Origin of the sequence: Nitrospira sp. (assembly GCA_030692565.1) — a bacterium.
GTDB lineage: Bacteria > Nitrospirota > Nitrospiria > Nitrospirales > Nitrospiraceae > Nitrospira_D.
The window spans coordinates 57,672-114,533 of sequence record JAUYAO010000001.1 but is presented as its reverse complement, the minus strand read 5'-3'; the positions used below and the strand labels follow the sequence as shown (position 1 = coordinate 114,533).

The window sequence follows — 56,862 nt, the reverse complement described above, 5'->3', positions numbered from 1 at the left end:
TGCGTATCGGCGGTGCTGAAACGGAACTCTGCGGCGGGGAGCCGGCGACGACGAACAACCGCATGGAACTGCTTGCCGTCATTGAAGCCTTGCAGGCGCTCGCCCAGCCGGTGGAAGCGCGCGTCTATACCGATTCACAGTATGTCCAGAAGGGCATCAGCGAATGGATCCATAGCTGGAAGCGGCGCGGCTGGAAAACGGCCGGTAAAGAGCCGGTGAAGAATGAGGATTTGTGGCGTCGTCTCGATGCGCTGGCTTCCGGCCACAAGCTTGAATGGCACTGGGTGCGGGGGCATAACGGGCATCCGGAGAATGAACGCGTAGATGCCCTGGCTCGTGCAGGGCTTGAACAGTCGCGCAGCGCTGGTAAGAAAGTCGGCGGTCCAGTTGCCGCTGCTGCACCGGTCGCCACTCCTGTCAAAGAGAGGGGCGCTATAGCGCACTCTCGTCCAATCCTCGATATTCAACACGCGACCGTCTATCGGGGGGAGACCTGTGTCTTCTCCGACTTCTCCCTCGCTCTACAAGAAGGAGAGCATGCAGCGATTGTCGGTCCCAATGGGGCCGGCAAATCGACGTTGCTCAAACTCTTAGCGGGCGGCGTCCATCCGTTGCCGTTGGATGAGACCAGAATCAGTCTCTTCGGCGAGGAAGGCGGGAATGTCTGGGAGGTGCGCAAGCGACTCGGAATTGTGTCGCACGATCTCCATCGGGACTATCTGATCTGTGCAGAGGGGCTGAATGTCATTCTGTCCTGGTACTACGCAAGCAACGACACGTATGAGTATCAGGAGTTCAGCGAGGCGCAGGTCGTGCGGGCGCGCGAGGTAATGAAGGAGTTAGGTATTGAGTCATTGGCCGGCCGTCGATTCGGCCATCTCTCAACCGGCGAGCAACGCCGCTTTCTCCTCGGCCGCGCGCTGGTGCATGATCCTTCTGTGCTGGTTTTAGATGAACCGACGAGCGGACTCGATCTGAAGGCCTGCTTCCAATACCTGGATCTCTTGCGTGCGCAGATCCGCAAAGGGAAGACCGTGCTCCTCGTCACGCATCATCTGCACGAGATCCCGCCGGAGATTGAGCGGGTCGTCTTGCTCAAAGAGGGGCAGATTGTCGCTGATGGGAGCAAAGCCAATCTGCTCACAGACATAAACCTCAGCCGGCTTTTTGACCAGCCCGTGACGCTTGTCCGGGCCAACGGTTGGTATCAAGCCCTGCCTGGGTAACGTGGTTCGACGCATCTCGTATGATCTGCCCCCATCGTTTCTGCCCTTCATTCTAGTTGCGAATCTTCTGCCAGTGTCCGAACCGCTCTTTCTTTTGACGAAGTCTGTCTTGAGGGGTACGTTTCACAGATAAGTGTTCCTTATGGCGAGGGTCTGAGGAATAGACGAGGTTGAGGTCTCTTTCTTCCGATGGACGAATCGCGAGTCCCATAACGAGCTCCATATGTTGGCACGCTTATCTGAGCATCGACATCTGCACATGTTGTCCTGGCTATTCGGTCTCTGGTGTTTCCACTCCGGGGAAATCTTCGTCCCGGCAGCCTGGGCGGAGACCTGGGTCTGTCCACAGCCTGGACAATCAGATCTGTACACGGACCATAGTGGGCGGGGCTGTTGGAAGCTGGGGGAGCCCAAGACCTATTCGTCTTTGGAAGTTGTTCCGGCGCCTATCTTCCCACCGCTCAAAGCGAGTTCTGTACCTGAGTCGAAATCGACCGCTGTGCACATGCCTGCCCAGAACTTGAATAAGCCGGCTCCATTTCCTGATGTATCTCTGACCGTGCCGGTTCTCGGCATTTCATCAGAGGGCACGGTGGGATCGATTACCGGCTCGTGGAATGGACTCGTTGCGCGGATTACGGTCGGCTACAGGGAGGACGGCAGGGGGCCGGAGATTCTGCCCAATGAGAATCTGAAGCCGGTATCGGTTGGGTCATTGCATACGGCTGTGATTGCTGCAGCGAGGGCTGTGGGATACGACCCTCGATACTTGACCGTTCGCCTGCTGATCCCGACGAAGATGGATGGTCCGAGCGCCGGTGGAATTATGGCTGTCGGCATTGCTGCGGCTCTTCTCGGTGATCCGATTCGCCCCGATGTGTGCATGTCAGGAACGATTGAGCCGACGCTGGAGATCAAGCCGGTTGGCCGACTGGTGGATAAGATGAACGCCTGCCGGGATCTCAAAAAGACCACGATGATCGTGCCGGACGGATTGGACAACAGCCATCTCAATTTTACCGGAGCGGAGAAGGCTATTCATGTCATCGAGGTCCATACGCTGGCTGAGGCGTACACCGCTGCGACCGGCCAATCGCTGCGTCAGGCGGTCCACTGACACACACGAAGAGGGGGAGTGATGCGTCATCAGATTGAGACGACAAAACGGCTGGTCGGCTTTGCGGGAACGCTGGCGTTCCTGTGCAGTGTGTTTGCTTCCATGGCGTGGGCGGCGGAACCGGTGAAGGTCAATTCCTTGCTCGCGTATCCTCAGTCGTACAATATGAAATTGGTGCGGGTCGAGGGCACCGTCAGTCGCTATCGCATGCAACAGTTTATCGGTGCCCGCAGTAAGCTGGAGAAGTGTATTCAGGAATTTGCGGTCGCAGACGACACCGGTACTATCAATGCCACGTATGCGACGCTCTGCGATATGGGAACAGTCTTGCTCAGAAACGGTGACCGTGTGACGATCGACGCACACTTTTCCGGCGTTCTAGATGTGCGGTCGGTGACGAAGAACTAATGTGGCCATCGATTTTCAATCGAGACGTCTGCTATCCGCCTCCTAACGTCACCGTAAACGTCAGATCCGCATCAATGCGGCGGACTTTGACACGCACTTGCTGGCCCGGGGTGGTTCGCTCGATCAGATAATTCTTCAAATGCGCCGCGTCGTTGATCTCGGTTCCATCCACCGCAATGATGATGTCGTGCTTCTGAATGCCGGCTGACTTGGACGGCTCATTCACTTCCTTCACCGCCATGCGCCATTTCGTGCCGTCCTTCACGGCCATCATGTGAATGCCCATCTTCGAGAAGGTCATCGGCTTTCCGTCGATGGCCGACTTCACGATCCGTTCAGCCAGCAACGCCGGAATCGCAAAGGCCATGCGGCTGCAGTGGGCGGTGGAGTCGTCCCGTTCGGTTTGGATGATGGCGTGCATAATGCCGACCACGTCCCCCTTGTCGTTAAAGAGTCCACCGCCGGAGTTGCCGCTGCAAGCCGCGACGTCGGCCTGGATCAGTCTGGTGTCCACCGTTTGGAGGAATGTATTCGTATTGCCCAAATGCCCGAAGGACATCGTGGGTCCCCAGCCCATCGGATAGCCGACGGTGAAGACATCTTGGCCGGGCTGCACGTCGCCGGCGGCAAAGGAGGCGGTGGCGCGAAGCTTGGCCCGGTGGGCTTCCGCCACGCGATAGACGACGACATCCATGAAGGCGCTGTCGCCGACCAGGTCCGCGGTGAGTTCGTGCAGATCCGTCGTCAGGATATGGATCTGCTTCTCAATGATGGTGCCGGTGGTGACATCGTGCTTCTCTGCGGCATGACGGGCGGTCACGATGTAGCCGTCGCGCAGGTGAAAGCCGGTGCCGCGAACCAGAATCTTTCCCGGTTTATCCGGCGTCCGCTGATCTTGCGTATCTTCGAGCACGCCGACGGTCGCGAGCTTGGCGCGGTCGAGCGCCGCAGGGGATAGTTCTGCATGCGCGGGTGCTGTCGGCATAAGTATCGGGAGTGCAAGCATGAAGAGGGCAGAGCCACGGAAAATTGAACGAGTGAGAGCAGTGCGTCGCATGCAAGATCCTTTCATGTCAGAGCCGATAGACCATTCTAGTATAATCCAGAGCGTAGGCTAAGAGGAAAGGGGGGGGGGTACAGGGACAAGAGGTGATTCGCATGCTATGCTGTCTTTATAAAAGGAGTGCGGTATGCCTACAAGAATAGTTTGGATGCGGGTGCTCTGTGCGCTGTCGACGGTGGTGGTGCTCGCAGCCTGTCCTGTTTTCGCCGAAGAGCCGCAGGGGATGATGCAGCGGGTTGAAGCCACGGCGAAACATATAGGCGAAAAGATTGAAAGTAAGACCAAAGCGGTGGTGAAGAAGGTCGAAGAGAAGCACGTCGTGGACAAGGTCGGTGAGAAACTCAAGAAGGCTGCGACGAAGACCGCCGAAGGGTTCGAAAAAGCGGGCACGAAGATCAAGGAAAAGTTGAATGACTAGGCGGTCTGTTCACTCGAAGGTTTCCGAGCGCGTCCTACTTCTTCCGAAATCCCAAAAATGTTCCGGCGCCGCCTGCTCCCGCCGAGGGGAGATAGCCCGTGAGGACTTCCTTGAAGCCCTCCGCTTTGCCCTGAGCCCAGGCGAGGCTGTGCGAAATATTTTCTTCGATCGCGGTCCAGTCGAGGTCGACGACCCCGGTCATTTTCACGGCGGCCAGCAGAGTCAGTAGGATTCCTGCGACAATGGCGGCAAGTTTGACCGTCCGGCGAATCGCCCAGCCGATCAAGAAGCCTCCCATAAAGCTGGCCCCTCCGCGGGCGAGGGCCGGCGACATCATGTCATTCATCCAGGCCCCGACTCCGGCGATAGTCGTAGCTCCTGCGCTGAGGAAAGGCTTCGAATGCCATGGCGGATCGGCGAAGAGTGTCTCAAGGGCGCCGGTTGCCAGATGGTTCTTGGACTCCTGTTCGTCTTGGCTCATGAGCGTGGTCCTTCAAAGGTGTTGCACACGTTGGGATCGCCGCTTTCCAGGCCCCGCCTGAGCCAGGTCATCCGTTGGTCGGATGAACCGTGGGTCCAGCTTTCCGGTTGGACGTATCCCTGACCCATTTTCTGCAGGCGATCGTCGCCGATGGCGGCGGCGGCTTTGAGTCCTTCTTCGAAATCGCCCGGCTCGATCAGATTGCGCTTGCGGTTGGCATGGTGGCCCCACACGCCGGCGAAGCAGTCGGCTTGGAGCTCCATGCGGACGGACAAGGCATTCGCGTCTTTCTCCGATGCCTGACGCTGAAGACGAGTGATTTTCTCAGTCACACCCGTCAGATTCTGCACGTGGTGTCCCACCTCATGCGCGATGACATAGGCCTGCGCAAAATCTCCGGGGGCGCCGAGGCGTTGAGCCATCTCGTTGAAGAACGTCAGATCGAGATACACCTTGTGATCCCCCGGACAATAAAACGGACCGACGGCCGATGAAGTCGTCCCGCAGGCGGACCGGACGCTACCGCTGAAGAGGACGAGTCGGGGTTCTTTATAGTCAGCGCCCAGCAATTGCTTCCAGGTAGTTTCCGTATCCGCGAGGACTACTGAAGCAAACTTGCCGAGTTGGTCGCTGGGAGGGCCGGTCGGCCCGGTTTCGGCCGGCCCCGAGGACTCCGTCATGCTCTGGACTCCGCTCAGCATATTGATGAGCGTCAGGGGATTGGTGCCGGTAAAGTAGCTGACGGCGAGCACCAACACGATGCCGCCGATTCCCAGTCCGCCGACACTGCCGACCCGGGCCGGGCTCATGCCACGGCGGTCTTCGATATTGCTGCTTTCCCGTTGTCCTTCCCACCGCATGGCGATCCTCCGGTCGAACTCTCAGGCCTATCGAGTTAGGCCGGTTCTTTTTCCATCGATTGAATGAATTTGTCCGCTTCGGCGATGGACTTGTTCATGTCCTTGACCAGTTGATCGACCTGGGCGTCGACCTTGACGAGTTCGCCTTTGATAGCGGCCAGGGCGCGTGCATTCAGGTTGTGTTTCAGGTAGAGGACTTGATCGCGAAGCGGTTTCAACACCGGGTCGATGCGCTGTTCGGCCTTTTTCATGGCTCCGAGCATCTCGTTGTACCGGGCTTTGGTCTGAGTCAGCCTCTCTTCACTCTTGCGCCGGAGATCGGCGCTGGAATATTGGCCGAGTTCGGTCTTCCATTCGGCGAACAGCGAATCCGCCACGCTCTCGACATCCTTGATCCGTTTCCGCACGGCCTCGGCGCTGTCTTCGCTGCTTTCCAACTCGCTGTTCAGTTTCTTGTAGGTGGTTTCCAGATCGCCACCTTGATAGCCGACGACTTTTCCGAATTGTTCCAGGGCGCTCTGGATTTCTTTCTTGGCGTCCTCCTGCGCATTGCGCGCAGACTTGACCCGGCTGCTCAGAATATCGCGTTTGGCATAGCCCATCTTCTCCATCGTGGCTATGTAGGCGGTATCGCAGGCCGTCAGTCCGAAGGCGAGGGAGAGTATTGTGGCGAGACCGATTAATCGAAACATAAGGTCCTCATACTGAGAGATCCATAAAAGTGCTTACGAAGCGCTGTGGATTGCTGCGGCACGCCGGCATCATAACCGAAGTGATGACCGGGGGGAAGTCTTCAGACTCACAAGGCGAAGAGAGGCGGCCACCACAGGAGGTGTGGTGGCCGCCGCGGTGCGAACGGGCGGGCTTATTTCCCGTCCGGACCGGTGGAGCCCAGCTGGCCGGTGATTTTGGAGAGGTCTTTCGGATGGAGGACGATTTCGATCCGTCGATTGGCGCTTCGGCCCTGCTCGGTCTCGTTGGGAGCAATCGGGCGCGTCTCGGCATAGCCGACGGCGGACATATGCTGCCGGCCCACTCCACCTTGATCGATCAAGTACCGCACGACATTGGTGGCGCGGGCGGTGGAGAGCTCCCAATTCGTTTTGAATTTATCCTGTAGCTTCGTGCTGATCGGCACGTTGTCCGTATGACCTTCGATGCGGATTTGTTTATCGGTAATCTTGTTCAAGACATCGCCGACCTGCTTCAAGACTTTGACTCCGGCCGGCTTAACCTGCGCCTGCCCCGAGTCGAAGAGCACCCGGTCGACCATGTTGATCGTCAACTGATCGCGAACCTGCTGGATCGTGATGTTGCCTTTCGAAATTTCGTCCTGGAGTGATTTGGACAGTTCCTCCTGCGTGCGAGTCAGCCGCGCGATCTCCGCTTCTTTGGCGGCGCGTTCCTGTTCAAGCCGGGCCTTCTCGGCTTCCTCGGCCTTCAGTCGCGTTCGTTCCTGCTCCAGGCTCGCCGTGAGCTGGGTTTGTTCCTGGCGGAGTTGCTCGCGTTCCTTGGCGACGCGGGCGGCTTCTGCTTCAAGGTCGGCGGCGCGCTTCTGCAGCTTGGCGATCTCGCTCTGGGCGGAAGCGGTCCCACTGGCCAATTGTTGTTTGTCTTTTTCCAGCGCGCTGACCTGGGCCGCCTCGTCGGCCAGCTTCTGTTGGAGTTGGTCGATCTGGCCGCGCACCGCGCTCAGCTCGGTGCCGAGTTGGCCCTTGTCTTTTTCCAGGCCGTCCAGCTTGGACTGCAATTCTCCCGAGCGGGCCTCCAGGGCTGCCCGTTCTTTGGCCAGTGCGGCCGCGGCCTCCTCGGCGGTTTTTCGTTGCGCCGATTCCTGATCCAGATTCTGCTGCAGGCTGGCGAGTTGCTGTTTGAGTTGATCCGATTGGGCCTGAGATTGTTTCTTCAACGCCTCAAGTTCGGCGGCCCGTTGAGCGGATGTTTTCTTCGTGGCATCCAGTTCGGTGAGCGCTTTGGTGTGCGTTTCATTCGTGACGCATCCGATCGGGGCGATGGCGCACAAGGCGATCAACGAGGCGGTTCGGAGCGATGAGGTCTGGAACGGACTACGTGGATGCATAGATTCCTCCCTATAAAGGATGACACGCGGAACACAGCGAGAAGGAGCAAAGTCGATGCCTGAATGTTTCCGTAGGGACGGACGAGAAAGTTCTGGTTATTCAAGGGAATGATTGGAGAAGGGAGCGGGGAAATGGGGGAGACTGTCGTGAGATGCCACGGTCCTGTAGGAAGAGGCCTACAGATTCGATAGATACCGGTATGGAATATATCGGGTCGAGGAATGGGGGCACAACGGCTGTTGCGCCCCGGAAGGCAGGCTTACTTGCCCATCTCCTTCTTTTCATCCTTTTTCTTGCTCTCGTCATCGGCTTTGGAGCCGCTCATATCCTTCTTGTCCTTCTGTTCGACCGGTGCCGGTTCACTTGCGAAGGAGACGGCCGTGCCGAGACCGAAGGTCAAGAATGCTGCGAGTGCGATGAAGCTGGCTAAGCGAGTCATGGGAACCTCCTCACGTAGAGAGTGAATGAAAATAGGCCACGGTCATCCGCGATGCTGTGGCCGCTGCGAACACTGAATGAATCCGATGAGAGTGGCGAAGCTCTCATGCCGGGTAATAGAGCAAGCCTGATGCCGGAAGAAACTGATGGGTGATATCCACCATTCGGAGATGGCCACATCTTCTAAGTCGCGCTGTCGACAGGCATTCTCGTCGTCGAGCGATTTCATAGCTCTCGAGGCGTGACGGAAAGACTGTATGGAAGCGCTCTGGGATTTGCAGGGGAATACCTACGCTTCTACACGGGGGATGAGAATTGAGGGTGGTGCGCAGGGTCAGGTATAGTGGCGGCATGATGATCAATTGGATCAGGATGATCGCCGCGCTGTGGTGGAGCGCGTTGATGCTGCCCGGCTGCGCGTCGCACGTTGTCGTGCCGGCGGCGCTTGAGGCCCAGCTCGACAAGGATGTCACCTTCGCGCAGATTCTTGCGGCGCCGGAGTCCTTGGTCGGGAAACGGATTGTGGTCGGCGGTGAGGTACTGAAGGCAAAGCGGATCGCTGCCGGCATGCTGATCGAAGTATTGCAGCTTCCATTGAACGCCGACTATGAACCGACGGTTGTGAGGACAGACTCGCAAGGCCGATTCCTGGCGCTCACTCAAGAATTGCTCGACCCGGCGACGATCCGGGAGGGGACGGCGATCACTCTGGTTGGCGAAGTGACCGGAGCCCGCATGGATCGCCTCGATGAGGTGGAGTATCGGTATCCGACCTTTGGCGTGAAGCATCTCTATGCGTGGCCGCCCGGGTATGGTTCGGAGCCGCGATCAGGGTTTTCTCTCGGGGTCTTCGGTGGCATGGGCGTGGGAAGCGGCGGGCGAATCGGCGGAGGATTCGGCCGTGGCTACTGATCGCGTCCTTCAGAGGCAGGCGGAGCATTCGACTGATCGAGATCGATTCATTTCGTGGCCCTGTCGGCGGTGCCGTACCCAGAGCCGGCGTCTTCTCAAGCTGCATGTGGCTGAGACCGCGGCGGCCGGCCGGTGAAAGCCACGTCCCGCATGACACAGGCCACGTCGAGTCCAGCGCGCGTTCACACCATCGCGTTTCATAAGCCCTACGGCGTTCTGCCGTGTTTTACCGATCCTGGCGGGCGGCCGACGCTCGCCGACTATGTCGAGTTGCCTGGTGTCTATGCGGCCGGGCGGCTGGATATGGACAGTGAAGGGTTGATGCTCCTGACATCCGACGGAACGCTCTCTCACCGCATCACCGATCCGCAACACAAGCTTCCGAAGGTCTATCTGGTGCAAGTTGAACGGATGCCCGATGAGCAGGCGCTCCAGCAATTGCGCCAGGGTGTGGTGCTGAGCGGAACCAAGACGAGGCCGGCGGAGGTTCGCTTGCTGGACGAGCCGCCGGCATTGCCGGATCGGTCGGTGCCCATTCGGTTCAGGAAAACCGTGCCGACCTGTTGGATCGAGATGACCATTCGCGAAGGGATGAATCGGCAGGTGCGTCGCATGACCGCGGCGGTCGGGCACCCGGCGCTGCGGTTGGTTCGGGTGGCGATTGGCCCTATCTCGTTGGGGAATCTTGCGCCCGGTGTCTGGCGTGATTTGACCGCTGGCGAGGTGCAGGCGATTCAGGGCAGTGGAGCGGCCGCTGGCAGCAAACCACGGCGGCCGGAATCTCCGAGAACTTCACGCCGCGCCACTGAATAGCGCGGCGGTTGTTCGTTACTTCCTCAGACTCTGCAGGAATTCTCCTAGCACTTTCCGAAACTGTTCCGGATCTTCCGCCATCATGAAATGGCCGGTGTTGAACTCCACCAGTTGCGCGCCGGCGATCTGTGCCTGAATGCCGCGCGCGATGGCCGGAGTCGCGACATCATCTTTGGCTCCGACCGCCACGAGCGTCGGCGCGGTGATCGCGCTGATCCTTCCGTGCACGTTGGCCTGAGCCATGCTTGTGAGGGCTTCGCGGAGTACTGTGCCGTTCCAGCTCGGAATGCGGTCCAACAAGGGCTGATAGAGCGTGGCGGGCGTTCCCTGGGGGAAGCTCTCCACGATAATGTTCTTGGATACGTCGCGAAAGTCGCGCGGGTTGCCGATGGTCGGTAGGTCCTTATCGAGCACCATCGCCCCGTCGGTCGTCGAGACGAGTACGAGCGCCCGCACGCGCTCAGGATAATCCAGAGCCAGCTGCTGCAAAATCATCCCACCCATGGAGACGCCGACCCAGATCGGCCGCTCGATCCCCAGCTTGTCCGCGAGTGCAATCAGGTCTTTGGAAAACTGTGCGATCGTAAAACCGCTCTCCGGTTTTTGCGATTCGCCGTATCCGCGGAGGTCGACGGCAATGCCTCGAAAGTCCGGCGAGTAGGCGTTCAGATATTTCGGGAAAATATTGCTCGTGGTGACGACGCCGTGAACGAAGATGATCGGATCGCCGGTGCCGGCTTCCAGAATGCTGAGCGAGACGCCGTCGATCGTCACGGCGCGCCGCCTGATTTCCCCGTTCACACGTGTCGCCGTTGCATGGGTTTGGGCGGATCCCAGGGACGTCAGCCGGTCTTGCTGCAACGCCGGAGCATGCAGATCGCAGCCGGTGAGGCTAAGGATGAGGGATGAATAGAGGATGAAACGTCGTGCCATGGTCCCTCCAGCGAATAGGAAGCAGAGCGACTATCACTAGCGAGATTCCCGGAGAGAAGCAAGTCAGAATATATAGTGTAGGTGAAACAGATGGAAAGGAGCGTTGCGCCGAGAGTGGGGGCGGATGCGGATGAATTTCGGTGCCGTGCGGCCGATTGCGACGGGCGTCGCAAGTCTACAGCTCTGCCAGTTCCGAAATGATCGTGTGCAATCCGCTCGCGCCGGCCGGCTGTGGCCGGACGATTTCAGCTATCTGCAGTTGACCTTTTGTATCGGTCGCCCGCACCACGGTTTGAAATTTTCCTGGCTTCGGCGCGGTCCAGGCGTAGTTCCAAACCACCCAGGAGTAGGGCGACATCGGCGGTTCAATCTCGCATTCGCTCCACGTGCGGCCGGCATCGAAGCTGAGCTCGACTTTGCTGATGGAGCTGGGGCCGCCGAAGGCAATCCCGCGGAATTTCTGCACGGACCCGCGCAAGGTCTGGTAGTGGCCGGGGGAATCGATGCGGGAGAAAATCTTGATCGTGGCGTCGTCAGTCCAGCCTTTGCGCTGCCAGTATCCTAGGTAATCACCCGGGTAGACCTCGATCTCGGTAATCCATTTCACGTTTTTAATGCCGTACAGGCCGGGGACGATGAGGCGGATCGGGAAGCCATGCTCCTTAGGGAGTTTTTCGCCGTTCATCAAGAAGGCAATCATCACGTCGTCCTGCATCGCGCGTGTAAACGGAATGCTGTCGTCGTAGCCATCGATCCCGCGAAAAGTCACATCCCGTGCAGTTTCTTCGTCGGCGCCGGCGTCCAGGAGGAGCTTTTTTAATGAAATACCGCGCCAGGTGGCAGTGCCCAGGCTGTCGCCGCCGGGGAGGGTGTCGATACACATGAGCGTGGAGACTTGATCGTAGGAATCGCGATTCAAAATATCACGCCAGCCCAGTGAAAGCGGTGTTTTCACGACGCCTTTCACGTGAACTTTCCATTGCTCGATATTCACCTCGCGTGATATCGAGACGGCGGAATCGGCGTAATTGACGACGTAAAATTTAGAATTCGGTGTGAAATAGGTGGTCTCGCGTGGCGGAATCGCAAACATGCGTCCAAAAATAGAACCGATGGCGTCGCAGCCTCCGGTTATTCCGGCCGTCGCGACGAGACCGAGCGTTTGTAGAATCGTTCGGCGCCGCATGAACAGTGGTGATTCATTGTTTCTCATATTTTTTGATTATACATGAAAATGTTGCTTGACACTCGTGGGGGAGCTTTGTTATCTTCCCACTCGTTCGAGGGCAGAGGGCGGATGAGTTCTTGCCTGCATACCGCAACCAGACGGTGCGGTGCCTGAGGGAAACTACCCGAAGTTTTTTGAGTGGGTCCCTTGACATGAGAGTGCGCAACGTTTATATTGCGCCTCCCGCGTCACGAACGCGACGTTGTGTTCTTTGACAACTGAATAGAGGAAGTTGAGCAAGGTGTAAGGTGTATTGAAGTGGTGGCCCTTGGTCCAATTTTAGAGAACACCTATTTGAGAGTTTGATCCTGGCTCAGAACGAACGCTGGCGGCGCGCCTAATACATGCAAGTCGAGCGAGAAGGTGTAGCAATACACTTGTAAAGCGGCGAACGGGTGAGGAATGCATGGGTAACCTACCCTCGAGTGGGGAATAACTAGCCGAAAGGTTAGCTAATACCGCATACGTTTCCGGAACTTCGGTTTCGGAAAGAAAGCAATGCCGTGGGTATTGCGCTCATGGATGGGCTCATGTCCTATCAGCTTGTTGGTGAGGTAACGGCTCACCAAGGCTTCGACGGGTAGCTGGTCTGAGAGGACGATCAGCCACACTGGCACTGCGACACGGGCCAGACTCCTACGGGAGGCAGCAGTAAGGAATATTGCGCAATGGACGAAAGTCTGACGCAGCGACGCCGCGTGGGGGATGAAGGTCTTCGGATTGTAAACCCCTTTCGGGAGGGAAGATGGAGTGGGTAACCACTTGGACGGTACCTCCAGAAGCAGCCACGGCTAACTTCGTGCCAGCAGCCGCGGTAATACGAAGGTGGCAAGCGTTGTTCGGATTCACTGGGCGTACAGGGAGCGTAGGCGGTTGGGTAAGCCCTCCGTGAAATCTCCGGGCCTAACCCGGAAAGTGCAGAGGGGACTGCTCAGCTAGAGGATGGGAGAGGAGCGCGGAATTCCCGGTGTAGCGGTGAAATGCGTAGAGATCGGGAGGAAGGCCGGTGGCGAAGGCGGCGCTCTGGAACATTTCTGACGCTGAGGCTCGAAAGCGTGGGGAGCAAACAGGATTAGATACCCTGGTAGTCCACGCCTTAAACTATGGATACTAAGTGTCGGCGGTTTACCGCCGGTGCCGCAGCTAACGCAATAAGTATCCCGCCTGGGAAGTACGGCCGCAAGGTTGAAACTCAAAGGAATTGACGGGGGCCCGCACAAGCGGTGGAGCATGTGGTTTAATTCGACGCAACGCGAAGAACCTTACCCAGGCTGGACATGCAGGTAGTAGAAGGGTGAAAGCCCAACGAGGTAGAAATACCACCCTGCTCAGGTGCTGCATGGCTGTCGTCAGCTCGTGCCGTGAGGTGTTGGGTTAAGTCCCGCAACGAGCGCAACCCCTGTCTTCAGTTACTAACAGGTCAAGCTGAGAACTCTGGAGAGACTGCCCAGGAGAACGGGGAGGAAGGTGGGGATGACGTCAAGTCAGCATGGCCTTTATGCCTGGGGCTACACACGTGCTACAATGGCCGGTACAAAGGGCTGCAAACCCGCAAGGGGGAGCCAATCCCAAAAAACCGGCCTCAGTTCAGATTGGGGTCTGCAACTCGACCCCATGAAGGCGGAATCGCTAGTAATCGCGGATCAGAACGCCGCGGTGAATACGTTCCCGGGCCTTGTACACACCGCCCGTCACACCACGAAAGTTTGTTGTACCTGAAGTCGTTGCGCCAACCGCAAGGAGGCAGGCGCCCACGGTATGACCGATGATTGGGGTGAAGTCGTAACAAGGTAGCCGTAGGGGAACCTGCGGCTGGATCACCTCCTTTCTAAGGAGCATACCTCCAAAGAAAATCCAGGGCCGAGGGCCACCTCTTCAATACACTTACACCGAATTTTAGTGAAGGCTCAGTCGTGAATCATGTTGCAGGATCTATCGTGTCCTGTGAGAACGGGCCTTGATGGCGTCATGACTCAGCTGGGCCTGTAGCTCAGTTGGTTAGAGCACGCGCTTGATAAGCGCGGGGTCGATAGTTCAACTCTATCCAGGCCCACCATCTGAGTCTAAGTTACGCAGCATTCCAGGCAACTGTCTGGGGGACTATCCAGTAAGGATCTGCGGGGCTGTAGCTCAGTTGGGAGAGCACCTGCTTTGCAAGCAGGGGGTCGCTGGTTCGATTCCAGTCAGCTCCACCAAAGATCTGAGTCGGTGTCGAATCTGTTTCTTGCTCAACTTCCTCTATTCAGCGTCGGATGACGGGTAACCTGTCGTCCATGTTCTTTGAAAATTGAATAGGTCTTGATGAAAGACCATGTGTATCAGGAGCAAAGTGATTGTTAAGCTACTAAGGGTGTACGGTGAATGCCCTGGCATCAGCAGGCGATGAAGGACGTAGCTAGCTGCGATAAGCCTCGGGAAGCCGCAAGCAGGCCGTGATCCGAGGATGTCCGAATGGGGAAACCCAGGCGATTAATGCCGCCTATCCGTCACTGAATACATAGGTGACGAGAAGCCCACGCAGGGAAGTGAAACATCTCAGTACCTGCAGGAATAGAAATCAACCGAGATTCCCCAAGTAGTGGCGAGCGAAAAGGGAATAGCCCAAACCGCAGTGATGTCAAGCCCGTGTGCGTTGTCACTGCGGTGTTGTAGGTCTCTGTTAGACGGTGATACGGACCCGTCGGCAAGTCAAAAATCAGGATCATAGCAGAACGGTCTGGAAAGGCCGGCCATAGAAGGTGACAGCCCTGTAAGCGACATGACCCTGACTTGTTGGACAGAGATCCTGAGTACCACGGGGCCCGAGAAACCCTGTGGGAATCCGGGACGACCACGTTCCAAGGCTAAATACTCGCTGATGACCGATAGCGCACCAGTACCGTGAGGGAAAGGTGAAAAGAACCCCGGTGAGGGGAGTGAAATAGAACCTGAAACCGTACACCTACAAGCAACGAAAGGGCTATGCCCGCAAGGGAATGCCTGATCGTGTGCCTTTTGCTTAATGAGCCTGCGAGTTATCTTGCGCAGCAAGGTTAAGGCGGAAAGCCGGAGCCGTAGCGAAAGCGAGTCCAAACTGGGCATTTAGTTGCGTAGGATAGACCCGAAGCGAAGTGATCTACCCATGGCCAAGGCGAATTCGACGTAACAGTCGAAGGAGGCCTGAACTGATGTTTGTTGCAAAAAGCTCGGATGAGCTGTGGGTAGGGGTGAAAGGCTAATCAAACTTCGTTATTGCTGGTTCTCCTCGAAATAACTTTAGGGTTAGCCTCGTGACAGCCGTGACGGAGGTAGAGCACTGAATGAGCTAGGGGCGTTCCAACGCTACTGAACTCAATCAAACTCCGAATGCCGTTACTGGACGCACGGGAGTTAGACTACGGGTGCTAAGATCCGTGGTCAAAAGGGAAATAGCCCAGACCATCAGCTAAGGTCCCTAAGCGCAAGCTAAGTGGGAAAGGTTGTATTGTCGCTCAGACAGCCAGGAGGTTGGCTTAGAAGCAGCCATCCTTTAAAGAGTGCGTAATAGCTCACTGGTCGAGCGATGATGCGCCGAAAATATAACGGGGCTCAAGTTTGCCACCGAAGCTATGGACTCACCCGCAAGGGCTGAGTGGTAGAGGAGCATTCTCTCAGCTGTGAAGGTTGACCGACAAGGACAGCTGGAGCGGAGAGAAGAGATTATGCAGGCATAAGTAGCGATTAATGATGTGAGAATCATCATCCCCGTAAACCTAAGGTTTCCTGGCCTATGTTCGTCAGGTCAGGGTGAGTCGGACCCTAAGCCGAGGCCGAGAGGCGTAGGCGATGGAAAACAGGTCAACATTCCTGTACCACTGTCATAGCGTTATCAGCGAAGGGGGGACGCAGAAGGGTAGGCACCGCCGGGTCCCTGGAATACCCGGTCCAAGCCCGTAGGCGGGTCTCGTCGGCAAATCCGCGGGGCCATTAACGCCGAGAGGTGATGGGGAGGCCGCAAGGCCATAAACGGGCTGATCCCATGCTGCCGAGAAAAGCCTCGTAGCGAGTTATGATAGTGTCCGTACCGCAATCCGACACAGGTAGGTGGGTAGAATATACCAAGGGGCGTGAGAGAACACTTCCTAAGGAACTTTGCAATTTAGCCCCGTAACTTCGGGAGAAGGGGTGCCACGCGTAGGTGAGATTGTACAAATTAAGCCGAACGTGGTTGCAATAAAGTGGCTCTAGCGACTGTTTACCAAAAACACAGGACTCTGCGAACACGCAAGTGGACGTATAGGGTCTGACGCCTGCCCGGTGCTGGAAGGTTAACCGGAGGAGTTAGCCGCAAGGCAACGCTCTGAAGGGAAGCCCCAGTAAACGGCGGCCGTAACTATAACGGTCCTAAGGTAGCGAAATTCCTTGTCGGGTAAGTTCCGACCTGCATGAATGGCGTAACGACTGGAGCGCTGTCTCGGGAAGTGACTCAGCGAATTTGTTGTTCCGGTGAAGAAGCCGGGTGCCCGCAACTAGACGGAAAGACCCTGTGCACCTTTACTACAACTTGACATTGGATGTTGGAATGCGCTGTGTAGGATAGGTGGGAGCCTGTGAAGCCTGGCCGCTAGGTCGGGTGGAGGCAACGTTGAAATACCACCCTGAACGTTCTGATATTCTAACTCGGCTCTGTAATCCAGAGCGAAGACAGTGTCTGGCGGGTAGTTTGACTGGGGCGGTCGCCTCCCAAAAAGTAACGGAGGCGTTCAAAGGTTCCCTCAGGCTGGTCGGTAATCAGCCGTCGAGTGCAAAGGCATAAGGGAGCTTGACTGCGAGAGTGACAGCTCGAGCAGAGACGAAAGTCGGACTTAGTGATCCGGTGGTTCTGCGTGGAAGGGCCATCGCTCAACGGATAAAAGGTACGCCGGGGATAACAGGCTGATCTCCCCCAAGAGTTCACATCGACGGGGAGGTTTGGCACCTCGATGTCGACTCATCGCATCCTGGGGCTGAAGCTGGTCCCAAGGGTTAGGCTGTTCGCCTATTAAAGCGGTACGAGAGTTGGGTTCAGAACGTCGTGAGACAGTTCGGTCCCTATCTGTTGTGGGCGGAGGAGAGTTGAGAGGGGCTTTCACTAGTACGAGAGGACTGTGAAGGACGGACCTCTAGTGTGCCGGTTGTCGCGCCAGCGGCAGCGCCGGGTAGCTATGTTCGGAAGCGATAATCGCTGAAAGCATCTAAGCGAGAAGCGTGCCTCAAGATAAGCTCTCCCGTAGCAATATGCTACCTAAAGACCACTTGTAGACCACGAGTTTGATAGGCTGGGTGTGGAAGGCGTGTAAGCGCTGTAGCTAACCAGTACTAATCGGTCGTGCGGTTTAACATCCTTTGCTCCTGATAGACATGGTCTTACCGCGGCGCGCAGAACGCGTCACGGAGTGCTGATGAAACGTTCTGAGTGATGCGTTATGCGCGGACTTCGAACCGATCTACACACAGCACGCACCAATCAAGACGTATTCAATGTTCCCGGTGTCCTTGCCGGAGGGGCCACACCCGTTCCCATACCGAACACGGAAGTTAAGCCCTCCAAGGCCGATGATACTGCTGCCGCGAGGCAGTGGGAAAGTAGGACGATGCCGGGTTACAAAAAGAAGCCTGCTGGTGAAAGCCAGCAGGCTTTCTTATTTTGAGATCGGTATCATCGTCCTGAAGAGCGGGGTCTCTTACCTGGTTGAGACGTGTGGCCATCGGCCAGAATGGAAAGTGAAGCCTGCTGGATCATACCGGCAGGCTTTTTTATTGCCTGCCTAGAAGAAGGGCGGGATCTTGATGGGGAGAGAGCCATCTCGAATCGGGGCTCGCTGCGAACGTTAGGGCCCGTCGGTTCCGGTCTGTCTGGTAAGGTGCGGTGGGAGACGCGGGAGGAATACCAGTTTTCCTGGAGAAGGAGACGCAGGCCGCTCGGCTGTTTCAGCGTGGGGCTTGTCCGGGAGGACGAGCGTGAAGACGGTGCCTTGGCCGACTGTGCTGCGGGCCTCCACTTTCCCGGCATGTTCCTGAATGATCTGGTGGACGATGGAAAGCCCGAGTCCGGTTCCGGCATGCTCAGTGCTTTCATGTTTCGTGGTGAAAAAGGGATCGAAGATGTGGGGGAGATCCTCGGGGGCAATTCCGCAGCCGGTATCCGAGACCTGGATCTGAATCCATCGCGTTCCGTCGAGTCGAGTCAGGTGCTGCGTGACGACGCTCAACCGTCCTCCCTGGACCTTCATCGCGTCCATGGCGTTCAGGATCAGATTCATCAACACCTGCTTGATCTGTTGTCGATCCACCATGATCGGCGCCAACGGCTCGGCCAGGTGCTTCTCGATTGTCACCCCCAGCGTCGAAGCCTTCACCTCGATGAAGTGGACGCAGGACGCGACGATCTCGTTCAGCGATTCCGATGAGAACTTGGGTTTCATATAGCGGGCATAGTCGAGAATCTCTTCGATCAGGCGTTCGATACGCGCCAGATCGTCGGCCACCACGGCGCTGAACGAGTTCATAAAGTCGGCGTCATCGCGCCGAGAGGGCGCCAACTGGATGAAGGTCTTGATCGAAGTTAAGGGGTTCCGTATCTCGTGGGCGAATCCCCCCGCGATCGTTTCGAGCGAGCGCAGGCGGTCCGCTCGCCGGATCAGGAGCTGGGTCTGTTTCCAGTCCTCGTAGAGCATCGCATTGTCGAGCGCAATGGCCGCACTGTCGGCCAGCGAGCGGAGCAGATTGAGTTCATCCTGGGAATAGAAGTCCAGCGAAGGCTTGTGCCCCAGGTTCACAAATCCGATCAGGCGGGATTTATTGACCAGCGGAAGACAGACCTCCGAGTCCATCGTCGTCAGGGTGTCGAGCAGACCGGGCATCACCTGGTCGCCCGGACCAGAAGGGTCGTCCTGTAGTTCTTCTTTGACGATTGGCTGGTTGCGCTCCAGGAGAAAGCGCGCAAACGATTCAGAGCTCGTGAGCCGGATGGAATGGGCCAGGGCCTCGTCTACTCCGTGCGAGGCTTTCAGCGCGTAGCGGCCCGCCTCTTTGTCGAAGAGAAACAGGGACAGTTTCTCGATGCGCAGGACGGTCTGCAGCGTCCGCACGATCTCCTGCTGTAAATTGACGAGATCGAGATTCATGACCATGGCGTGGCTGAAGCGCGTCAACGTGTTGTAGGCGTCGTACCGGCAGGGAAACAGCGCTTTGTTGAGCGCCGATTGCAGCCACGGCTGGAAGGTGACGTACAGAGCGGTGAACGCCACGGTGGCGCCCGCGAGCACGCTTGCCAGTGCAAGGGGGGAGAGGTCGCTCAGTCCCTGCGCGAGCAGCGCGAGCGCCAGCGTGAAGGGGACCAGCGGGAGATAGGTCGCGCTCATCGACACGAACAGGGCGGCATCCAGCAGGTGGTATCGGAGAATGGCGATCGTCACCACCACGGTCAGCAGGAAAATGGGCACGTAGCCGAAGGGATACAGGTCGTACCCAAACGCGGGAAAGAAATCCACCGAGCCCAGGTAGGCGATCACGAAGGCAATCAGGACGAATTTGATCTGCTGGCGTCTGATCGGAGTCGTGGCCCTCCGGTAGGCGCACACGTAGTCGGTAAAGGCCGCGGTCATGTAAGCGAAGAACACAAGAAAGAACAGGGTGCTCGCCGGGCCCCACTGCGGGAAATACCCCCATCGGTAGAGACGGACGCCCGTCACGAAATCGTCGCGGAAGACGACGGCCAGGGCCAGCAGGGCGGCCAGTCCATAGCCCAGCCAGATGGACTTGGCGCGGGATAGCCGGAGGAATTCCGCGGAGAAGGCGTAAAACGCGACGGAAATGAACATGACGCCGACGTTATCGAGCCGGAACCAGGCCAAAGCCTGCTCCGGCGTGGGGGCACAGAGCCCAATGCTGGTGGCGGTGAGCCACAGGGCAATGCTTGCGCACAGGACGAGGAAGTGGCGATGGGCGGCGGACCGGTAGTTCGACCGGTAGACCAGCAGTCCCAGTCCGAGCGTGACGCCTCCCATGAGCAACATGGGAATCGCATGCACGTTGATCGCGTAGCCGGAGGTGGTCATGGTCTGTTACGCCATTCTGGCTCGGGCGATGGTGGAGAGCTGCTCGTCGGTCACATAGCCGCTTGAGTTGCGAAATTTCGCCAGGCGGAACCCCAGAGCCCGGCCCGAGGCGATCATATGCGCGGCCAATGCCGGGTCGGCTTTGCCGAGAGAGTAGTGTCCGTGCCATCCGATGGCGGTCAAAATCATCGTTTCCGAGAGACAGCCGAGCGCTTCGCCCTGAGCGAGATCGAGATCGAAGTGCACGTCCACGTCGGGGGTGCGCACCACAGCCGATTCGATCACGAGCACGTCGGGCCGCTGGCGAGGAATCTCTTCGGAGACATTCTTGGGCTGGGCCGCATCGATTACGATCGCGCCGGGCTTCAAGTGGGCCGCCGTCAGAAGAATGTACGGATTGTTTGTGGCGGCGATGACAATATCGGCCTCGCGGACGCAATCGAGATTCGACGTGCCCTCTACGGCAGCCGGCTGGCCGGCGAGGTCCGTAAGCAGCGTCTGGACGGCATCCTTCTTAATGTCGATGATAATGAGCCGGGCGACCAGCCGGGCCAGCATCTTGGCACAGGAGGAGCCGACTGAGCCGGCGCCGCCCACAATCGCGGCTGTCGCGTGCGGCAGGCTGAGATTCGTCAGCGCTGCGGCCTCCAGCACATTCTGCACGGCGATCGCCGCCGAATGGGGGTTGCCGGTCGTCAAGCCGAGCTGCACCTTGCCTTCGAGATCGCGGCCGTCGCGGGTCACGATCGACGTGAAGGCGCCCAGCCCGGCGATCGTGGCGCCCATCTTTTCGGCGAGGCGGACGGTTTGCAGCACCCGCTGCCGGGCCAGGCGGGGATTGCGAATCATCTGTTCCGTCGTCAACGGAGAAATGAGCATCGCGCCCGTCGTCGGCGTCCCGTCCGCCATCGTCAGACCGGTAATATACGAGGCGACAAACGGCCATTGATAGCGGAACCACCGTCCCACCAATCGGGTGGGCAGGAGGCGGGCGAAGGGAAACTTCCGCGGCACATCGTCCAGCATGCGGGGGTGTCCGATGAAGGCGAACGAAATCGGCGTCACGAACAGGCGCGCGACCGGCCCCGGGCGGAAGCGGATCGCCAGGTCGCGCAACAGTTGCGCGGCGAGTCGGAAGCCTTCCGCGACCAGGCTCCAGGACCAGGTCGTCGCCCCCGTGGCGCGGATCGGAGCGGCCTTCGGCGTCGGGTCCGACGGTAGCGTCGCGGGCGGTGCTCCGGCCGGTGGCACCGCGCTACGTGGCGGCGCCTCGGCGACGAGGGGCAGGCGATAGGGGAGCGCAAAGGGATTATCGGTGATAAACAACGAGAGAATGGAGCGGGGATTAGCCGTGACCAGTTCGGCGCGGGCCGCCGCGCGCGCCACGCCGTCGGGTGCGCCAAGACTGTCCAGGTAGGCCGCGAGTTCCTGGAATGCGGATTCGAGGACGCGCCGTTCGGCCTCGCCGAGCGAGGGCAGATCGATATCGATACGAAACTGGGCGGGTGAGACGCCGGGTTCGCGGACGGGAAACCGCCATGGCGGCGGGACAGAGACAGTCGAGACGTGTCTTGTACTATTGTCCGCGATCCCTTGTTTGTCAACTAACGGCGTCCTCTCTGTCAACGACGCAAGCGGCCCCAGTCGTCGCCGCACGGCATGGCCGGTCGGATCTATACGACTAAGGCCGTCTGCCTCATGCCGGTGTGCGATCCAAAGATTCTGGCGGGAGTGAGTGTCCCGCGTCGGGGTGCGTTTGGATGGCGAAACAGGTATGCTGCCGCGACTCACGAGAGGCCCTGATGCACACGTCTCCGCGCGGGATGCCGCCGCTCTATACGCAAGTCCTCGTCGCCGTCGCCTGTGGTGCGCTCCTTGGCGCCATCTTCGGTCAGGATCCCTATCTCGGGGGTTTGCGGAATGAGCATCTGGGCAAGCTCGGCCTTTTCGTCGTCACGCTCCTGAAGACACTTGCGATCCCGCTCATCTTCTTTGCGATCCTCGATGCGTTGATCCGTACCAGCATTCCGCTCCGCCAGGGCGGCAAGTTGCTGGTCATTTGTCTGGTGAATGTCTCCGTCGCCATGGCCATCGGCCTGGCCATCATGAATTTCTGGCAGCCGGGCCTGGCCTGGCTGGGCCATGTCGATGAACTCCTCCACCTCGTGCCCGGCACCACGCTCTCGTCGTCCGCGCTGGCCAACGTGCAGGCCGGCTCGCAGAGCCCGATCGAGTATCTGGCGTCCTATATTCCGCGCACCATCGCGGATCCCTTTTCCAGCAACAACATCATCGGCGTCGTCCTCCTCGCGCTCATCCTGGGCGCGACCCTGCGCTACCTGCACGGCCGGTCAGGCCAAGCGGGCGGGGTGGTCTTGGCACTCGTGCAGGGGATCGAGCGCATCTATGGTTGGCTCGTGCAGATCCTCGGCTGGATCATCCTGGCTGTGCCGCTCGCCGTCTTCGGCGTCGTCGCCCAGGTCGTGGGGAAATCGGGCGTCGGCGTCTTCTCCGTGCTGTGGATCTTCCTCGTCGCCATGCTGGCAGGCCTCGCCATCCATTCACTCCTCTACTATCCGCTGGTGGCCTGGCTGGTCGGCAAAAAGAATCCCAAGATCTATCTGGGGCAGGGGGCCGACGCCATTATGACCGCCGTGTCCTGCAACAGCAGCCTCGCCACCGTGCCGATTACGCTGCGCTGCCTGGAGCGCATGAAGGTCTCGCCGCAATCCTCACGCCTCGCCGCCTGCGTCGGGACGAATCTCAATAACGACGGCATCACCTTGTATGAAGCCATGGCCGCGCTGTTTCTCGCTCAGGCGCTGGGGTATGACCTGCCGATGGCCAAACAGATTTTGATCGTGCTCGCGTCGATCATCGCCGGGTCGGGCGTCGCCGGAATTCCGGAAGCGGGGTTGATCGTGTTGCCGCTCGTGCTGGCCGCCGCCGGCCTGCCCGATCACGTGATCATCGCCGCCATTCCGCTCATCATGACCGTGGACTGGATCATCGCCCGCGCCCGTTCCGGGGTAAACGTCATGAGCGACATGCTCGTCGCCATCCTCCTCGACGCGGGGCAGGGGGCTCAGGCCACAGCGCCCATCACAGTGCCGGTCGCGATCCAGCCTCAATCCGAAACAGCTCCTCCCGCAGAACCGCAGCGGTTCTGAGACGCACTCGGCAGCCCCGGTAGTCTTGCCGGCAGGGACTCTATTCGTGTATATACGAGAATGTGTTTACCTGGGACAGGAAGAAGGCGAGTGCCAACTTCGAAAAACACGGAGTCCGATTCGAAGAGGCCTCGACGATCTTTGTCGATGCCAATGCCTTGGACGGAGAAGATCCAGAACACTCCGCCTATGGGCATCGTCGCCGGCGTATAGGACAATCATTGTCAGGGCGAATTCTCTTCGTGATGTATACGATACGGAGAAGAAATCATGAAAAAGAAGCCATCCGGATCATCAGCGCAAGGCAGGCGAGCCGGAAAGAGCGTCAGGCCTATACCGGACGCGCAGATTGATTTCTCAGACATTCCGGAAGCCACGGACGCGGAATTAAAGCGCATGCGTCGTGTCGGCAGGCCTGCCAGCGGCATGGCCAAGCAGTTGATCGCGATTCGTCTCTCTCCGACGCTGTTGAATCAACTTCGCAAGATGGCCGCCAAGCAAGGGAAGCCCTATCAATCCCTGATTCATGAGCTCTTAGAAAAAGCGGCTGCGAAAGCCGCCTAGAACCTGCCTGCGGTGAAGCAGGTTTCGGTGCTGGATCAGCAGGTGTGTCGCCACTTGAGGCCGCAATGTGCGACCTCAAAAATTGGAACAGAAGGACGATGGCCGGTTCCGCATCGGCTTCAAAGCCTGAAGTTGCATCCTGGACATTTGCCGGACTCCGTCGTAGATTGCCCCGCAGTGGCAAGGACTCCTCGCAAATACTTCTCGATGATCCGCCAGTTTCACCTGGCTGACTTCCTCACGCTCGGGAACGGCGCCTGCGGGCTCGCGGCCGTGTTGCTGAGCATGCGCTACATGGGGAATCAGTCGGCGTCCCATTTCCTTGCCGCCACCGCCCTGGCGCCGGCGGCCCTCCTCTTCGACTGGCTCGACGGCCGGGTCGCCCGCTGGCGGCACATGCAATCGCCGCTCGGGCGGGAGCTGGATTCGCTGGCCGACGTCATCTCGTTCGGAGTCGCGCCCGCCGCGCTCGGGTATGCCGCCGGCTTGCAGGGAGGGTGGGACTGGATCGCACTTACCTATTTCGTCTGTTGCGGCGTCAGCCGGCTGGCCCGGTACAACGTCACCGCCGAAGCCCTCTCCGCTGGGAAGGACACAGTGGCCTACTTCGAAGGCACGCCCATTCCCACCACCGTCGTGTTGACCGCCGTCCTGGCCCTGGCCGCCTGGCAGGACCGGCTGGGCGAGCAGCTCTATTGGGGCGTCTGGACCGTCGGGCCCTGCGACCTGCACCCCTTGTCCTTGCTCTTCGTCCTCTCCGGCAGCTTGATGATCAGCACCATCCGCATTCCCAAGGTGTAGACAGGCCGCGTGTCTTGACCGTCAACTCGCATCCCCTCAGGCCCTCGTATGTTCCTCATTACGATTCAGCTGTCATGCCCCCTGCGAGACTGGTGAATTTTCGTTGAGAAAGCGGTAAGCTCCGGCGGTCATGACGGTTCAACGAGGAGTGTACTGAGGCCGTGAGCGATGAGGTAGATGTACTCAAGGCTGTAACCGCCGACTTAGAAGGGGCCGGCATCCCGTATATGGTAACCGGCTCAATGGCGGCGAATTTTTATTCCGTTCCCCGGATGACGCGCGCTATCGACCTGGTCGTGGAATTGTTCGAGCGGGATGTGGATCGCATCACGCGCTTGTTCCAACAGGACTACTATATCGACCGGGACATGGTCCAGCGAGCCGTACGAGAGCATGCCATGTTCAACATGATTCACAACGCCCTGGTGGTCAAGGTAGACTGTGTCGTGCGGAAGGAGACAGAATACCGTCGAGAAGAGTTTACCCGGCGCCGTGCAGTCTCTATCGCAGGCCAGCAGGTCTTCATCGTGTCGCCTGAAGATCTCATTCTGTCCAAGCTGGATTGGGCCAAGGAGAGCCGATCTGAGATGCAATTCACGGATGTCCGGAACTTGCTCAATTCGGTCCAAGGCCTCGATACGGCGTATCTGTCTCGATGGGCAGACCGATTGGGCCTGGCATCACTCTACCGCGAGGTGTCAGCATGAACGATACATCGACGGACATGGATCAGCGCTATCGTGCCATGCTCATGCAGCGGACGGGTGAAGAGCGGCTCGTTATGGGCTGTGCCATGCGGGACACCGCCCGCGCCCTCGTGGAGGCGTCCCTCAGAGAACGCGATCCACAAGCCACGGTCGAGGCCATTCGGAAAGGGCTTTTTCTGCGCTTCTACGGACATGAGTTCGATCATGAAACCCGAGCCAAAATCCTCGCCACCATCGAGTCCGCCGCCTTTCCCATGCCAGGGTAATATCCCTTCGCCAGCCCTTCCCTTCCCCATCCCCTCACGGTTCACCATCCCGGCCATACTCAGCACTCAGCACTTCTTGGGAGCATACGGGACCAAGGGCTCAGGACTTCCGTGGAGCACTCGGGACTCAGCGCCCAGCACTCACCCTTCTCCTCACCGGCTCGCCCGCATGCTGTTCTCCTGAAAATGATTCGGCAGCAGCATGATGCAGTTGGGGTTGAACCCTTGCGCTTTCAACGTATCGATGCTCCCTAGGACTGTGTCGTTCTTCAGGTCGATCACCGTGATGGACCCATCGCTCAGACCATCCAAATTCAGCAGACTATTCTGGACGAAGAGGTACCGTTCATCGGGCGACAGCACACTATGATGAGCGCCGGCAGCGGCGGCAATCGTTTTGAGGAACTTCGGCTCCCGCGGATCGGTATTGTCATACAGATTCACATACCCCGGCTTGGCCGTGGTGACGAACAAGCGGTCCCCTTTTTTGTTGTAAAGCATTTCCAACGGCATCCCTTGTTCCCGTGGACCGAAGTCATCGACCTGATTGAAGGAAAACGACCGGGCCTTCGGATCCCAGACTCCGACCCACAGCGTCCCTTCCATCATATTGGTGATGTGCACCACGGGAGGATCAGCCTTCGGGCTGAACATGATTTCGACGGGAGCGGATTTCGCGGGAGAAGGTTTCGTCGAGATTTTGTGCGTCGAGAGCACGTTCCCGGTACTGGCTTCCAGTACCGTAACCGACTCACCCACCTCCGACATATCCGGCTTGACGGAGCTGGTAACGAGGACGCGATCGATACCATTATGAATCGCAATCCCGTGCGGATACAGAATGTAGGCCGCTGCCGGTGCCGCCGCGCTGATCGTCTTGATCGGTTTATCGAGGCGCGCGTCGCCCATAATCACCTTGCTCGAACCCATACAGGTGAGGTACCAGGTCCGGTTATCTTCAGAGACGACGAGATCCTCGCCGACCTGGCAGTCCGGCACATCAATCGCACGCAGGCGATAGGGGAAATGGGTGAGGTCTATGACATGCAACAGGCTTTTCCCCAAGGACGTGATATAAGCCTTGCTCCGGTCGCGATTGAAGAAAATGTGGTGCGCGACGAGGTCGGGCGGAAGGGGAATCTCCATCAGGATCTTCCCGAAGTCCGCAGAGTCGGGATCAATGTCCATGATGGCGATGCCTTCGCGGCGCACCGGCTGACCGGGCTTACTCTCATAGTTCAAGAGGGCCAGAATTTCAGCCGAAGCTAGCGTTGTCCAGGAGAGGAACAGGAGAACAGTGAAGAAGGGGAGTCGGAAGCGTGTCATGGGAGCCTCCTTTCTGGTGGGGAATGTGAAAACGGTACTCCTCTCCCAGTCTCGAATCAATCGGTGAATACTCTGAGGCCGATTCCCCCTAGTCCCGCAGTTTATGTGCTCAGCCCTTACCCCTCCCAACGCAGCGCTTCCGGGCTCCCACCCGAGAGGGGAGCATTGCCGGAGTTCCCTGTAGATTTTGGCTACACTACGCGCAGGAGACCTGTGATGAGCATCCGTCAATTACTCCAGTCCAAACGAAGCCAAATCCTCCAGATCGCCGCGCGGCATGGTGCGCAGAAAGTCCGGGTATTCGGCTCCGTGGCACGGGGAGATGCGCGGCCTGACAGCGATATCGACTTCCTCGTGGATATGGAAGAAGGCCGAAGCCTGCTCGATCTCATCGAACTGTGGCAGGATCTGGAAGAATTATTGAACCATAAAGTCGACGTCCTGACGGATGGGGGGCTCAGCCCGCACCTGGAACAGCGCATTCATGCCGAAGCCGTCCCCCTATAGAGCTCAGCTTCTTGCCAGTCCTGTCATTTCATTCTGCCTTTGTCGTCCGCATAGACCCAACTGACTAACAAAAAGCCTAGTCAATATCTGGGAAACAGATGGCCCGTCAGATGACATTCATCATGGCGGTACGTTAGACTTCAAATAGAAATATGTGGGAATGTCGGGCAGGGGTTGCGAGAGCATGAGCCAATGTCATCTGGTCTTTCGGGTCCACGCCATTCAGCGGATGTTTCAACGAAAGATTAGCAAGGAAGAGGTTCGGCGCGTCATCGAAACCGGAGAAACCATCGCGACTTATCCAACGGATAAGCCCTTCCCCAGTCGGTTGATTCTGGGGTGGATCGGGTCTCGGCCGATACACGTCGTGGCAGCTGACCATGCATCGGTTAAGGAAACGATTATCGTGACCGTCTATCAGCCGGATGCCGGAGAGTGGGACGGAGAATTTAAGCGGAGGATCTCTCGATGACATGCGTAATCTGCAAAACCGGAGAAACTCACCCAGGAACAGCGACGGTGACTCTTGAGCGCGACAACGCAACCGTGGTTATTAAAGGCGTTCCGGCACGGGTGTGCGCGAATTGCGGCGAAGAGTATATTGAAGAACAGGTCACCGCGAGTCTCTTGAAGACAGCAGAAGAGGCTGTCCGCGCAGGAGTGCAAGTAGACGTGCGAACCTACGCAGCCGCCTAGAGTACCGTAGACCGCCAGCCGTTCGGTTCTCAACCTCCTCACTGTTCACCACCCGGCCATACTCAGCACGTCTTTAAGAGGCCCTAGTAACCTGACGGGGTTTCTCCTCGTCCGATCCCAACACTCCCGCTCAGTACTCAGCACTTTCCCCTTCCCCCAAAGGCGGGGTGATTTCCTGGCAATAACAGGGTATTCTTCAACCGCCATTCCCTCACCGCTGCGCGGAGAATTTCTGCATGTTTGAACAAGCGTTTAGAAATATTGATGATGTGCTTCGGAAGGAGGCTGGCTGTACTACCGAGCTGGACTATACCGAGCAGACCTCGTGGCTGTTGTTTCTCAAGTATCTCGATGGACTGGAGCAGGATAAGGCTGACGAAGCGAAGCTGGAGGGCAAACGATACAGCTTTATTCTCGACAAAGATTTTCGCTGGGAGAGCTGGGCTGCACCCAAGGGCAAAGACGGCAAGCTCGACCACAACAAAGCAATGACCGGGAGTGACCTGAGCGAGTTCGTCAACCTGAAGCTCTTTCCCTACCTGCACAGCTTCAAGCAGAAGGCCAGCGGGCCGAATACGATCGAATATAAGATCGGCGAAATCTTCGGCGAGATCAAGAACAAGATCCAGAGCGGCTACAACCTGCGTGAGATCATCGACCACATCGACGAGCTGCGTTTCCGCTCCCAGACGGAGAAGCACGAGCTGTCGCACCTCTACGAAGCCAAGATCAAGAACATGGGCAACGCCGGGCGCAACGGCGGCGAGTATTACACCCCGCGTCCGCTCATTCGCGCCATGGTGCAGGTGGTCAAACCGAAGATCGGCGACAAGATCTACGACGGGGCCTGCGGGTCGGCGGGCTTCTTGTGCGAGGCCTTCGACTACTTGAAGTCAAAGGGCAACCTGACGACGAAAGACCTCACCACGCTCCAAACCCGCACCTTCTACGGGAAGGAAAAGAAGTCCCTCGCCTACGTCATGGCGATCATGAACATGATTCTGCATGGCATCGAGGCACCGAACATCATCCACACCAACACGCTCACCGAGAACCTCGCCGACATTCAGGAGAAGGACCGCTATGACGTCGTGCTGGCCAATCCCCCCTTCGGCGGGAAAGAGCGGAAAGAAGTGCAGCAGAACTTCCCCATCCGCACCGGCGAGACGGCCTTTCTCTTTCTCCAACACTTCATCAAGATGCTGAGAGCGGGTGGACGCGGTGGAGTGGTCATTAAGAATACCTTCCTCTCCAATACCGACAATGCTTCGGTGAGTTTGAGAAAACTCCTGCTGGAAAGTTGCAACCTCTACACGGTGCTCGATTGTCCCGGCGGTACGTTCCAGGGTGCGGGCGTGAAGACCGTAGTGCTCTTCTTCGAGAAAGGCGCACCCACACGTAAAGTCTGGTTCTACCAACTCGACCCAGGCCGCAGCCTCGGAAAGAGCAATCCGCTGAATGACGACGACCTAAAAGAGTTCGTGAAGTTGCAAAAGACCTCAGGTGACTCACCGAAGAGTTGGAGCGTGGATGCCAAGAGCATCGACCAGACAACCTTTGACCTTTCTGTGAAGAACCCGAATGGCGGCGAGATGGTGACGCACCGCAGCCCGAAAGAGATCATGGACGAGATCTCCGCGCTGGATGCGGAGAGCGCGGAGGTCTTGGGGAACATCAGAGCGTTGCTATGAAGAATGGGTGGAAGACAAAGAGTCTTGGCGAAGTCTGCTCATTTCTGAATCGCGGCATTTCTCCCAGGTATCTCGAAAGTGGAGGGATTTGTGTCCTGAACCAGAAGTGCATTCGTGATCATCGCGTCAGCTATGAACCCTCACGCAGACATGATGCGCGGGCAAAGAAGGTTGGAAGTGAAAGGCTGATCCAAGCCGGGGACGTGCTCGTCAACTCCACTGGAACAGGGACGCTTGGTCGTGTTGCACAACTTCGTGAAGCTCCTCTGGAGCCGACGACTGTTGATTCGCATGTGACCATTGTTCGTCCTACTCCGGGGAAGTTCTATCCGGAGTTCTTCGGCTACATGCTCGTGGTCATCGAAGACGCCATCAAGGAAGCTGGCGAGGGTTGTGGAGGCCAAACGGAATTGGCTCGGTCCGCCTTGGCTGAAAAGTTCCCGGTACACTATCCAGAATCGCTCTTCGAGCAACAGCGGATCGTTGGTATCCTCGACGAAGCGTTTGAGGGCCTGGCCACCGCCAAGGCCAACGCCGAAAAGAACCTCCGCAACGCCCGCGCCCTCTTCGAAAGCCACCTCCAATCCGTTTTCACTCAGCGCGGTAAGGGATGGGAAAATCTTCAACTTGTTTCGGTGTGTGATCTCTTTGTGGATAGTGCCCATCGGACGCCAAAATACGCGGACGACGGAATCCCAGCTTTGCGCCCGCGTGACGTAGTGAATGGAAAACTCAACTTGGAAGGGGCATTGCGAGTCTGCGAAGAGGAATATGAGATTCAGTCAAAAAGGTACAAACCAAAGCCAGGGGACATCGTCTATTCGAGGGAACTTAGTTATGGTTGGGCGGCACTGCTGCCGAGGTCGCCTCGTGTCTGCCTTTCCCAAGGAATGTGCCTGTTTCGACCCTCCTCAAAACTCGACGCTTCATTCCTCCTCTACGTGTTGAATGGCTCAATAGGTCGTGAGCAGGCTACGAGAGCGGCAGTAGGAGCAGCCCATCCACATATCAACCTTGGCGACATCAAATCATACCTGATTCCAATGCCGCCATTAGAAACACAACGGCAGATTGCCGAGCAATTAAATGCTCTTCGCGAAGAAAGCCAACGCCTCGAATCCATCTACCAGCGAAAGCTCGCCGCGCTGGATGCGTTGAAGAAGTCGCTGCTGCACCAAGCGTTCAGCGGAGCACTGTAGGGTCGTACTGTGAACGGAGCCGAAGGACTCACGCGATGAAAGCCACCGAAGCCAGATTGCTTGATCTCCTCAAGAAGTCGCCCCAGTTCGTCATTCCGATATATCAACGCACCTATTCGTGGACCGAGAAGGAATGCCGCCAACTGTGGGACGACATTGTACGTTGTGGCCGCAGCGATAAGATCACCGTCCATTTCGTCGGTTCCATCGTGTATGTCGAGAGCGGCGTATCCCAAGTCACGCATCAAGCCCCGCTCCTCGTCATTGACGGCCAGCAGCGCCTGACCACGGTATCGCTGTTGCTGGCGGCTCTCGCCAAAGCAGTGGGAGAAGGCGAACCGTTTGACGGCTTCTCGCAGCGTAAGATCAAGAATTATTACCTGCTCAATCCGGAAGAATCTGGTGAACGTCACTTCAAGCTGTTGCTGTCCCAAACTGACAAGGCCTCGCTCACTGCCATTGTTGGTAATGAGGAGTCGCCTCAACATCCGTCCCTCCGCATCACGGCGAATTACGGGTCGTTTGAAAAATGGATTGCGGAAGACAAGGTCGAACTCGCTACGTTGTGCAAGGGGCTGGCGAAGTTGGTCGTCGTGGACATCGCGCTGACCCGCGATCAGGACAACCCGCAGCTCATTTTCGAAAGCATGAACTCAACTGGCAAGGAGTTGAGTCAGGCCGATCTTATCCGCAACTTCATTTTGATGGGGCTTGAACCAGTTCTGCAAGCGCGGCTGTACGAGCAGTTCTGGCGCCCCATGGAGTTGGATTTCGGGCAGGAAGCCTATGGCACGCACTTCGATGGCTTCATGCGGCATTACCTCACTGTCAAGACGGGCGAAATTCCCAATATCAATGCCGTTTACGACGCCTTCAAAGGCCATGCGCGAGACTCACGGGCCGATGCCACTGATGATAAAAGCCACATCGAAAGCCTGGTTCATGAGATTCGTGACTACGCCCGACATTTCTGCGCGATGGCGCTGGGCAGCGAACCCGACGCCGACCTCAAGTTGGCCTTCCAAGACCTGCGCGAGCTGAAAGTGGATGTGGCGTATCCGTTCCTGCTGGAGCTATATCACGACTACAAGGCTAACACTCTACCCAAAGCCGCCTTACTGGCGAGTGTGCGTCTTATCGAAGCGTATGTATTCCGTCGTGCCATCTGCGCGATCCCGACCAATTCGATGAATAAGACGTTTGCCACCTTCACTAAGGCGCTGAAGAAGGACCGCTATTTCGAGAGCATACAGGCGCACTATTTGTTGCTGCCGTCCTACCGACGATTCCCCACAGACGACGAGTTCCGCCGAGATTTACAAACCCGCGATCTCTACAACTTCCGCAGTCGCAGTTATTGGTTGCGCCGTTTGGAGAATCACGGTCGCAAAGAGCGTGTGATGGTAGACGAATACACCATCGAGCATATCTTGCCGCAGAATGAAAACCTCTCGCCCAAATGGCGCGAAGCGCTCGGCGAAGGCTGGCAGACGGTTCAGAAAACCTGGTTGCACACACTCGGCAATCTAACGCTGACCGCCTACAACTCCGACTATAGTGATCGGCCCTTTGACGATAAACGGGACATGCCGGATGCTCCGGAGAAAGGGTTGAAGCAAAGCCCGCTCAAACTCAATCAGGGACTTGGTGCGTTGGAGTCTTGGAGCGAAGGCGCAATCAAGGTCCGCGCTGGCAAGCTTGCAGACCTTGCGGTCAACGTTTGGTCCGCCCCTGTGCTGCCCCGCGATATTCTGGATGCCTACCGTCCGAAAGCCGATGCCGTCGCGGAGTACACCATCGAAGACCATCCTTACTTGGCGAGGGGCAGCGACATGTACGGAAGTACTGTCCGAGATCTCTTCAAGGCCTTTCGCAAAGCGGTGCTCGGGCTCGACCCGTGCGTGAGCGAGGAATTTCTGAAGCTGTATGTGGCTTATAAGGCTGAGACCAACTTTGTGGACGTGATTCCACAGGCGAAGCGATTACTCCTTTCGATCAATATGGACTTCGCCGAGGTGAATGACCCCAAGGGGCTGTGCAGAGATGTCGCGGGCATGGGGCGCTGGGGCAATGGCGATGTGGAAATTAGCCTCTCCAAAGCGGACGAGCTGCCGTATGTGATTGGATTGGTCAGACAATCCCTGGAGTTGCAACTCGGTAGTGGTGGAGACGCATGAACGAAGCCGAAACCAGAGCCGAGTACATTGATCCAGCGCTGAAGGCAGCAGGCTGGGGCGTCGTCGAGGGGAGTCGCGTTCTACGCGAATATCCCATCACGCTCGGTCGTATCGAAGGCCTTGGGCGGCGCAGTAAGCCCTTGATCGCCGACTATGTGCTGGTCTATCGCAATCATAAGCTCGCCGTCGTTGAGGCCAAGGCTTGGGATGAAGAACTGACTGAAGGGGTGGGGCAGGCGAAGAGCTATGCGGGGAAGCTCGCCATTCGCTTTACCTACGCCACCAACGGCCAAAGTGTCTATGGCATCGACATGGAGACCGGGAAGGAGGGTGAGACGCTGTCTTACCCAACTCCGGACGACCTATGGCAGCAGACCTTCGCCAAGAAGAACGCGTGGCGTGACCACTTTGCCGCTGTCCCATTCGAAGACAAGGGCGGCAGTCATCCCAGTCGGTACTATCAGGATATTGCCGTCGAAAGGGTCATGGAGGCAATTGCGGGAAAGAAGCCTCGCATCCTCCTTACCTTGGCAACGGGAACAGGAAAGACCTTTATCGCCTTTCAGATTGCCTGGAAGCTCTTCCACAGCCGTTGGAACCTGAGCCGCGAGCCGTCGCGTCGGCCACGCATTCTGTTTCTGGCTGACCGGAACATTTTGACCAATCAGGCCTACAACGCCTTCTCCGCCTTTCCTGAAGATGCGCTGGTGCGAATCGAGCCGGACGACATCCGCAAGAAGGGCAAGGTGCCGAAGAACGGCAGCTTGTTCTTCACCATCTTCCAGACCTTCATGAGCGGGCCGCCGAAGGATGGAAAGCCATCGCCCTATTTCGGTGAGTATCCGCCGGACTTCTTCGACTTCATCGTCATCGACGAGTGCCACCGGGGTGGTGCGAATGATGAGAGCAACTGGCGCGGCATCCTTGAATACTTTGCCCCCGCCGTACAGCTTGGACTGACCGCCACGCCCAAACGCAAAGACAATGTGGACACCTATCGCTACTTCGGCGAGCCGGTCTATATCTATTCCCTCAAGGACGGCATTAACGACGGCTTCCTGACGCCGTTCAAGGTGAAGCAGATCTCCACGACGCTCGATGAGTACGTCTATACGCCGGACGACACGCTTGTGGAAGGTGAGATTGAGGCGAAGAAGCGCTATACGGAGAGCGACTTTAATAAGATCATCGAGATCAAAGAACGCGAAAAGAAACGTGTCGAGATCTTCATGAGCCAGATCAACCAGCAGGAGAAGACGCTGGTGTTCTGCGCCACGCAGGACCATGCGCTGGGAGTGCGCGATCTCATCAACCAGATGAAGACGAGCACCGACCCCAACTACTGCCAGCGGGTGACGGCCAACGACGGCGAACTCGGCGACCAACACCTCCGCGACTTTCAAGACAACGAGAAGACCATCCCCACGATTCTGACGACCTCGCAAAAGCTCTCAACCGGTGTCGATGCTCGCAATATCCGCAACATCGTCCTCATGCGCCCAATTAACTCCATGATCGAGTTCAAGCAGATCATCGGGCGAGGGACGCGGCTCTATGACGGGAAGGACTACTTCACGATCTATGACTTTGTGAAGGCGCACCACCACTTCAGCGATCCGGAATGGGATGGGGAGCCGATCGAGCCGGAAACGAATGCGGGAGGCAAGACGGTTCCACCGTCGCCTCCACTGGGCGATGGAGTGCGTGAAGAGACTGACGAGTATGTGAGGAAGAAGAGAGTCAAGGTGAAACTGGCCGACGGCAAAGCCCGCACCATCCAACACATGATGGTGACGACCTTCTGGCATCCCGACGGGACGCCTATGTCGGCGCAGCAGTTTTTAGAAATGCTGTTTGGCAAATTACCTGAGTTCTTCAAGGACGAAGCCGAACTCCGCGCCTTATGGAGTGCGCCTGATACAAGAGTGAAGTTGTTACAGGGGCTTGCGGAGAAAGGGTTTGGCTCGGAACAGATGGCCGAAATGCAACGGATCATCGATGCCGAGAACGGCGATCTCTTCGACGTGCTCGCGCATGTAGCCTATGCTCTCGCCCCACTCACGCGCGAAGAGCGGGCTGTTAGGGCCAAGCTAGAGATCAGTACCCACTTCAACCGCAAGCAGCAGGCGTTCCTGGACTTTGTCCTCGCCCAATATGTGAAAGTCGGAGTGGAGGAGCTAGCCCAAGACAAGCTGTCGCCATTGCTCAAGCTCAAGTATCACAACGCCATCGCTGACGCCGTGGCCGATCTGGGAAAGCCCGAGGAGATCGGCAAAGTCTTCGCGGGATTTCAGAAATATTTGTATCAACCGCAGGTCCAGGCGAGGCCATAGCCGCTGGAAGTTAAGGCGCTCTCACTTGTCATTTACCCTCTATCCTCTCAATCTCCCCGGTCAGGTCTACGGCAGCCCCATGCCATTCGGGTTGTATGACCCAGGGGGAACGCTCCTGCAGGATTTGAAAGCCGCCGGCATCTCCTCAATTGTTCTCCTGGCAGAAATAGAAGAGTGCAAGGAAAAGACGGGGAGAGATTTGCTTGCGGTCTATCGCGAGGAAGGTTTGACGGTCTTCTCTCTTCCCACTCCCAACTACGGTATTCCTTCCAATGGCCAACTGGCTGACGTGCTGAAGCAGGCGAGGGCGTGGGCATCAGATGGTCATAATGTTCTGATTCATTGTTCTGCAGGACTTGGGCGAACGGCCTTGTTTGCCGCGTTGCTGGCCAAGGATGTCTTGGGGCTATCCGGAGAAGAGGCAATCAACTGGCTTGGTCAGCACAAACCCGACGCCCTACTCACACCGGCTCAAATCGCGATGATTTTGAAGGAAGATCGGCAGTCCGGAAACCTGGAGATTCATAAATGCTAAATCTAGACCCCAGTGAAAACTCAGTGATTCCTGAGCGCTTCTACAAGATTCTCCAGTCATGTGAACGCGAGTCTTCGGCAGGGCGCTTCCCAGCTACGGAAGTCTTTAATGAGGGCTGGATGTTGCGTCTAGTTCTGGACGCAATCCAGAGTCTGAATGTTCCTAATCACCCCCTGAGCTTTCTGCAGGGAGCAAATTGGTATTCTGAGGCTCTTTTGAGCTCACCGTTTAGGTCTCGCTTTAAGTCGGACCCGCTTGGAGAGGGGTTTACGAATGCGGATGGAGTTTTGGGACATTTCGATTTTCGCGCGTCAACGAAGTCAGGGCTGAGCCTTGGACCCGATGCAAGACAGTTCGTTGTGCTGGAAGCAAAGATGTTTAGCAATCTCTCGTCTGGGACGAAAAACGCCCCAGGATATAATCAAGCTGCGAGAAATGTTGCATGCATGGCTGCCGCTATTGCCAAAAGTGGAAAGGATCTATCCTCATTTGAGTCCGTTGGGTTTTTTGTGATTGCACCTGAAGCCTCCAAACGCACCCATCGGGATACCAATCTTGAGGCCTGCCTGAACCCAGACTCCATTCGTTCGGCAGTACATCAGCGAGTCACCACTTATGAATCTTCACAGCGCACAGAGGCTCAAACGCTGCGAAAATGGGAGAGCGAATACTTTCACCCTCTCGTACTTCGCCTTGTGGATGAGAAAAGGCTCAGGGTGTTGTCATGGGAGCAGATTATTGAGGCAATCCGATCTGCCGATACAAGGTGTGGAGCGGAGCTCTCTCGTTTCTACGACCGATGCCTCAGTTTTGCACCAGCTAGTACGAATTGATTACACCAGCGGAAATAGATACGCCTTCTCAGTCGGAAGTCTTCTTTCCGGTCCCACCGTCTCATACATCGCCCGTCTCCAACTTTCCACCCCCGCCACGCCGCCGAGGGCGAAGGACAGCGCTGGGTCCTGAGTGCTCCTCCGAAGTGCTGCGTAGTGACCTATAAGCCAAGCTTGAGCCCGGAGGCGCTCGATGTGGATCCTGCTTCTGATGGACTTGCTCCTGGTTGACGCTCTCTCCTTTGCCGAGCAAATCTTTCCTGATCAATACGAGCGTGACTACAATGTCTTCAATCCAGCCGCGCCGGCCTTCGCGCCGGATAGTCCCTTCAACACGGCTCACCGCTTTGATATGGGGGGCCATCGAGCACGTGCCCTATGTGCAAGAAGGTGGACTCTGAAAGGTGCATCAGTTGTTTCCAGAGGGTCTTCAGACCATAATAGAGCCCTTGACTGTGGTCCGGGTGGCCCACTAACAGCGAGGACGCGATGTCGACAGCGGAGCGAATGTTTCAAGAAGCGCAGAAGCTTCCGGACACACTCGCGCAGGAAGTGCTGGATTTCATCGAGCACATTGAAATCAAACAGGGTCTGAGAGACCCGCTCACGGAAGAAGTGAGGCAGGCGCAGGAGCCGGCGATGCGTCATGTGTGGGACAACCAGGACGACGAGGTGTGAAATGGCGTGTAAGTTTCCAGCCTTGCAGGATTACGACCGGTAGAGCAGTGAAGGGAGGTAGATCATGACGGACAAGTCACAAGCTATCGTAGAACAAGCCCTCAAACTCTCGCCCACTGAACGCGCAGAAGTGGCCGAGAAATTGATCGTCAGCCTCGATGAGGTTCCGGATATCGATGTAGAGCAGGCTTGGCAGGAAGAAATTCAGCAGCGTTTACAGCAAATCGAACGTGGCGAGGCGAAGACGATTCCTTGGGAGGAGGTCCAGAGGCGCCTGCGACATGGCCGGTGAACTGCTCCTCGAATTTCATCCCGCCGCCCTCGACGAGCTCGAGAGAGCGAAAGCATGGTACGACGCACAGCGACCCGGTCTCGGGGGTTCGTTTTTCTACGAAATCACTGCTGCCGTCTCCCGAATACGAGAAACTCCGAATACCTGGCCGGACTATAAGCAAGGAACAAGGCGCTTCCTTGTGCATCGCTTCCCATTCGCTGTTATTTATAGCCAACACGCTCATGGTCTGCTCGTCGTCGCCATCATGCATCTGAAGCGACGGCCTGGCTATTGGCAGTCGCGGTTAGGATAAGGGTGCAGTTTTTGGTCTGAATCGCGGCGCGACCATGTCGCAGCCAATTGTCTCGTTGAACCGGACGACTTCGGGGGAGGAAATGGGGACCACAACTGAATCCCAAGCCCTCCCGCCAGTCACGCCATTTTACGCCTCGCCCGTCTCCAACTTTCCACCCCCGCCACGCCGCCGAGGGCGACGCCCAGTGCAGAACGCTGGGTCCTGAGTGCTCCTCAGAAGTGCTGAGTTCTTGATCCTGAGTGCTGGGTGGACCTTCCGCTGACGACCCCTTGCCCTGACCAGCGCTCTCAAACGTCCCTACGGCCGCGGCCTGCAGATCGAAGGGAAGTGATGACTTCAAGGCTTGCCGGGAAGTCTGCTTCGGATTTCCTGCGTGCGTGCTGTGTCGCGTCTATGGGGCGAAGAGTTCGGCGAGGAGGGTGAGGACCTGTGCGCGTGTCATGTCGTCGAGTTTTCCCATGCGCTTCCCCAGCCGGCTTTTGGCCACAGTCCTGATCTGATCCAGCACGATCTGCCCCGACTTGCCTTTGAACCGCATCGGCACACGGGTGGGGTAGGGGAGGCTCTCGGGCAAGGATGCGTCTCGGCGCATCCGGGGTGGGCGGGTGAGTCGTGGTGTCATGGGGGCGATGATCACCGTATCGATGTGCTGGTTCATTTCGTCCGGGGAGATGATGAGGCACGGGCGGGTCTTGCGGATTTCACGGCCTTGGGTGGGATCGAGGCGGATAAGATAGACGTCGAAGCGGGACACTACCATGTCCACTCACTCCGGTCCCACGTGGATGAGGCGGTTGATTCCTGGTCCTTCAGGCGGTCGTCTCCGTGGCGATGCATTTGCGCGAAGGCCTCGTCCCAGCCGGCGCGTGGCTTGGCGGCCGAGCGAATGACCAGTTGCCCCTGCTGGATTTCCAGATCGACGGCTCCGTGCAGGTGGCATTGCTCAATGACGGATTTCGGAATCCGGATGCCTTGAGAATTCCCGATGCGTACGACGCGTGCTTTCATCCGCTCTCCTCTTGCTATCCGCTGGGTGTACGTTCTGTAATTACATTGGAGCTACGCACCTTGTCAAGTCGGCAAGCTGGAGTCACCTCTTGGGGGAGGGAAAAGTTGCGTGTGGAGGCAGGGCGAGCCCGCGCAATCGGAGCCTTCCGTTCGGCCGCGTATGTCCGCCCGAGTCCGCCGCTCACTGTCCATCCCCACCGCGCCGGTGGTTTGTTTCTGTGCTTGGCCATCGGTCCAAATTGATCCTGCGCGGACTGCCTGTTATCCTCAAGCCTGATTGCGTACCGGGGCAGTGATCACACTTCAGGGAGGACGTAATGAAGAGACTGTCTCCAGCCATGCTCCTGAAGGCGTTGAAGGTGTTTCGAGGGTTCACGAAGGCGGCGACGGAGTATCTCAGAGACAAAGAGCGGTTGCGTTATCTGTTGGCCGCGGCGGTCTCGATCGCACAAGGTCGCGGTGGAGCGCTGTTGCGAGACCTTCAATTATTGGTGCGGCTCCTGAAAGCGTCCGTGAGCGGTGCCTATACAGGCCTCTCTGTCCACAAGCTCGTGACGATCGTCGCGGCGCTTCTGTATCTCATCAGCCCGCTGGATGTGATTCCCGACTTCATCCCTGTTATCGGCTATGTGGATGATGCGGCGGTGATTGCCTGGGTGCTGAAAAGCATTGCTGAAGAACTCAAGGACTTCAGGAGTTGGGAGCAGGGGGCTTGAACGGGCCTGCCATGATCTGAAGCCGACCGTGCCAAGCGTCTTTGCCGTCGATGGCGAAGCACTGGACTGAATCAAACACAGGGGCCGGGAATATGTTCTCCTGCGCTCTATCCGCGCCTCAACCATCACCCTCTGTCGATGTTCACGGCGACTCGCACGACGTCATACGCAACCAGCAGTTCAGCGCTGGCTTCGGCCAGGGCACATTCTGCTCACGCTGGTGAGACGCTCGTTCCTTCTAACGGGGCCACCTCTCAAGCACCGCGACGACGATGGCCCAGGCCAAGAGTCCGAGAGATTTGAAACAGGCTTTGATGGTCATGGTGTCCATCTCCTCCTTCGGGCTGCGCGCGTGATGGTTCTGAAGAACAAGCCGTCAGTATCAGTGTGGCAGCGGAATGTTACAGGCACGTAGCAGGAGGGTAAATGTTCTGTAACCGGGGGTGGGCAAACAATGGTGGGAGTGAGGGCACAACACCGTGAGAATAGGGTAGAGTGCGTTGGACTGGTTATGGCGGGTATCGTCAAGATGCCAACGGCTGTGGCACAGCAGGCAGGAATGGCGCGGTTCAGTTCATGTTCCATCGTTACATGGTGTGTTGAAGGAGAGTGGTCATGGGAGATGCTGTGCGGGATGTCGAGGATATGAAGCGCCTGAAGTTGGTTGCGGACGAGCTGCATCGGGAGCTGTCGGGGCGCCTTGGACGATTGATCCGGCTGCGCACCAAGCTGCCGCTGAAAGAGTCTCACACCAACGGGTGGCGTGTTGAGCTGGGATCGTTGGGGCTGGGGGAGCCGAGATTGGAAATCTGGTACTGCGAATGGGCTCGGGAAGGTCAGCGGAGACTCTGGTACGGGTTTTATGCGGCGCAAGCGGACAAGCTCCGAAGGAGAATCTCCGTCTTGCCGGAGTCGCTTCGGTCTGTGCGGCAATTGAACGACAAGGACATGCGGCTCGCCACCGGCTCACGATCAGACTATGTGCTGAAGAAACCGTTAGGCGCCAGCGAATATGACCGGCCCATCTATGAAGAGTTCCACGAGAGTGAAGGCGATTATTCCTATTACGGGCAGTATGGGTCGGCTCTTCCGGAGGACCCGGAAACCGTCCGGATCCTGGTGGGCCAGGCCACGGGGTTTTTTGAGAGCGTCATGAAGAGCCGGCAGCCCGACGCGCCGCCACGCGAGAGCGATCGCGAGCAGGACTACGTTCGAGTGGTAAACCGTCATGCCGTGCGCCAGCATCTGGCCCGTGAACAGGACCGTCCCTCGGTTGAGCACTGTCTCCGGCGGGATCAGTTCAGATGCCAGGTCTGTGAAATGTCGTTCCGGGAAGTGTATGGCGAGATCGGAAGCGGCTTTGCGGAAGCGCATCATGTGCTTCCGCTGGCACAGATGGCGGAGAGTGTGGTGTCGTCAAGCCATGACCTCGTCACGGTCTGCGCGAATTGCCACCGAATGCTGCACCGGCTGGGCGGAGAAGAAGGCGATATGGCACGGCTGCGGAGAATGTTCCATCGGGAATAGGGTGGGCGATTCGAAGAAGGCATAGGGGGGCTTCATAGCATCACCCGCCTCTGACTTTCCGTCCCCACCATGCCGTCGATGGCCTACTCAGGCTATCTCGTCTCTCTGGTCTCTTTAGTGTGTGCAGCTCAAGTAACGGAACCAACCAGACAGACCTACTCAGCGGTCAGTAATATAGACAACACATGCTGATTGTGGCATACTCCGTTCCGCTATGACGCGAGACGGACGAACACTGGACCACAGCACCTTGGAGACCATCAGAAAGATGGCCGTTGAGCGCGTGCGCGAGGGCGAGCGCCCGAGCGACGTGATCGCCAGCTACGGCTTTCACCGCTGCACCATCTATCGCTGGCTCATGGCGACACGCGGAAGTGGGCACGGACTCCGCGCACTTGCCGCACGTCCCGCGACCGGCCGCCCACGGACCCTGACCGCGAGGCAGGAGCGGCAGGTGTTTCACTGGATCAATGGGAAGAATCCGCGGCAATACGGGTTCGACTTCGGCTTGTGGACGCGCCAGATTGTGCGCGAACTGATCGCGCAACGATTCGGCGTGCGGTTGAGCCTGGCCTCGATTGGGGCGTTGTTGGCGCGACAGGGCCTGACACCGCAGAAGCCCTTGCAGCGGGTGTACCAGCGTGATCCTGAGGCGATTGCCCGCTGGCAGCGCGAGACGTATCCCACGATTGCGCACCACGCCAAACGGACCCACGCCGAGATCTCTTTCTGGGATGAGTCGGGCTTTCGGGCCGATGCGGTCCACGGCAAGACATGGAGCGCACGCGCGCAGACCCCGGTGGTCCACGTTCCCGGCCAACGTCAAAGCATCAGCGCCGCCTCGGCCATCAGTTCCAAAGGCGCCTTCTGGTTCGCCACCTATGCGGGCGCGTTGACCGGCCCACTGTTCGTGGACTTGCTGCGCCGGATGATGCGCGGACGCCGCAAGCCCCTGCATCTGATCCTTGATGGACTGCCGGCCCACAAGTCGCTTGCGGTCAAGGAGTACGTCGCAGGACTCGACGGCAAACTGACCCTCCACTACCTGCCCGGCTACGCCCCGGACCTCAACCCCGATGAGTTGGTCTGGAGCCATGCGAAGCGCACCGGCAATGCACGCCGGCCCTTACAGAAAGGCGAACGTCTGGCCGATCGCATCACCGCGCAACTCGCCGAAATGGCGCGCCGCCCCGCACTCGTCCGTTCGTTCTTCAGACATCCAAGTGTTGCCTATATTGCTGCCTGCTGAGTAACTAGTTCCTTGTACAACGCGACCTGCGCACTCATCCACTCTTTCCTGCTGCGAGGAGCCACACTTCCAACTAGCCGCTTGTAGGCTTCGCCGACCTGAAGGTTCTTTTTTTCTATTTCCCGTTCTGTTCCGTGATCAATATCGTGTCGAGATCCGAGACGTAGGTGCTTCAACATCCACAACGCCTCAAGTTTTCTCTCATCAAGTCTTGTGGTCAGGCGCTGTGCGGAACCCGAACCCTCATAGAGTAGAAAGAAGAGGTGATCTGTAATCTCATTGAATGATGCAGGATCAAAGGCAACATGAAAAGGAATTACCGCACATGCCATCAAGGTTTTGGTCGTCGGCTTGAATACTGGAACCTTGCCTTCACGCTCTGCCTCCACGTTGAGATTATAGACCAGCCGGACAAGCTGAGCCCCTATGGCAGCAACCATACCAGAACTGCTCGTTTCAACTACTGACTCAGCATCAATCGAAGGCTCTTCTAAGTCGAGAAACTCAAATTCATGATCAAGTGCAGAATAGACATTAACGCGTGGGCTTGCCCCTACCCACAAATCCTCATGACTCGGACACATAAGTGCAGCCAAGTCGAATCCCTTTTTTACCGAGTCGAGTATGCCCGCGCTTGCGTCAACAAGCAGCAGTCGGTTCTGCCGTGCGATCTCGGAGCCAGCCGCCGCGAGATCTAGATACTTCTTAACAAATTCCTGAAAGGCAAGTTGTGGCTGAAGGACAACCTCAACCAACGGTCCACTGAGCCGTTGAAGTCCCAACAAGGCTTCTGTCGACGCGACAGAATTAATCATGTGCTGCATGGCTGCATCAATTCCACTTGTCGACGGCGCGATTGCTCTGAGGATCTCGTCGATCTGAGATTGCTGTCCCTGAAGTGTCCTCATCGTTGGCGAATTCAAACCACTGAGCAACTCTAAGCTTTCAATCGCAGGGCTTGAAGCGAGTAGCTCCTGAATCTTCCGCGTCGACGCAAGGTAATCCGGTGGGAACATGAACTGGTCTTGAAGGAGGTCTAATTTGGCAACGCTGTCAATAATTGATCCAGGAACGTTATCCAACGCATCGAGCGCTGGACGCATACTCTCAAGCGCACGGTGAAGCTCTCGCTGTTGCCAAAAGAAATGTTCAAACGAAGAAGTCATTATTCAATTCACCGGCTAACTATACATTATCTGGTTCCGCATAAGATTCCAGGCCTCTTTCTCGGATTCAAAGAAAATCCACGAGACTTTGCTTGACGCGATAATTCTTTATTGGTTGCTATAGCAACTCTGCAATCCGGTGTGTCCATAACTCTGTTAACCAACTAAGGTTACCGTCGTCGGCAGCTTGCAAGGCTTCCAAATACTGACGACGTATGACAGCTTCCAGTGGAGCAGTTTCGACATGAGGCAAACCGATTTTATAGAGTAGCGCCGCAAGCAGGACGCGGCCAATTCGGCCATTAAAATCCTTGAAGGGATGTATCCACTGGAAGCGCCAATCCGCCCAGGCCAGGAGCGTCGCGCAGCCGCCAAGCGTTCCGTCTGGCTCATGGCGCAAGCGTTCCACCAGATCATCACAGAACTGCCGCATGTGGATCGGCACTTCGAAGTAGGGCGGCGGGATATGGGCACCAACCTGCACATTCACATCGCGGAACCGTCCAGCCCAATCGGGGAACAAATGCCCGGCCAGCCGGGTATGACGCTGGCACAGCCATTCGGAAGTGATGACGATCTGATTGGGCTTGGCTTGGAGTATCTCGTCGTAGATGCTGACGAGCGGCACGGCGAGACGTTCGGACAGTTCTGAATAAGAGAGGCGGCCTTCGGCGGTCTCAAATTCGCGAGTGGAGCCTAGCTCGCTTTGGCTCTTGGAGTTTGCGTCAGAATCTTGAGACGATCCGTACTGACCGGCTGGTTCTCGAACGCCATGGACTGGCTCACCCGCTCCAGCAAGACTTTCCGATGCGCCGCCGCTACCTTCGCTGGGGTATTGTGCTGGCTGCGCCACTGTTGCAGACGTATCTCGGCTAGCGCCAGGTCGATCGGCTGATTCGGTTTCTGTTTCATGGCTGTCATTCTCCTTCACTTTGGATGCAGTTGCAACCGAGGCCGCTTCAACAATCGTAATCTCCTCTTCCGTCAGGCCGTAGAGACCATAGACCAACTGATCGATCTCCTGATCCGTCGCGGCGATCTGGCGTTGCAGACGGTCTTTGTCGGCAGGCGTCTTGGCGGCAGTGAGGCGCTGGTGTAACTCCAGCATGCTTTCGACGAGCGTGAGCATCCGGCCATGCTTTTCCTTGTCCGTCTTCACGGTGAAGTCGATGACTCGAATCGGCACCTTCTCCATATATTGATAGATGAGTCGATAGCGATACTGACCAGCACGGACTCCAAACGGGATGCTGAGGTTACTGATCGCGAACCAAAACAGTCGGCTGTTCAGAATACCGAGGAGATACGGATCATCCACACCCAAACAGTACGCAGTATTGGCAAGATATCGACCGCTCCGATCTAGGAAGAAACGTGGAGCCTTGCAGATATCGGGAAAAATAATTTTCGGGCCGTCAAAAAACTCATAGTAGTCGCAGGAGCGCAGTTCCCACCAGTATTGCCCCTTATCTTGTCGTTTTCTGCATGCCTCGGCAAATGGTTCAAGGTGGCTTGCAAGGTTGCGATACGTCGCAGAAAACCAGTTCCATGCTTCGCGTTCAGGGGCCTGGCCAGTTAGCTTCTTCTCCTTCGCCATGGCCGTCTGCGTCCAACCAGAGGGAAGCACGATTAAAAATCGTCCATCATCCTCGATCTCATAACGGCGAATATTCTGACCGCCCAGGAATGGCTTAATGAGGGATTCGCTTTGGCGAGCACCTCGCACAAGCTCATCCCGCTGAGCCTGATTGAGCTCAAACGCCTGATTCAGGCCAGTTAGCAATCCGCGAAAGAATTTTCGATCAACGTATTCGCCAAGAGGCTTGCCAGCCTTGAGCACCTTGTCAAAGATGGCTGCCTCTTCATCTGACTTCAGCGACCACGCATTTTCTGTTAGGCGTTCCTGCGGGATTGTAAAGCGATGGTCGATCGCGCAGTCATCGAGATTCGCAAAGTACAGCGAAGGGATGCGCGAGACTTCGACCCGTGGAGGCTGCTTCGTTTTCGCCAGAAGCGGAATGCAGACATAGGTGTCTTTCACGTTCTCGAATACAGCCAGCCCGCCGAAGTCCAGGATGCAGAGCACGGCGGCCTGCCTCTTGAGCGTTCGGCGCAACGCCTCCCCGTATGTCGTGCGGAGAAAGCTGCTCGACACGATAAAGCTGAAGCGCCCCCCTTCGCGGAGCAGCGCAACGCTCTTCTCCATGAAGTAGGCAAACAGATCAGCTACCCCGTCGTAGGCTTCGTAGCGTTGAGCCAGATAGTCTTTGAACTCCGATAGAGCTTCCTGCCGGACATACGGCGGATTGCCGATGACGGCATCGAAGCCGCCGGCGCCCTCACCCTGCCCTCTCCCAGAGGGAGAGGGAAATATGTGGGGGAACTCGGCCTTCCAGTCGAACGGGTTGACTCGCCGCATCTCTTCATCGTCCGGCATGAGCTGGCCCGCGAAATAGTCCGGTCCTATCAGGCTGTTGCCGCTTTTAATATTCTGGCCAAGATCAGGCAGCGCCCGCTCATGAACAAACGAGAGTTGCCGCTTGAGCGTCTCGTCGCTTTCGCCTTCCAGTACTTTTAGCAGCAGACTGAGCTTAGTGACTTCCACGGCCTGACTGTCGATATCCACGCCGTAAATGTTGTTCAAGAGAATCCGCTTCTTCTCCTGCGTGGTCAGCCGCCATTCGCCGCTGGCCGCATGAAAGAGTTCCTTGCGGTGCTTCTCCGGCCCATCCTTCACATACCAATCACGATGATAGTTCAGCAGATACCGGTAGGCGCCGAGCAGGAACGATCCTGAGCCGCAGGCCGGATCTAGCACGGTCAACTTCGCAATCTGCTTCGGCGTCTTGCCATCGCACAGCACGCCGACTGTCTGCTTGACGATGTATTCGACGATGTACGCAGGGGTGTAATAGACGCCGCCGGCCTTCTTGACCTCCGGCTTCTCTTCGATCTTGGCCTGATGGCCCGAGGTGAGACGAATGACCTTGCCGAGGAATTGCTCGTAGACCTGGCCGAGAATTTCCGTGGGAAGGACTGAGAACTCGTAGGGACTCTGGGGATAGTAGAGCCGACCAAGAATCTCTTTGAGGACCTTGTCGTCGATCTTGAGGCCGGGGGTCAGATCGTCGGGCGATTCGGCTCGATCCTGTTCCTTGTGGAAGTGAAAGAGGCCGGAGTTGTACCGGTCGTCGGCCTGTTCGTAGAGATAGCGCAGCCGTCCGTAGATGTTCTGCCCATTCAGCAGCGCTTGCAGTTGGCCGTAGGGTTCGACGCCGCGATCTTCGCAAATACGGAGGAAGATAAGCCGGTCGATGGTGCGCTGGACAGAAAAGTTCAGCTCGTGGACGGTGAGCGCCGGATTCCTGAGCGCGAGATTCTTGGCGAGCGTGTCCCGCCACGTTTCGATCTCCTTCAGAAACTCCGCATCGACGGTGGCGGTGCCACGCTTACGATCAGTGACCGCGTACTTGTCAAAGGAGCCTTTAAGCACCGCCTCTTTGGTAAAGATGGAGGCAATCTCGCCCCATCTGGCCAGGTAGTCCCGGTAAGTCAGATAGAGGATGCGTCCCGTGCTGGATTTATCAGACGGGTTCGGACGGGTGCGGCAATCGTAGACGGCGAACTCTTCGAAATCCGTCAGGATGGACAGCGGCAGTTTGGCCGACCAGGCGTAGCGGCGGAGCTGATAGGCCGGAGGGATCTCGTCTTTGACGTTAACGGCCGGCTTCTTGGCTTCCAGGAAAAACTTACGCGCCCCGCCGATGCGAAAACAGTAATCGGGCGCTTTGGTGTTGCCACCGATCTTGATGGCATCTTCATGGATGACGTCTTTGTACGCCTCAGCATGGCCCTGCTTGTTGGCGATATCCCATCCGAGCGCTTCGAAGAACGGATCGAGAAACTCCCGGCGCACCTGGGTTTCGTTGTAGCTCTGGCTCTTGTAGGAATCGCGATTCTGCTCGAACCGGTCGATGAGAGTGGCAACGATGGGAGGCGCCTGGCTCATAGTGGGCCCATGCTCTGGTCCTCGTGCGATCGAATCGTGAGCCCTATTGATTCAACGTACGTTGCTTCATAACAAAGATGCCCCCACGCAACGGATGACTCGGGCAACCCGTTCCGCCTTCAGCCAATCGAGCCGGTCGAGAATATCCGTCGGCACACTGACACGAAACCTGTATCGACGGCGTAGCTGACGCAGTCGCTCGTACTCTCTCCAGACAGCTTCCTCTTCATTACACCGCCGAGCCAGTTCCTGCGTATCGATGAACGGATTCATGACACGTCACACACACACACACAGGATGCCCGGTAATGGAGAACCTGCTGTACCGCACTATGCACTCTTCGACAGGCGCATGGCACAAACGAGTACTGCCGAAGAATACCCGTTTCCTGAATGAAAATCACCCCGCTTTGCAGAGGCCGTGAGACGTGAATGGTAACACGTGAGGGGGGTAGAGCGAAGACGGTTGGTCTGGTCTATGTGGTCTTGGCTTGAGCCACAAAAACCAAACAAACCCAACGGACAGAGAAACCAGATAGACGAACGACCGGGAACGTGACTCGTGAGTCTTAGCGACTACCGGCCTTGATTTCGTATGTCGGGATTGGCGTTCCTGTCACACGGGCATAGAGGACTGCGGGATCGAGGTCGGCTCCATTCGGCCAATAGATGGTGCCCAGGTCCGGATGCACACAAAGCTCCCGAAAGCGATCGAGGTCTCTCAGCGGGGCAAAGACGCCCTCAAACTGCATCACGGCAGAGAGATCAAGTTCACCTACCACGCCGTCTTCAAATCGGAGACGGACGCGATAGCCTTCCAGCGCGGTGGCTTCAACGATATCCTTCAACATGAGCCTTACTCCAGCGGCTTGATCTTCTTGAGCGGGGCCCGTTGCTCAGCGAGTCTCCAATCATCTCTCAACTCGTCCTGATGCAGTGCGCCCCACTCGGCGACCAACCCCAATACCCGTGGCGGCACAGGCCATCCAATAGCATCAGCGAATCAATGGTCATTATAGCCTTGTGCTCGCCATAGCGTACATGAAAATGCGGCGGGGCGTGATCATCATAGAACATGGTGATGATGATACCAAAGAAGCGGCAGAGCTCAGGCATTCCTCACCTCTCCGAACCCCTCGTTGTCGCAAAGAATACCCGTTTCGTCACGGGAAATCATCCCAGCCAGCTGGAATGGAACCAATGTATACCGCCATCTGAGGCTTCGTGGTTTGCGGGGAAGAATCAGACTTGCTATAGTCCGCGCAAGTGGAGGGCTGTATGGGATTTGAGCCGAACTATATCGTAATCGACGGGCAGACGTTCAGCAAGGCGAAGCTGGCCTTGGACAACCACGTCTACAAGAACTGTCAGATCGATGACTGCGATCTCTACTACAGCGGTGGGCAATACGAACTCCTCGACACCCACGTGACGAATTCACGCTTGGTCCTCAACCACCCAGCCAAGGGTATCTACAACTCCCTCCAGATCTTCAAAATGAAGTCGCCGAGTTCCAAGATCATCTTCGAGTAACCAGTTTCGCCACATGCCTGCAATGCGGATCGAGAAATGATGCACAGCTTGGCTACCCTAACAGCCAGTGCGGCACAATCAAAACTGGGCCGCCTTATCGATGAGATGGCTTACTCTCAGAAACCCATCAGAATTGTCGGGAAACATTCTAATGCGGTACTCATCCCCGAAAGCAACTGGCGGGCAATTCAGGAGACAATCTATCTGCTCTCGATTCCCAAGATGAGACAGTCAATCAGAAAAGGGCTCGCGACGCCTGCCGCCAAATGCGCGAAAGAGCCTGGCTGGTGAAGTGGCACATCGTCTTGACCAAGCAGGCGCAACAAGATGCCAAGAAGAACCCTGTGGCGGGCCACTTTCTCTTCCTCAACCACTAGGCCAAAGGCATCTACAACGCCCGGCGGTTTTCCCCTTCGCTTACAAAACATTTCACGGGTCTTCAGAAATTCGAGTGGGTCAGTGCCGTGAGTTCCGACCTATCGTGGTCCATGACCATTCTCCAATCCCTCCCCTTTGTAAGGGGAGGCCAGGTGGGGTAGAGCCTCCGCCGACTGCTGCGCACATTCGTGCTAGCCACTCGCGACCGGTATGGGCATCTCGGTCTTCGACCTCCCCTTACCCCTCCTTACGAAGGAGGGGAATGTCGCGCGAGGACGCCTCATCGCTCTTGCCCCACACAAAAACCTGAAGAGCCCTGGCCTCTTCTTACGTTTCACGCGTGGACGCTACTTATTGACGGGAATATTCTCGGTACGTTTGACGATGTCGATCGCCTGGAAGACCGGATCTTGCGACCCCTTGGAGGCTTCGGCTTCGACACGCTGGAGGAACGGCGCAGGACCGGTAATCGGCGCGTAGTTCAAAGTAACATCGACGTCGAACGTCTTCGTATCTTTCGGAGTGGGGAAGGTAAAGGTTTCTACTCTCGTTTCGTCCGGCTTGAGAACGGTATCTTCAAGCACCTTCGCCGCCTCAAAATCAAAGACGGTCTTTTGGCCCTTGGCATCGGCATAGGTCCGGCCATAGACCCGCTTATCGGCAAAGACCGTTTTCAAATTCTTGCCTTTGATATCGAGATCCAACACCACCGACGCCCAGGCCGGATGGGTCGTGGGCAGGTTATGCGGTACGAGGCTTTGCACTTTTACAGTGACGGTGGTCTTATCCCCGTCGATCTTGGTCTGCACATCCAGCTTCGCCGCTTCCTGCCGCAGCTTGCCGATGCGCCCGGGGAACGTATGGTTGGCGACTTTGCGTTTCTTCTCTCCGTTGGCCGATTCTCCGACCTGCTCAGGCATATGGCAGCTCTGACACTCTTTGCCGGACTTCACGGCCTGACTCTGCTCATAGCTCCCCAGCAGATCGTTGGCCTTGCCCAGATTGGCCGCCGAGGGTACGGACTGGTGGCAGTTCAGGCAGAGATCGGACTTTTGAAACAGACCCAGCTCCATCGACTGGTGAGCGAGGTTCTGGACAAAATCTTTGTAGGGGCCATACAGCGTCTTGCTGCCGAGTTCGTACTTCGGTTCCGGCGGTTGCTTGGCCCGATCGACCTGCTTAATCAAATGGCATTGTGCGCAGGCCACGCCATCCAATGAAGGATCTCCCGCCTTGGCCTGATCCACGAAGAGCTGAGCTTGGTCAGGAAACTCACGCACGTGGGGCGCATGACAGCGGAAACACATCGCCTTATCTTTGCCCGCGGAGAAATTCAGATAGGCATCCAGCGAGGCACGGAAAGTCGGCGAATGGATCGATTTGGAGAGCGGAGAGGTTTCCCACTCTTCAAACACGCGCTCATGGCAACGCTTGCACTTACTCGAATGGGGGAAGGCCTTTTCGATCACGGCCTGAGACTTGGCATCCTGGGCCGAGAGTTCACCATCACGCAGGCCGAGCAGCGAGAGCCCCAGAACCGCCGCCATCATTCCGAGAAGGACGCCGACCCGCTTTCTACCCGTCACGCTTTGCTCCATTCCACATTCTTTCTGGTCCAACCTGGCACGCGTCCCCCGTCACTCGTCACTGGCTAGAGAGTCTTCACGCGATAGGTGAGGAAACGCGGCTGCTGGTACTCATCGAGCACATGCTTCGCCTCGTCCCGTTCCTTATCGGTCTTCAACGTCGCGAGATACTTTTCCCGCAACGCCGGTTCCGGCGTCGGAATCAATGCATAGCTCAACACGGCTTCGACCGAGGCCGGGGTCGAACCCGCCGGCATCGAATAGGCAAACGGCACTTTTCTCGTATTGCCGCCTTTAATAAATGGATCGGGAATCGGGCCGCGCAGGATTTTGTCGTAGGGCAAGCCGAACCGCTTCGTCTCTTCCGCTAAGACTTTCCCGGCTGCGTCTTTGACGGTCATCGTGAGGATCACCTGCTTGAGCACCGGATCCCCGTCGGGGAAGCTGTGGGGGAGACTCCCCACCTTAACAAGCGTCGTCCCCTCCACCGTGCCGCTCGACTTCGCCACCTCGATATCAACACGCGGCATCCACTCGGCCTGGAGATTCCGGTTCTTTAACAACGTGCCGGGAATGACGACGCCCCGAAACCAGTGCCGGCCGATGGCCCGCGTCATCGATCCGCGTTTGGACGTCGAACTGCCGGTCGAAGGCTCCATGTGGCAGTCCTGGCAGATCGTCCCCTGGAGAATTTCACCGGGCAGCTCTCGCTTCGTGACATCTTTCACTTTATCGAAATGGCAGGAGGTACAGTAATTGGCCCCTCGGAACAGATCCGACTGCGCCCCGATGTGTACGAGGTTTTCTTCCGGATTCGCGAAGGGGCCATAGAGGGTTTTCCCCGGTGTCAGCTTGAAGGTCGGCGGCGGACCGGGCGTCGTGTCGACGGAACCGATCATATGGCAGGTCGCACAACCGATTCCTTCGACTTGCGGCTTTCCGGCTAAGACCTGCGCGACAATCTTTTCTGCATGCTGGGGGAACACGGTCGTGGACGGAACATGACAAGAGAGACAGCGCTGACGTTCATCGGGAGTCGGATTCGTCTGCATCCACACGCCCAACACCGTTCGAAAAACCGGCGACTCCAGCGACGTCCCATGCAAGAGCGCGGCATCGACGCGTCCGAAGGTTTTCAGATCCGGCGTTTGCTCCCGCATGCCTTTCCACTCTTCATAGTGGCGGTCATGACATTGCTTACAATCTTCAGAGCGGATAAACACATTCTCGATCTCGGCCACCCAGTCGGGCGGCGCCGCTCCATCCGATTTTTGCGCGATGGCCCGCTCGTGCGACAACGCCGTCAGCCCGATGGCGAGGAGCAGAAAACATCCGATGGCCAGGCGTCGTGTCAACGGCATCTGTTGCCCTTAACAGGATGCTGAAAAAGTCCGCCAGCGGCGTTCTCGCGGTGCTCAGAGGCTCCACGTACGGCAGAGAGTACGCATCGCCTCTTCGCTTGCTGCGGCCTTGCTGGACGCCCTTTTTGAGCATCCTGAGGTGGTTCTGAGTTCGACCCTACCCTAAAGACTTTCACATTATTATTTCCGGTATCAACCCTGTTTTCCGCAGCCTGTTAATCCCGTTTGCAGCCGACAAAATGAAAATTCACACCCCATCCGACCGGATCGCCGGGATCGGCCGGCTCATAGGTGCCGAGGGTAAAGTTGCATTCCTTCATCGCTTTTTTGATTGCGATCCCGAAATCCGTCATGTTGCGAATTTCCGTCTTGTCGATTTCCTTGATGACGGATCGCACTTTGATGCCGGCATAGTCTGCGCGGGAGTTCCCGATCACCTCGAACACGGCGACGCCCTTCGCCTCCTGCAGCTTCAGCTCTTTCCGAATATCCTCGTCCACCGATCCGACCATCACACCGAATTCCTCACCCAACCTGACCGCCTCGTCCTCGGTCATAGCCACGGCGTCAGCCGCGACCGCTATCGGGAGAGAGCCGCCCACTCCCGTGAAGCCGACGAGACTGAGGGCCAGGGTGCAACTTCGACCGCACCGGAGCGCGATGTTCACGAATCGATGGCTTCGAATAGCGATCCTTTCACGGGTCATCGGCATAGACGGTCGAAGTTTTATAATACCAGGGAACTTAGCAGGCTGCTCAAAAAGGCCATCCAGCAAGGCCGCAACGAGCACAGAGGCGGAGACGTACGCTTCGGTACGTTGAGCCTGTGTGCGATGCGAGAACGCTCGCTGGCGGACTTTTTCAGCAGCCTGCTAGAGCTTGGCAATCGGATCAATAGCCAGCTGGAACCAGGGGGCGACGGACTTCTGTCCGTTGCGCTCTTTATTCTCCCCGTTCCACACGGCGAACGAGACGGTCTGCACACGGCCAGGAATGAGCTTCGCCTCATTCTCCGGCTCTTCGCTCACCAGCGGGCGGCGCATCACCACACGCCACACGCCATCTTTCCATTGCGCCTTCCCTTGAATCCGTCCCTGCTTTTCCTTCGTGGTCAACGTGCTGAATCCTCCGCCGATCAAGTCTTCCACAGACGAGACTCGCCGGGGAATGACCTCGAACGTGCGCACGCCGCCTTCCTTCTTTTCGGTTTGGCGGGAGGCGCGGCGATCGATATCACTCTGCCAATCCGCTTTCCAATGCCAGATGTTGATGTAGTGATCGAGCTGGCCCATGCAGAAGAATGCCGGCGCGTCGCCGAGCGGCAACCCAATGGCGACGCCGTCTCGAAAGGTACCGGGAGTCAGGCGATCATTCTTGGTGTTATCCTGCCACTCCAGCAGGAACGCGATCTCGGTGCCGTTATGGAGAGAGTGTACGACGAGTGCCCGCGCTGTCGGCTCAGGCCAGACCGGGCGCGTAATGACCTGTCCGCTGAGCGGCACCGTTAAGGAAGAGACTTTGGCCCATGCCGCATCGTCCGGAGCCGACGGCAGTTCACCCTCGGCGAACTGGGACCGGATAGTCATGCCCGCTGAGCTGACCAGCGGAATTCCCCATCCGGCTAGAACACTAGCGATAACAAGAAGGCCGGCAAAAAACACCAGCAGAAAAGGACGGGACTGGCTGAGATTCGTCATTCGCACCATGCAGATGATTCGAAATTCGACGGTCGCCGCCTGGATCACTGCAGATTGCCGCCACGCCAGCCAAGAGACCTGGCTCACACTCAGAAACGGGGCCCTAGGACAGTTTCACCCGGCGAATTTTGTTCTCGCCGCGCTCGCAAATATAGAGATGCCCCTGTGAGTCGAGCGTCAACCCGACCGGTGAGTTCACCACGGCTTCGATGCCCAAGAGTCCATCGCCGTGCTTGACCGTGCCGGCCGATTCTTTGGCGACAAACCGCGCGGCGCCGCACCCGCCCATGTTCTTGTCTTCATACCCGCTGTCGCCGTTGCCCGCGACGGTCGTGATCGTGCCGGTCACCGCATCGATCCTCCGCACGCGATGATTCATGGTATCGGCAACATAGAGATTGTCTTCGGCATCGAACACGACGCCCTCGGGCGCATGCAACATCGACTTCACGGCCGGCTTGTCGTCGCCATCGTAGCCGTAGCGACAGATCCCCGCCACCGTCGAAATAATACCGGTCTGCATGTCGATCTTCCTGACACGATTGCTGCCCTTATCCACGACGACGATGTTGCCCTTACTATCAATGGCCATTCCCACGAGATCGTAGAGGCGGGCTTCCGTTGCAGGCTTCCCGTCATCCAGATACATCGACAAATCCAGACCATCCGAGCAGACCGGCATCAGCCAACCCTGATCATCGCTGAAGTCGATACCGATAGCATCCCCGGAGAGCACCACAAGACTGCGCGCCACCAACGGCTGCTCCCGCGATTCGTCTTCCGCCGTCCAGGCACCGGCAACCGTGGTCACTATCCCGGTACGGGCGTCATACCGCCGCACCTTGTGCGCCTGCGTATCGGCAATGTACATGACATCGTCCCGATCGAACGCAATCGCGGCAGGCCAGGTCAGATTCACTTCGAGCGCCGGGCCATCGCCATTGAACCCATGCTGGCCGGTCCCGACAACCGTCGTGATGATCCCGGTTTCCCGATCGACCCGGCGAATGCGGTTGCTGCCGGAATCACAAATAAAGAGGTTGTTCTGAGAGTCGAACGCGACATCCAGCGGCAGATACAGACCCGCTTCCCCGCAGAGTCCTTCGTCGCCGCTATAGCAGGTTTCCCCGATCCCGGCGAAGTTGTGGAGCGTCCCCTCGAGTATGTTGACCCGCCGGATACGATCCGAACCGGACTCGGCAAAATAGAGCCACTTTTCCTCTTTGTCGAGCGCGACGTGGTGAGGAAGGGGAATCCCCGCTTTCACCGCCCGCTTCCCGTCACCGGTACTCCGGGCTTTTCCGTTTCCCGCAAAGGTCTCGATGTAGCCGCCGGCTAACTGCAGTTCTATATCCATAGACGTCTATGCGTCTCCTACTTCACTTCGGAGAGAAAACTTACGCCCGCGAGGCCGGTTGCGCCACAGCCGCCGGCTGATCGACGGTCATCGCCTGAGCCGGAGCGGCCGTAATGGCCTGCGCGGGAGCCGCGGCTTGCTGCTGCGCGGCAAGCGCCTGGGCCTCGGCCTCGATGGCGTCGGCTTCGTGCACGGACTTCTTGAAGCCCTTGATGGCCTTGCCCAATCCTTCGCCCAGCTGCGGCAGTTTGCCGGCGCCGAAAATGATCAACACGATCACGAGGATCAGAATCAGCTCTGTGAATCCAAGACTCCCAAACATGATGGACTCCTTCCTAAGGGGTAAATCAGGATGCGGAACTCTCTTTGGCTTTTTTGGCAAACCGCTCTTTCAACCGCTTCCGCGCTTCTTCAGCCTGCTCGAACATTTTGCACTTGTCGTACACGCTGATCAGATTGTAGTAGGCCAGCGGCTCGTCGGGATTGTTCTCCACGGCGCTCTCCATCACCTTGATCGCCAGATCGGACTTCTTGTGATTCAGTGCGATCTCCATCAATTTGAAGCTGGCTTCCAGATGCGTGGGCTCAAGTTCGAGCGTGCGCATATAGCACTGAATGCCCATATCGATCGTGTTGTAGTCGGACACCAGCGGGTTATCCAGCTCCACATACACGCTGGCGAGATTGTACCAGGCGATGGGATCTTCCGGCGTCATCTCGACAAGGCGCTCGTAGTAATCCTTGGCTTCCATGAATTTCTTCTTGTCCGCATAGACCCGGCCAAGATTAAACAGCGCCAGGATGTCATGCGGGAACACATCGAGCGCATGCTTGAATTCGGCCTCGGCTTCGTCGGCCATGTTCTTCGTGGCGTAGATGGTCCCGAGGTTCGAATAATACATGGCCAGCGACCGATTCATCTCGGCGCGCAAGCCCTCCGCCATCTCAATCGATTTCTTGACCTCGATCAAGGCGTCGTCCATCCGGCCTTTACTGAAGTACAATTCGCCCAACCGGCAGCGAGCCTGGAAATCGTCGGGCTCCTCCGCCAGCAGCTTCTCGATCGCCAGGATTTCCTCGTCGGGCGAGAGCGGCTGATCCCCGGGATCCAGCGCGGTCGCCGTCTGCGTGGGTTCATTGCTTGGGTTCGTTGTGTCCATACATGCC

At 57.4% G+C, this 56,862-nt stretch carries 53 protein-coding genes, 2 tRNA genes and 3 rRNA genes (1 of these 58 cut by a window edge); 33 read left to right on the top strand and 25 right to left on the bottom strand.

Annotated features, from left to right (window positions below; genetic code table 11):
• From rnhA to Q8N04_00550, 3 genes are all read left to right on the top strand, one after another.
• Nucleotides 1-1,226, top strand: partial view of a ribonuclease HI gene (rnhA, locus tag Q8N04_00560; GenBank protein MDP3089142.1) — the 3' portion only. It extends 67 nt beyond the left edge of the window; only the last 1,226 of its 1,293 coding nucleotides appear in the window; its start codon lies beyond the left edge, outside the window; it ends in the stop codon at nt 1,224-1,226.
• Nucleotides 1,227-1,449: 223 nt separating this feature from the next.
• Entirely contained in the window at nt 1,450-2,343 is an 894-nt protein-coding gene (locus Q8N04_00555) for a S16 family serine protease (GenBank protein MDP3089141.1), read from the top strand.
• Between the two features lie 21 nt (nt 2,344-2,364).
• Nucleotides 2,365-2,751 carry a hypothetical protein gene (locus Q8N04_00550; protein ID MDP3089140.1) on the top strand — a complete coding sequence of 129 codons (387 nt, stop codon included), beginning with the start codon at nt 2,365-2,367 and terminating at the stop codon, nt 2,749-2,751.
• Nucleotides 2,752-2,782: 31 nt separating this feature from the next.
• Here Q8N04_00550 and Q8N04_00545 read toward each other — a convergent pair whose 3' ends face one another.
• The gene (locus Q8N04_00545; GenBank protein ID MDP3089139.1) at nt 2,783-3,736 is read right to left on the bottom strand and encodes a trypsin-like peptidase domain-containing protein; all 954 of its coding nucleotides are present in this window, start codon (nt 3,734-3,736) and stop codon (nt 2,783-2,785) included.
• 205 nt (nt 3,737-3,941) lie between these two features.
• Here Q8N04_00545 and Q8N04_00540 point away from each other — a divergent pair, with 205 nt between their 5' ends.
• Entirely contained in the window at nt 3,942-4,232 is a 291-nt protein-coding gene (locus Q8N04_00540; GenBank protein MDP3089138.1) for a hypothetical protein, read from the top strand.
• A 34-nt stretch (nt 4,233-4,266) separates the two neighbouring features.
• Here the strand turns inward: Q8N04_00540 and Q8N04_00535 are convergent, their stop codons facing one another.
• From Q8N04_00535 to Q8N04_00515, 5 genes are all read right to left on the bottom strand, one after another.
• A complete protein-coding gene (locus tag Q8N04_00535; protein ID MDP3089137.1) occupies nt 4,267-4,713 on the bottom strand; it encodes an FUN14 domain-containing protein in 447 nt (148 codons plus the stop codon).
• On the bottom strand, nt 4,710-5,573 hold the full coding sequence (locus Q8N04_00530) for a neutral zinc metallopeptidase (GenBank protein ID MDP3089136.1): 864 nt from the start codon (nt 5,571-5,573) through the stop codon (nt 4,710-4,712). Before Q8N04_00530 ends, Q8N04_00535 begins: the two co-directional genes overlap by 4 nt.
• 35 nt (nt 5,574-5,608) lie before the next feature.
• The gene (locus Q8N04_00525) at nt 5,609-6,265 is read right to left on the bottom strand and encodes a DUF2959 domain-containing protein (GenBank protein ID MDP3089135.1); all 657 of its coding nucleotides are present in this window, start codon (nt 6,263-6,265) and stop codon (nt 5,609-5,611) included.
• A gap of 173 nt (nt 6,266-6,438) precedes the next feature.
• Nucleotides 6,439-7,653, bottom strand: a complete 1,215-nt coding sequence (locus Q8N04_00520) for an OmpA family protein (GenBank protein MDP3089134.1) — start codon at nt 7,651-7,653, stop codon at nt 6,439-6,441.
• A 260-nt stretch (nt 7,654-7,913) separates the two neighbouring features.
• The gene (locus tag Q8N04_00515; protein MDP3089133.1) at nt 7,914-8,093 is read right to left on the bottom strand and encodes a hypothetical protein; all 180 of its coding nucleotides are present in this window, start codon (nt 8,091-8,093) and stop codon (nt 7,914-7,916) included.
• A gap of 350 nt (nt 8,094-8,443) precedes the next feature.
• On the opposite strand from Q8N04_00515, the gene Q8N04_00510 reads away from it, so the two are divergent.
• Complete coding sequence (locus Q8N04_00510; protein MDP3089132.1) at nt 8,444-9,004, top strand: Slp family lipoprotein; 561 nt, start codon at nt 8,444-8,446, stop codon at nt 9,002-9,004.
• A 132-nt stretch (nt 9,005-9,136) separates the two neighbouring features.
• Nucleotides 9,137-9,817 (top strand): pseudouridine synthase, encoded by a 681-nt coding sequence (locus tag Q8N04_00505; GenBank protein MDP3089131.1) that lies wholly within the window; start codon nt 9,137-9,139, stop codon nt 9,815-9,817.
• Between the two features lie 15 nt (nt 9,818-9,832).
• Here the strand turns inward: Q8N04_00505 and Q8N04_00500 are convergent, their stop codons facing one another.
• Together Q8N04_00500 and Q8N04_00495 are read right to left on the bottom strand one after the other, a co-directional pair.
• Entirely contained in the window at nt 9,833-10,750 is a 918-nt protein-coding gene (locus Q8N04_00500) for an alpha/beta hydrolase (protein MDP3089130.1), read from the bottom strand.
• Between the two features lie 175 nt (nt 10,751-10,925).
• Nucleotides 10,926-11,963: a molybdopterin-dependent oxidoreductase gene (locus tag Q8N04_00495; GenBank protein ID MDP3089129.1), complete on the bottom strand. Its 1,038-nt coding sequence runs from the start codon at nt 11,961-11,963 to the stop codon at nt 10,926-10,928.
• 305 nt (nt 11,964-12,268) lie between these two features.
• Here Q8N04_00495 and Q8N04_00490 point away from each other — a divergent pair.
• The 5 genes from Q8N04_00490 to rrf all read left to right on the top strand — a co-directional run bounded on the left by Q8N04_00490 (nt 12,269) and on the right by rrf (nt 17,578).
• Nucleotides 12,269-13,806 (top strand): 16S ribosomal RNA (locus Q8N04_00490).
• 151 nt (nt 13,807-13,957) lie between these two features.
• Nucleotides 13,958-14,034 (top strand) — tRNA-Ile (locus tag Q8N04_00485).
• A gap of 63 nt (nt 14,035-14,097) precedes the next feature.
• Nucleotides 14,098-14,173: transfer RNA gene (locus Q8N04_00480), tRNA-Ala, on the top strand.
• A gap of 139 nt (nt 14,174-14,312) precedes the next feature.
• Nucleotides 14,313-17,319: ribosomal RNA gene (locus Q8N04_00475) — 23S ribosomal RNA — on the top strand.
• A gap of 142 nt (nt 17,320-17,461) precedes the next feature.
• Nucleotides 17,462-17,578: ribosomal RNA gene (gene rrf / locus Q8N04_00470) — 5S ribosomal RNA — on the top strand.
• The 16S, 23S and 5S rRNA genes sit together here with 2 tRNA genes alongside, the layout of an rRNA operon.
• Before the next feature lie 228 nt (nt 17,579-17,806).
• Here rrf and Q8N04_00465 read toward each other — a convergent pair.
• Both Q8N04_00465 and Q8N04_00460 read right to left on the bottom strand, forming a co-directional pair.
• A complete protein-coding gene (locus Q8N04_00465; protein MDP3089128.1) occupies nt 17,807-20,035 on the bottom strand; it encodes an ATP-binding protein in 2,229 nt (742 codons plus the stop codon).
• Nucleotides 20,036-20,041: 6 nt separating this feature from the next.
• The gene (locus Q8N04_00460) at nt 20,042-21,691 is read right to left on the bottom strand and encodes a hypothetical protein (protein ID MDP3089127.1); all 1,650 of its coding nucleotides are present in this window, start codon (nt 21,689-21,691) and stop codon (nt 20,042-20,044) included.
• Between the two features lie 146 nt (nt 21,692-21,837).
• Between Q8N04_00460 and Q8N04_00455 the strand changes: the two genes are divergently transcribed.
• The 5 genes from Q8N04_00455 (at nt 21,838) to Q8N04_00435 (ending at nt 25,543) form a co-directional block, all read left to right on the top strand.
• Nucleotides 21,838-23,205 carry a dicarboxylate/amino acid:cation symporter gene (locus tag Q8N04_00455; protein ID MDP3089126.1) on the top strand — a complete coding sequence of 456 codons (1,368 nt, stop codon included), beginning with the start codon at nt 21,838-21,840 and terminating at the stop codon, nt 23,203-23,205.
• Between the two features lie 270 nt (nt 23,206-23,475).
• Nucleotides 23,476-23,769 (top strand): BrnA antitoxin family protein, encoded by a 294-nt coding sequence (locus Q8N04_00450; protein ID MDP3089125.1) that lies wholly within the window; start codon nt 23,476-23,478, stop codon nt 23,767-23,769.
• Nucleotides 23,770-23,781: 12 nt separating this feature from the next.
• A complete protein-coding gene (locus tag Q8N04_00445) occupies nt 23,782-24,570 on the top strand; it encodes a CDP-alcohol phosphatidyltransferase family protein (protein ID MDP3089124.1) in 789 nt (262 codons plus the stop codon).
• 161 nt (nt 24,571-24,731) lie between these two features.
• A complete protein-coding gene (locus Q8N04_00440) occupies nt 24,732-25,277 on the top strand; it encodes a hypothetical protein (protein ID MDP3089123.1) in 546 nt (181 codons plus the stop codon).
• Nucleotides 25,274-25,543 (top strand): hypothetical protein, encoded by a 270-nt coding sequence (locus Q8N04_00435; protein ID MDP3089122.1) that lies wholly within the window; start codon nt 25,274-25,276, stop codon nt 25,541-25,543. Before Q8N04_00440 ends, Q8N04_00435 begins: the two co-directional genes overlap by 4 nt.
• 153 nt (nt 25,544-25,696) lie before the next feature.
• On the opposite strand, the gene Q8N04_00430 is transcribed toward Q8N04_00435, so the two are convergent.
• On the bottom strand, nt 25,697-26,869 hold the full coding sequence (locus tag Q8N04_00430; protein MDP3089121.1) for a YncE family protein: 1,173 nt from the start codon (nt 26,867-26,869) through the stop codon (nt 25,697-25,699).
• Nucleotides 26,870-27,085: 216 nt separating this feature from the next.
• Between Q8N04_00430 and Q8N04_00425 the strand changes: the two genes are divergently transcribed.
• The 12 genes from Q8N04_00425 (at nt 27,086) to Q8N04_00370 (ending at nt 38,105) form a co-directional block, all read left to right on the top strand.
• Entirely contained in the window at nt 27,086-27,376 is a 291-nt protein-coding gene (locus tag Q8N04_00425) for a nucleotidyltransferase family protein (protein ID MDP3089120.1), read from the top strand.
• A 184-nt stretch (nt 27,377-27,560) separates the two neighbouring features.
• A complete protein-coding gene (locus Q8N04_00420) occupies nt 27,561-27,848 on the top strand; it encodes a DUF4258 domain-containing protein (protein ID MDP3089119.1) in 288 nt (95 codons plus the stop codon).
• Nucleotides 27,845-28,072, top strand: a complete 228-nt coding sequence (locus tag Q8N04_00415; GenBank protein MDP3089118.1) for a type II toxin-antitoxin system MqsA family antitoxin — start codon at nt 27,845-27,847, stop codon at nt 28,070-28,072. The genes Q8N04_00420 and Q8N04_00415 overlap by 4 nt, the downstream gene beginning before the upstream one ends.
• Before the next feature lie 236 nt (nt 28,073-28,308).
• Complete coding sequence (locus tag Q8N04_00410) at nt 28,309-29,763, top strand: N-6 DNA methylase (protein ID MDP3089117.1); 1,455 nt, start codon at nt 28,309-28,311, stop codon at nt 29,761-29,763.
• Nucleotides 29,760-30,962, top strand: coding sequence for a restriction endonuclease subunit S (locus Q8N04_00405; protein ID MDP3089116.1), 1,203 nt, complete (start codon nt 29,760-29,762; stop codon nt 30,960-30,962). The genes Q8N04_00410 and Q8N04_00405 overlap by 4 nt, the downstream gene beginning before the upstream one ends.
• A gap of 35 nt (nt 30,963-30,997) precedes the next feature.
• Entirely contained in the window at nt 30,998-33,139 is a 2,142-nt protein-coding gene (locus Q8N04_00400) for a DUF262 and DUF1524 domain-containing protein (protein MDP3089115.1), read from the top strand.
• On the top strand, nt 33,136-35,472 hold the full coding sequence (locus Q8N04_00395; protein ID MDP3089114.1) for a DEAD/DEAH box helicase family protein: 2,337 nt from the start codon (nt 33,136-33,138) through the stop codon (nt 35,470-35,472). Before Q8N04_00400 ends, Q8N04_00395 begins: the two co-directional genes overlap by 4 nt.
• Nucleotides 35,473-35,497: 25 nt before the next feature.
• Complete coding sequence (locus tag Q8N04_00390; protein MDP3089113.1) at nt 35,498-36,007, top strand: protein-tyrosine phosphatase family protein; 510 nt, start codon at nt 35,498-35,500, stop codon at nt 36,005-36,007.
• A complete protein-coding gene (locus Q8N04_00385) occupies nt 36,001-36,840 on the top strand; it encodes a hypothetical protein (GenBank protein MDP3089112.1) in 840 nt (279 codons plus the stop codon). Before Q8N04_00390 ends, Q8N04_00385 begins: the two co-directional genes overlap by 7 nt.
• 489 nt (nt 36,841-37,329) lie before the next feature.
• A complete protein-coding gene (locus tag Q8N04_00380) occupies nt 37,330-37,518 on the top strand; it encodes a hypothetical protein (protein MDP3089111.1) in 189 nt (62 codons plus the stop codon).
• Nucleotides 37,519-37,582: 64 nt separating this feature from the next.
• Nucleotides 37,583-37,810 carry an addiction module protein gene (locus Q8N04_00375; protein ID MDP3089110.1) on the top strand — a complete coding sequence of 76 codons (228 nt, stop codon included), beginning with the start codon at nt 37,583-37,585 and terminating at the stop codon, nt 37,808-37,810.
• Nucleotides 37,800-38,105: a type II toxin-antitoxin system RelE/ParE family toxin gene (locus Q8N04_00370; protein ID MDP3089109.1), complete on the top strand. Its 306-nt coding sequence runs from the start codon at nt 37,800-37,802 to the stop codon at nt 38,103-38,105. The genes Q8N04_00375 and Q8N04_00370 overlap by 11 nt, the downstream gene beginning before the upstream one ends.
• Before the next feature lie 394 nt (nt 38,106-38,499).
• Here Q8N04_00370 and Q8N04_00365 read toward each other — a convergent pair whose 3' ends face one another.
• Together Q8N04_00365 and Q8N04_00360 are read right to left on the bottom strand one after the other, a co-directional pair.
• The gene (locus Q8N04_00365; protein ID MDP3089108.1) at nt 38,500-38,868 is read right to left on the bottom strand and encodes a type II toxin-antitoxin system PemK/MazF family toxin; all 369 of its coding nucleotides are present in this window, start codon (nt 38,866-38,868) and stop codon (nt 38,500-38,502) included.
• The gene (locus Q8N04_00360) at nt 38,862-39,116 is read right to left on the bottom strand and encodes an AbrB/MazE/SpoVT family DNA-binding domain-containing protein (protein ID MDP3089107.1); all 255 of its coding nucleotides are present in this window, start codon (nt 39,114-39,116) and stop codon (nt 38,862-38,864) included. The genes Q8N04_00365 and Q8N04_00360 overlap by 7 nt, the downstream gene beginning before the upstream one ends.
• A 317-nt stretch (nt 39,117-39,433) precedes the next feature.
• On the opposite strand from Q8N04_00360, the gene Q8N04_00355 reads away from it, so the two are divergent.
• From Q8N04_00355 to Q8N04_00345, 3 genes are all read left to right on the top strand, one after another.
• A complete protein-coding gene (locus Q8N04_00355) occupies nt 39,434-39,832 on the top strand; it encodes a YkvA family protein (protein ID MDP3089106.1) in 399 nt (132 codons plus the stop codon).
• A gap of 615 nt (nt 39,833-40,447) precedes the next feature.
• Entirely contained in the window at nt 40,448-41,359 is a 912-nt protein-coding gene (locus tag Q8N04_00350) for an HNH endonuclease (GenBank protein ID MDP3089105.1), read from the top strand.
• Nucleotides 41,360-41,573: 214 nt separating this feature from the next.
• On the top strand, nt 41,574-42,608 hold the full coding sequence (locus Q8N04_00345) for an IS630 family transposase (GenBank protein ID MDP3089104.1): 1,035 nt from the start codon (nt 41,574-41,576) through the stop codon (nt 42,606-42,608).
• On the opposite strand, the gene Q8N04_00340 is transcribed toward Q8N04_00345, so the two are convergent.
• From Q8N04_00340 to Q8N04_00320, 5 genes are all read right to left on the bottom strand, one after another.
• The gene (locus tag Q8N04_00340) at nt 42,590-43,774 is read right to left on the bottom strand and encodes a hypothetical protein (GenBank protein MDP3089103.1); all 1,185 of its coding nucleotides are present in this window, start codon (nt 43,772-43,774) and stop codon (nt 42,590-42,592) included. The two genes, Q8N04_00345 and Q8N04_00340, sit on opposite strands and share 19 nt — an antisense overlap.
• Before the next feature lie 118 nt (nt 43,775-43,892).
• Nucleotides 43,893-47,783 (bottom strand): TaqI-like C-terminal specificity domain-containing protein, encoded by a 3,891-nt coding sequence (locus Q8N04_00335; GenBank protein MDP3089102.1) that lies wholly within the window; start codon nt 47,781-47,783, stop codon nt 43,893-43,895.
• A gap of 66 nt (nt 47,784-47,849) precedes the next feature.
• Entirely contained in the window at nt 47,850-48,056 is a 207-nt protein-coding gene (locus Q8N04_00330; protein MDP3089101.1) for a hypothetical protein, read from the bottom strand.
• Between the two features lie 296 nt (nt 48,057-48,352).
• Entirely contained in the window at nt 48,353-48,634 is a 282-nt protein-coding gene (locus tag Q8N04_00325) for a DUF2442 domain-containing protein (protein MDP3089100.1), read from the bottom strand.
• A gap of 5 nt (nt 48,635-48,639) precedes the next feature.
• A complete protein-coding gene (locus Q8N04_00320) occupies nt 48,640-48,762 on the bottom strand; it encodes a DUF4160 domain-containing protein (GenBank protein ID MDP3089099.1) in 123 nt (40 codons plus the stop codon).
• Between the two features lie 299 nt (nt 48,763-49,061).
• Between Q8N04_00320 and Q8N04_00315 the strand changes: the two genes are divergently transcribed.
• Nucleotides 49,062-49,316, top strand: a complete 255-nt coding sequence (locus Q8N04_00315) for a hypothetical protein (protein MDP3089098.1) — start codon at nt 49,062-49,064, stop codon at nt 49,314-49,316.
• A gap of 39 nt (nt 49,317-49,355) precedes the next feature.
• Nucleotides 49,356-49,607: a type II toxin-antitoxin system Phd/YefM family antitoxin gene (locus Q8N04_00310; protein ID MDP3089097.1), complete on the top strand. Its 252-nt coding sequence runs from the start codon at nt 49,356-49,358 to the stop codon at nt 49,605-49,607.
• Between the two features lie 434 nt (nt 49,608-50,041).
• Here the strand turns inward: Q8N04_00310 and Q8N04_00305 are convergent, their stop codons facing one another.
• The 7 genes from Q8N04_00305 to Q8N04_00275 all read right to left on the bottom strand — a co-directional run bounded on the left by Q8N04_00305 (nt 50,042) and on the right by Q8N04_00275 (nt 56,855).
• A complete protein-coding gene (locus Q8N04_00305; GenBank protein MDP3089096.1) occupies nt 50,042-51,280 on the bottom strand; it encodes a multiheme c-type cytochrome in 1,239 nt (412 codons plus the stop codon).
• Between the two features lie 65 nt (nt 51,281-51,345).
• Nucleotides 51,346-52,641, bottom strand: a complete 1,296-nt coding sequence (locus Q8N04_00300; protein MDP3089095.1) for a multiheme c-type cytochrome — start codon at nt 52,639-52,641, stop codon at nt 51,346-51,348.
• A 215-nt stretch (nt 52,642-52,856) separates the two neighbouring features.
• Nucleotides 52,857-53,354, bottom strand: coding sequence for a hypothetical protein (locus tag Q8N04_00295; GenBank protein MDP3089094.1), 498 nt, complete (start codon nt 53,352-53,354; stop codon nt 52,857-52,859).
• Nucleotides 53,355-53,513: 159 nt separating this feature from the next.
• A complete protein-coding gene (locus Q8N04_00290) occupies nt 53,514-54,425 on the bottom strand; it encodes an ethylbenzene dehydrogenase-related protein (GenBank protein MDP3089093.1) in 912 nt (303 codons plus the stop codon).
• Nucleotides 54,426-54,441: 16 nt separating this feature from the next.
• Nucleotides 54,442-55,695: a hypothetical protein gene (locus tag Q8N04_00285; protein ID MDP3089092.1), complete on the bottom strand. Its 1,254-nt coding sequence runs from the start codon at nt 55,693-55,695 to the stop codon at nt 54,442-54,444.
• A gap of 40 nt (nt 55,696-55,735) precedes the next feature.
• Nucleotides 55,736-56,017, bottom strand: coding sequence for a twin-arginine translocase TatA/TatE family subunit (gene tatA, locus Q8N04_00280; protein ID MDP3089091.1), 282 nt, complete (start codon nt 56,015-56,017; stop codon nt 55,736-55,738).
• A 25-nt stretch (nt 56,018-56,042) separates the two neighbouring features.
• Entirely contained in the window at nt 56,043-56,855 is an 813-nt protein-coding gene (locus Q8N04_00275; protein MDP3089090.1) for a tetratricopeptide repeat protein, read from the bottom strand.
• Nucleotides 56,856-56,862: the final 7 nt, after the last annotated feature.

Coding starts and splice junctions, on each gene's coding strand:
- Q8N04_00385 (MDP3089112.1), top strand. CDS start 36,001: ATGCTAAATCTAGACCCCAGTGAAAACTCAGTGATTCCTGAGCGCTTC.
- Q8N04_00315 (MDP3089098.1), top strand. CDS start 49,062: ATGGGATTTGAGCCGAACTATATCGTAATCGACGGGCAGACGTTCAGC.
- Q8N04_00365 (MDP3089108.1), bottom strand. CDS start 38,868: ATGGTAGTGTCCCGCTTCGACGTCTATCTTATCCGCCTCGATCCCACC.
- Q8N04_00310 (MDP3089097.1), top strand. CDS start 49,356: ATGCACAGCTTGGCTACCCTAACAGCCAGTGCGGCACAATCAAAACTG.
- Q8N04_00510 (MDP3089132.1), top strand. CDS start 8,444: ATGATGATCAATTGGATCAGGATGATCGCCGCGCTGTGGTGGAGCGCG.
- Q8N04_00400 (MDP3089115.1), top strand. CDS start 30,998: ATGAAAGCCACCGAAGCCAGATTGCTTGATCTCCTCAAGAAGTCGCCC.
- Q8N04_00380 (MDP3089111.1), top strand. CDS start 37,330: ATGTCGACAGCGGAGCGAATGTTTCAAGAAGCGCAGAAGCTTCCGGAC.
- Q8N04_00425 (MDP3089120.1), top strand. CDS start 27,086: ATGAGCATCCGTCAATTACTCCAGTCCAAACGAAGCCAAATCCTCCAG.
- Q8N04_00285 (MDP3089092.1), bottom strand. CDS start 55,695: ATGGATATAGAACTGCAGTTAGCCGGCGGCTACATCGAGACCTTTGCG.
- Q8N04_00545 (MDP3089139.1), bottom strand. CDS start 3,736: ATGCCGACAGCACCCGCGCATGCAGAACTATCCCCTGCGGCGCTCGAC.
- Q8N04_00435 (MDP3089122.1), top strand. CDS start 25,274: ATGAACGATACATCGACGGACATGGATCAGCGCTATCGTGCCATGCTC.
- Q8N04_00520 (MDP3089134.1), bottom strand. CDS start 7,653: ATGCATCCACGTAGTCCGTTCCAGACCTCATCGCTCCGAACCGCCTCG.
- Q8N04_00330 (MDP3089101.1), bottom strand. CDS start 48,056: ATGAATCCGTTCATCGATACGCAGGAACTGGCTCGGCGGTGTAATGAA.
- Q8N04_00530 (MDP3089136.1), bottom strand. CDS start 5,573: ATGCGGTGGGAAGGACAACGGGAAAGCAGCAATATCGAAGACCGCCGT.
- Q8N04_00300 (MDP3089095.1), bottom strand. CDS start 52,641: ATGCCGTTGACACGACGCCTGGCCATCGGATGTTTTCTGCTCCTCGCC.
- Q8N04_00455 (MDP3089126.1), top strand. CDS start 21,838: ATGCACACGTCTCCGCGCGGGATGCCGCCGCTCTATACGCAAGTCCTC.
- Q8N04_00345 (MDP3089104.1), top strand. CDS start 41,574: ATGACGCGAGACGGACGAACACTGGACCACAGCACCTTGGAGACCATC.
- Q8N04_00550 (MDP3089140.1), top strand. CDS start 2,365: ATGCGTCATCAGATTGAGACGACAAAACGGCTGGTCGGCTTTGCGGGA.
- Q8N04_00395 (MDP3089114.1), top strand. CDS start 33,136: ATGAACGAAGCCGAAACCAGAGCCGAGTACATTGATCCAGCGCTGAAG.
- Q8N04_00495 (MDP3089129.1), bottom strand. CDS start 11,963: ATGAGAAACAATGAATCACCACTGTTCATGCGGCGCCGAACGATTCTA.
- Q8N04_00515 (MDP3089133.1), bottom strand. CDS start 8,093: ATGACTCGCTTAGCCAGCTTCATCGCACTCGCAGCATTCTTGACCTTC.
- Q8N04_00430 (MDP3089121.1), bottom strand. CDS start 26,869: ATGACACGCTTCCGACTCCCCTTCTTCACTGTTCTCCTGTTCCTCTCC.
- Q8N04_00340 (MDP3089103.1), bottom strand. CDS start 43,774: ATGACTTCTTCGTTTGAACATTTCTTTTGGCAACAGCGAGAGCTTCAC.
- Q8N04_00355 (MDP3089106.1), top strand. CDS start 39,434: ATGAAGAGACTGTCTCCAGCCATGCTCCTGAAGGCGTTGAAGGTGTTT.
- Q8N04_00465 (MDP3089128.1), bottom strand. CDS start 20,035: ATGACCACCTCCGGCTACGCGATCAACGTGCATGCGATTCCCATGTTG.
- Q8N04_00555 (MDP3089141.1), top strand. CDS start 1,450: ATGTTGGCACGCTTATCTGAGCATCGACATCTGCACATGTTGTCCTGG.
- tatA (MDP3089091.1), bottom strand. CDS start 56,017: ATGTTTGGGAGTCTTGGATTCACAGAGCTGATTCTGATCCTCGTGATC.
- Q8N04_00535 (MDP3089137.1), bottom strand. CDS start 4,713: ATGAGCCAAGACGAACAGGAGTCCAAGAACCATCTGGCAACCGGCGCC.
- Q8N04_00325 (MDP3089100.1), bottom strand. CDS start 48,634: ATGTTGAAGGATATCGTTGAAGCCACCGCGCTGGAAGGCTATCGCGTC.
- Q8N04_00410 (MDP3089117.1), top strand. CDS start 28,309: ATGTTTGAACAAGCGTTTAGAAATATTGATGATGTGCTTCGGAAGGAG.
- Q8N04_00450 (MDP3089125.1), top strand. CDS start 23,476: ATGAAAAAGAAGCCATCCGGATCATCAGCGCAAGGCAGGCGAGCCGGA.
- Q8N04_00405 (MDP3089116.1), top strand. CDS start 29,760: ATGAAGAATGGGTGGAAGACAAAGAGTCTTGGCGAAGTCTGCTCATTT.
- Q8N04_00420 (MDP3089119.1), top strand. CDS start 27,561: ATGAGCCAATGTCATCTGGTCTTTCGGGTCCACGCCATTCAGCGGATG.
- Q8N04_00350 (MDP3089105.1), top strand. CDS start 40,448: ATGGGAGATGCTGTGCGGGATGTCGAGGATATGAAGCGCCTGAAGTTG.
- Q8N04_00295 (MDP3089094.1), bottom strand. CDS start 53,354: ATGCCGATGACCCGTGAAAGGATCGCTATTCGAAGCCATCGATTCGTG.
- Q8N04_00360 (MDP3089107.1), bottom strand. CDS start 39,116: ATGAAAGCACGCGTCGTACGCATCGGGAATTCTCAAGGCATCCGGATT.
- Q8N04_00275 (MDP3089090.1), bottom strand. CDS start 56,855: ATGGACACAACGAACCCAAGCAATGAACCCACGCAGACGGCGACCGCG.
- Q8N04_00415 (MDP3089118.1), top strand. CDS start 27,845: ATGACATGCGTAATCTGCAAAACCGGAGAAACTCACCCAGGAACAGCG.
- Q8N04_00335 (MDP3089102.1), bottom strand. CDS start 47,783: ATGAGCCAGGCGCCTCCCATCGTTGCCACTCTCATCGACCGGTTCGAG.
- Q8N04_00525 (MDP3089135.1), bottom strand. CDS start 6,265: ATGTTTCGATTAATCGGTCTCGCCACAATACTCTCCCTCGCCTTCGGA.
- Q8N04_00500 (MDP3089130.1), bottom strand. CDS start 10,750: ATGGCACGACGTTTCATCCTCTATTCATCCCTCATCCTTAGCCTCACC.
- Q8N04_00370 (MDP3089109.1), top strand. CDS start 37,800: ATGGCCGGTGAACTGCTCCTCGAATTTCATCCCGCCGCCCTCGACGAG.
- Q8N04_00540 (MDP3089138.1), top strand. CDS start 3,942: ATGCCTACAAGAATAGTTTGGATGCGGGTGCTCTGTGCGCTGTCGACG.
- Q8N04_00375 (MDP3089110.1), top strand. CDS start 37,583: ATGACGGACAAGTCACAAGCTATCGTAGAACAAGCCCTCAAACTCTCG.